Origin of the sequence: Streptomyces changanensis, assembly GCF_024600715.1 — a bacterium.
Taxonomy (GTDB): Bacteria; Actinomycetota; Actinomycetes; order Streptomycetales; family Streptomycetaceae; genus Streptomyces; species Streptomyces changanensis.
This window is the reverse complement of sequence record NZ_CP102332.1, coordinates 4507256-4563569: the sequence shown is the minus strand read 5'-3', so window position 1 is coordinate 4563569 and position 56314 is coordinate 4507256. Positions and strand designations below refer to the sequence as shown.

51 protein-coding genes (2 of these 51 cut by a window edge) are annotated in these 56314 nt (G+C 74.7%); 25 read left to right on the top strand and 26 right to left on the bottom strand.

What is annotated here, in order from left to right; translation table 11 throughout:
• The 4 genes from NRO40_RS20400 to NRO40_RS20385 form a co-directional block, all read left to right on the top strand.
• On the top strand, positions 1–80 hold the 3' portion of the coding sequence (locus NRO40_RS20400) for a hypothetical protein (RefSeq protein ID WP_408057032.1). 799 nt of this gene lie to the left of the window's left edge; the window shows 80 of its 879 coding nt (coding positions 800–879); its start codon lies off the left edge, out of view; the stop codon is at positions 78–80.
• Entirely contained in the window at positions 77–1396 is a 1320-nt protein-coding gene (locus NRO40_RS20395; RefSeq protein WP_058943390.1) for a HAMP domain-containing histidine kinase, read from the top strand. The genes NRO40_RS20400 and NRO40_RS20395 overlap by 4 nt, the downstream gene beginning before the upstream one ends.
• Positions 1397–1611: 215 nt before the next feature.
• Positions 1612–3057 carry an FtsW/RodA/SpoVE family cell cycle protein gene (locus tag NRO40_RS20390; RefSeq protein WP_058943391.1) on the top strand — a complete coding sequence of 482 codons (1446 nt, stop codon included), beginning with the start codon at positions 1612–1614 and terminating at the stop codon, positions 3055–3057.
• Positions 3054–4562, top strand: a complete 1509-nt coding sequence (locus NRO40_RS20385) for a penicillin-binding transpeptidase domain-containing protein (RefSeq protein ID WP_232791154.1) — start codon at positions 3054–3056, stop codon at positions 4560–4562. Before NRO40_RS20390 ends, NRO40_RS20385 begins: the two co-directional genes overlap by 4 nt.
• Positions 4563–4782: 220 nt before the next feature.
• Here the strand turns inward: NRO40_RS20385 and NRO40_RS20380 are convergent, their stop codons facing one another.
• Positions 4783–5955, bottom strand: coding sequence for a ferritin-like domain-containing protein (locus NRO40_RS20380; RefSeq protein WP_058943392.1), 1173 nt, complete (start codon positions 5953–5955; stop codon positions 4783–4785).
• Between the two features lie 290 nt (positions 5956–6245).
• Here NRO40_RS20380 and NRO40_RS20375 point away from each other — a divergent pair, with 290 nt between their 5' ends.
• The 4 genes from NRO40_RS20375 (at position 6246) to NRO40_RS20360 (ending at position 9844) form a co-directional block, all read left to right on the top strand.
• Positions 6246–7181, top strand: coding sequence for an AurF N-oxygenase family protein (locus NRO40_RS20375; RefSeq protein ID WP_058943404.1), 936 nt, complete (start codon positions 6246–6248; stop codon positions 7179–7181).
• Between the two features lie 64 nt (positions 7182–7245).
• Positions 7246–7977, top strand: a complete 732-nt coding sequence (locus tag NRO40_RS20370; protein ID WP_058943393.1) for a TetR/AcrR family transcriptional regulator — start codon at positions 7246–7248, stop codon at positions 7975–7977.
• A 10-nt stretch (positions 7978–7987) separates the two neighbouring features.
• Entirely contained in the window at positions 7988–8281 is a 294-nt protein-coding gene (locus NRO40_RS20365) for a hypothetical protein (RefSeq protein ID WP_058943394.1), read from the top strand.
• A gap of 561 nt (positions 8282–8842) precedes the next feature.
• The gene (locus NRO40_RS20360) at positions 8843–9844 is read left to right on the top strand and encodes a C40 family peptidase (protein WP_257375462.1); all 1002 of its coding nucleotides are present in this window, start codon (positions 8843–8845) and stop codon (positions 9842–9844) included.
• A 165-nt stretch (positions 9845–10009) separates the two neighbouring features.
• Here the strand turns inward: NRO40_RS20360 and NRO40_RS20355 are convergent, their stop codons facing one another.
• From NRO40_RS20355 to NRO40_RS20335, 5 genes are all read right to left on the bottom strand, one after another.
• The gene (locus NRO40_RS20355; RefSeq protein WP_058943396.1) at positions 10010–11245 is read right to left on the bottom strand and encodes a styrene monooxygenase/indole monooxygenase family protein; all 1236 of its coding nucleotides are present in this window, start codon (positions 11243–11245) and stop codon (positions 10010–10012) included.
• A 62-nt stretch (positions 11246–11307) separates the two neighbouring features.
• Positions 11308–11922 carry a GTP-binding protein gene (locus NRO40_RS20350; protein WP_058943397.1) on the bottom strand — a complete coding sequence of 205 codons (615 nt, stop codon included), beginning with the start codon at positions 11920–11922 and terminating at the stop codon, positions 11308–11310.
• Positions 11903–12295 (bottom strand): DUF742 domain-containing protein, encoded by a 393-nt coding sequence (locus NRO40_RS20345; RefSeq protein WP_107115150.1) that lies wholly within the window; start codon positions 12293–12295, stop codon positions 11903–11905. Before NRO40_RS20345 ends, NRO40_RS20350 begins: the two co-directional genes overlap by 20 nt.
• Positions 12296–12318: 23 nt before the next feature.
• Positions 12319–12819, bottom strand: coding sequence for a roadblock/LC7 domain-containing protein (locus NRO40_RS20340; RefSeq protein ID WP_058943399.1), 501 nt, complete (start codon positions 12817–12819; stop codon positions 12319–12321).
• Positions 12816–15614 carry a sensor histidine kinase gene (locus tag NRO40_RS20335; protein WP_232791155.1) on the bottom strand — a complete coding sequence of 933 codons (2799 nt, stop codon included), beginning with the start codon at positions 15612–15614 and terminating at the stop codon, positions 12816–12818. The genes NRO40_RS20340 and NRO40_RS20335 overlap by 4 nt, the downstream gene beginning before the upstream one ends.
• A gap of 380 nt (positions 15615–15994) precedes the next feature.
• Here NRO40_RS20335 and NRO40_RS20330 point away from each other — a divergent pair, with 380 nt between their 5' ends.
• The gene (locus tag NRO40_RS20330) at positions 15995–16777 is read left to right on the top strand and encodes a protein phosphatase 2C domain-containing protein (protein ID WP_058943400.1); all 783 of its coding nucleotides are present in this window, start codon (positions 15995–15997) and stop codon (positions 16775–16777) included.
• Here NRO40_RS20330 and NRO40_RS20325 read toward each other — a convergent pair.
• From NRO40_RS20325 to NRO40_RS20310, 4 genes are all read right to left on the bottom strand, one after another.
• Complete coding sequence (locus NRO40_RS20325) at positions 16762–17283, bottom strand: MarR family winged helix-turn-helix transcriptional regulator (protein ID WP_058943401.1); 522 nt, start codon at positions 17281–17283, stop codon at positions 16762–16764. The two genes, NRO40_RS20330 and NRO40_RS20325, sit on opposite strands and share 16 nt — an antisense overlap.
• 752 nt (positions 17284–18035) lie before the next feature.
• Complete coding sequence (locus NRO40_RS20320) at positions 18036–19265, bottom strand: sensor histidine kinase (RefSeq protein ID WP_079047251.1); 1230 nt, start codon at positions 19263–19265, stop codon at positions 18036–18038.
• Positions 19262–19939, bottom strand: coding sequence for a response regulator (locus tag NRO40_RS20315; protein WP_232791157.1), 678 nt, complete (start codon positions 19937–19939; stop codon positions 19262–19264). Before NRO40_RS20315 ends, NRO40_RS20320 begins: the two co-directional genes overlap by 4 nt.
• Positions 19940–20103: 164 nt before the next feature.
• Entirely contained in the window at positions 20104–23040 is a 2937-nt protein-coding gene (locus NRO40_RS20310) for a M4 family metallopeptidase (protein WP_058943437.1), read from the bottom strand.
• A gap of 154 nt (positions 23041–23194) precedes the next feature.
• On the opposite strand from NRO40_RS20310, the gene NRO40_RS20305 reads away from it, so the two are divergent.
• Positions 23195–24286: a helix-turn-helix transcriptional regulator gene (locus NRO40_RS20305; protein WP_058943436.1), complete on the top strand. Its 1092-nt coding sequence runs from the start codon at positions 23195–23197 to the stop codon at positions 24284–24286.
• A gap of 149 nt (positions 24287–24435) precedes the next feature.
• On the opposite strand, the gene lon is transcribed toward NRO40_RS20305, so the two are convergent.
• Entirely contained in the window at positions 24436–26838 is a 2403-nt protein-coding gene (gene lon, locus NRO40_RS20300; protein WP_058943435.1) for an endopeptidase La, read from the bottom strand.
• A 182-nt stretch (positions 26839–27020) separates the two neighbouring features.
• On the opposite strand from lon, the gene NRO40_RS20295 reads away from it, so the two are divergent.
• Positions 27021–27524 carry a YfbM family protein gene (locus NRO40_RS20295; RefSeq protein WP_058943434.1) on the top strand — a complete coding sequence of 168 codons (504 nt, stop codon included), beginning with the start codon at positions 27021–27023 and terminating at the stop codon, positions 27522–27524.
• 52 nt (positions 27525–27576) lie between these two features.
• Here NRO40_RS20295 and NRO40_RS20290 read toward each other — a convergent pair whose 3' ends face one another.
• On the bottom strand, positions 27577–28131 hold the full coding sequence (locus NRO40_RS20290; protein ID WP_058943433.1) for a hypothetical protein: 555 nt from the start codon (positions 28129–28131) through the stop codon (positions 27577–27579).
• Positions 28132–28264: 133 nt separating this feature from the next.
• Between NRO40_RS20290 and NRO40_RS20285 the strand changes: the two genes are divergently transcribed.
• A complete protein-coding gene (locus tag NRO40_RS20285; protein WP_058943432.1) occupies positions 28265–28909 on the top strand; it encodes a GNAT family N-acetyltransferase in 645 nt (214 codons plus the stop codon).
• A gap of 10 nt (positions 28910–28919) precedes the next feature.
• Here the strand turns inward: NRO40_RS20285 and NRO40_RS30825 are convergent, their stop codons facing one another.
• On the bottom strand, positions 28920–30005 hold the full coding sequence (locus NRO40_RS30825; protein ID WP_058943431.1) for a rhomboid-like protein: 1086 nt from the start codon (positions 30003–30005) through the stop codon (positions 28920–28922).
• A gap of 149 nt (positions 30006–30154) precedes the next feature.
• Here NRO40_RS30825 and NRO40_RS20275 point away from each other — a divergent pair, with 149 nt between their 5' ends.
• From NRO40_RS20275 to NRO40_RS20255, 5 genes are all read left to right on the top strand, one after another.
• Positions 30155–30901 carry a spermidine synthase family protein gene (locus tag NRO40_RS20275; RefSeq protein ID WP_058943430.1) on the top strand — a complete coding sequence of 249 codons (747 nt, stop codon included), beginning with the start codon at positions 30155–30157 and terminating at the stop codon, positions 30899–30901.
• Positions 30902–30981: 80 nt separating this feature from the next.
• Positions 30982–31719 carry a response regulator transcription factor gene (locus NRO40_RS20270; protein ID WP_058943429.1) on the top strand — a complete coding sequence of 246 codons (738 nt, stop codon included), beginning with the start codon at positions 30982–30984 and terminating at the stop codon, positions 31717–31719.
• Positions 31720–31922: 203 nt separating this feature from the next.
• A complete protein-coding gene (locus NRO40_RS20265; protein ID WP_058943442.1) occupies positions 31923–32984 on the top strand; it encodes a HAMP domain-containing sensor histidine kinase in 1062 nt (353 codons plus the stop codon).
• A 301-nt stretch (positions 32985–33285) separates the two neighbouring features.
• Positions 33286–37179 (top strand): multifunctional oxoglutarate decarboxylase/oxoglutarate dehydrogenase thiamine pyrophosphate-binding subunit/dihydrolipoyllysine-residue succinyltransferase subunit, encoded by a 3894-nt coding sequence (locus NRO40_RS20260; RefSeq protein ID WP_058943428.1) that lies wholly within the window; start codon positions 33286–33288, stop codon positions 37177–37179.
• Positions 37180–37410: 231 nt separating this feature from the next.
• The gene (locus NRO40_RS20255) at positions 37411–37590 is read left to right on the top strand and encodes a DUF6104 family protein (RefSeq protein WP_058943427.1); all 180 of its coding nucleotides are present in this window, start codon (positions 37411–37413) and stop codon (positions 37588–37590) included.
• A 46-nt stretch (positions 37591–37636) separates the two neighbouring features.
• Here NRO40_RS20255 and NRO40_RS20250 read toward each other — a convergent pair whose 3' ends face one another.
• Positions 37637–38488 (bottom strand): hypothetical protein, encoded by an 852-nt coding sequence (locus NRO40_RS20250; RefSeq protein WP_058943426.1) that lies wholly within the window; start codon positions 38486–38488, stop codon positions 37637–37639.
• 147 nt (positions 38489–38635) lie between these two features.
• On the opposite strand from NRO40_RS20250, the gene NRO40_RS20245 reads away from it, so the two are divergent.
• Positions 38636–39622 (top strand): PadR family transcriptional regulator, encoded by a 987-nt coding sequence (locus NRO40_RS20245; protein WP_257375461.1) that lies wholly within the window; start codon positions 38636–38638, stop codon positions 39620–39622.
• A 114-nt stretch (positions 39623–39736) separates the two neighbouring features.
• Here NRO40_RS20245 and NRO40_RS20240 read toward each other — a convergent pair whose 3' ends face one another.
• The 7 genes from NRO40_RS20240 to NRO40_RS20210 all read right to left on the bottom strand — a co-directional run bounded on the left by NRO40_RS20240 (position 39737) and on the right by NRO40_RS20210 (position 47118).
• Entirely contained in the window at positions 39737–40303 is a 567-nt protein-coding gene (locus NRO40_RS20240; RefSeq protein ID WP_058943425.1) for a Clp protease N-terminal domain-containing protein, read from the bottom strand.
• A complete protein-coding gene (locus NRO40_RS20235; protein WP_058943441.1) occupies positions 40303–40512 on the bottom strand; it encodes a helix-turn-helix domain-containing protein in 210 nt (69 codons plus the stop codon). The genes NRO40_RS20240 and NRO40_RS20235 overlap by 1 nt, the downstream gene beginning before the upstream one ends.
• Positions 40513–40543: 31 nt before the next feature.
• The gene (locus tag NRO40_RS20230) at positions 40544–42031 is read right to left on the bottom strand and encodes a glycoside hydrolase family 5 protein (protein ID WP_058943440.1); all 1488 of its coding nucleotides are present in this window, start codon (positions 42029–42031) and stop codon (positions 40544–40546) included.
• Positions 42032–42114: 83 nt separating this feature from the next.
• On the bottom strand, positions 42115–43083 hold the full coding sequence (locus NRO40_RS20225) for a zinc-binding dehydrogenase (protein WP_058943424.1): 969 nt from the start codon (positions 43081–43083) through the stop codon (positions 42115–42117).
• Between the two features lie 229 nt (positions 43084–43312).
• Positions 43313–44869, bottom strand: coding sequence for an alkaline phosphatase D family protein (locus NRO40_RS20220; RefSeq protein ID WP_058943423.1), 1557 nt, complete (start codon positions 44867–44869; stop codon positions 43313–43315).
• Complete coding sequence (locus NRO40_RS20215) at positions 44866–45444, bottom strand: hypothetical protein (protein WP_058943422.1); 579 nt, start codon at positions 45442–45444, stop codon at positions 44866–44868. Before NRO40_RS20215 ends, NRO40_RS20220 begins: the two co-directional genes overlap by 4 nt.
• Positions 45445–45894: 450 nt before the next feature.
• The gene (locus NRO40_RS20210; RefSeq protein WP_257375460.1) at positions 45895–47118 is read right to left on the bottom strand and encodes an NAD(P)-dependent malic enzyme; all 1224 of its coding nucleotides are present in this window, start codon (positions 47116–47118) and stop codon (positions 45895–45897) included.
• Positions 47119–47823: 705 nt separating this feature from the next.
• On the opposite strand from NRO40_RS20210, the gene NRO40_RS20205 reads away from it, so the two are divergent.
• From NRO40_RS20205 to NRO40_RS20190, 4 genes are all read left to right on the top strand, one after another.
• Positions 47824–48813 carry an ABC transporter substrate-binding protein gene (locus NRO40_RS20205; RefSeq protein WP_058943421.1) on the top strand — a complete coding sequence of 330 codons (990 nt, stop codon included), beginning with the start codon at positions 47824–47826 and terminating at the stop codon, positions 48811–48813.
• A gap of 55 nt (positions 48814–48868) precedes the next feature.
• Complete coding sequence (locus NRO40_RS20200) at positions 48869–49795, top strand: amino acid ABC transporter permease (protein ID WP_257375459.1); 927 nt, start codon at positions 48869–48871, stop codon at positions 49793–49795.
• A complete protein-coding gene (locus tag NRO40_RS20195) occupies positions 49792–50553 on the top strand; it encodes an amino acid ABC transporter ATP-binding protein (protein ID WP_058943420.1) in 762 nt (253 codons plus the stop codon). The genes NRO40_RS20200 and NRO40_RS20195 overlap by 4 nt, the downstream gene beginning before the upstream one ends.
• A gap of 355 nt (positions 50554–50908) precedes the next feature.
• Positions 50909–51538 (top strand): CGNR zinc finger domain-containing protein, encoded by a 630-nt coding sequence (locus NRO40_RS20190; RefSeq protein WP_058943419.1) that lies wholly within the window; start codon positions 50909–50911, stop codon positions 51536–51538.
• Here NRO40_RS20190 and sodX read toward each other — a convergent pair.
• Complete coding sequence (gene sodX / locus NRO40_RS20185; protein WP_107115151.1) at positions 51442–51867, bottom strand: nickel-type superoxide dismutase maturation protease; 426 nt, start codon at positions 51865–51867, stop codon at positions 51442–51444. The two genes, NRO40_RS20190 and sodX, sit on opposite strands and share 97 nt — an antisense overlap.
• Before the next feature lie 158 nt (positions 51868–52025).
• Between sodX and sodN the strand changes: the two genes are divergently transcribed.
• On the top strand, positions 52026–52421 hold the full coding sequence (gene sodN / locus NRO40_RS20180) for a superoxide dismutase, Ni (RefSeq protein ID WP_019075224.1): 396 nt from the start codon (positions 52026–52028) through the stop codon (positions 52419–52421).
• A gap of 274 nt (positions 52422–52695) precedes the next feature.
• Here sodN and NRO40_RS20175 read toward each other — a convergent pair whose 3' ends face one another.
• A complete protein-coding gene (locus NRO40_RS20175; RefSeq protein WP_198549396.1) occupies positions 52696–53655 on the bottom strand; it encodes a LysR family transcriptional regulator in 960 nt (319 codons plus the stop codon).
• A gap of 200 nt (positions 53656–53855) precedes the next feature.
• On the opposite strand from NRO40_RS20175, the gene snpA reads away from it, so the two are divergent.
• The gene (snpA, locus tag NRO40_RS20170; protein ID WP_058943418.1) at positions 53856–54524 is read left to right on the top strand and encodes a snapalysin; all 669 of its coding nucleotides are present in this window, start codon (positions 53856–53858) and stop codon (positions 54522–54524) included.
• Between the two features lie 74 nt (positions 54525–54598).
• On the opposite strand, the gene NRO40_RS20165 is transcribed toward snpA, so the two are convergent.
• The 3 genes from NRO40_RS20165 to NRO40_RS20155 all read right to left on the bottom strand — a co-directional run bounded on the left by NRO40_RS20165 (position 54599) and on the right by NRO40_RS20155 (position 56017).
• A complete protein-coding gene (locus NRO40_RS20165; RefSeq protein WP_058943417.1) occupies positions 54599–55045 on the bottom strand; it encodes a DUF6304 family protein in 447 nt (148 codons plus the stop codon).
• Positions 55046–55107: 62 nt separating this feature from the next.
• Positions 55108–55410 (bottom strand): hypothetical protein, encoded by a 303-nt coding sequence (locus tag NRO40_RS20160; RefSeq protein WP_198549395.1) that lies wholly within the window; start codon positions 55408–55410, stop codon positions 55108–55110.
• Between the two features lie 19 nt (positions 55411–55429).
• Positions 55430–56017, bottom strand: a complete 588-nt coding sequence (locus NRO40_RS20155) for a dihydrofolate reductase family protein (RefSeq protein WP_058943416.1) — start codon at positions 56015–56017, stop codon at positions 55430–55432.
• A 138-nt stretch (positions 56018–56155) separates the two neighbouring features.
• Here NRO40_RS20155 and NRO40_RS20150 point away from each other — a divergent pair, with 138 nt between their 5' ends.
• Positions 56156–56314, top strand: the 5' portion of a protein-coding gene (locus tag NRO40_RS20150; protein WP_058943415.1) for a TetR/AcrR family transcriptional regulator. The gene runs 417 nt beyond the window's last position; 159 of the gene's 576 nt are visible here — the first part of the coding sequence; it begins with the start codon at positions 56156–56158; the stop codon falls past the right edge of the window.

Here is a 56314-nt window from a genome sequence, read left to right as displayed (position 1 = left end):
CCGCCCCCGGGCCGACGCCCGGGGCCGGGGACGCGGAAGCCGGGGATGCCGGGGCCGGGCGCGCGGGGGCCGGCCGGTGAGCGCCACGCGCCGGCCGCGGGCCGGACGGGTGCGGGGCGTGCCGCGGCGCCCGGCGTGGACGGCGACCCTGACGTGGAAGGCCGCGGTCTTCATCACACTCATGTGCTGCGCGCTGGCGGCGCTGCTCGGCGCGCTGGTGCACGTGTCGGTGACGCGGCAGACGGTGGACACGTCCCGCGAGAAGGCGCTGTCCCGGCTGGAGGACGTGACGCGTGCGTACGAGGCGGGGGAGCCGCTGCCGCCGTTCGCGGCCGTCGACCCGGTCGGGCTGCCGCCGTCGCTGCGGGGCCTGGCGGCGCGGGGCGAGCGCGGCACGATGGTCGCCGACCACGAGGGCCGGCCCACGATGTGGGCGGCGGGCCCGGCTGACGGGCGGGCGCTGGCCGTACGGGTGGACTACTCGCTCAGCGCGCGCACCATCAGCGGGCTCGACCAGGCGATCCTCGGGTCGTCGGTGCTGGCGATCGGGGCGACGCTGCTGGTCGGCTGGTTCGCGGTCACCCGGGTGACGCGGCGGCTGCACCTCACCGCGCAGGTGGCCCGGCGGATCAGCGCGGGCGACCTGGACGCGCGCGTCAACGACCCGCGCACCAAGGACCCGACGCGGCCCCAGGACGAGGTGGCGACGGTGTCGGGGGCACTGGACACGATGGCGTCGTCGCTCCAGGGGAAGCTGCTGAGCGAGCAGCGGTTCACGGCGGACGTGGCGCACGAGCTGCGCACCCCGCTGACGGGCCTGTCGGCGGCGGCCGAGCTGCTGCCGCCGGGCCGGCCGTCGGAGCTGGTGCGGGACAGGGTGCGGGCGATGCGGGCGCTGACGGAGGACCTGCTGGAGATCTCGCGGCTCGACACGCGCAGCGAGACGGTGGACCTCGACGTGTACGCGCTGGGGCCGCTCACCGAGCGCGCGGTGCGGGCGTCGGGCACAGGGACGACCGTGCGGGTGGTGCGGGACGCGCGGGTGGAGACGGACCGGCGGCGGCTGGAGCGGGTTCTCGGCAACCTGCTGGCCAACGCCCACAGGCACGGCCGCGCCCCGGTGGAGGTCACCGTCGACGGGCCGGTGGTGACGGTCCGGGACCACGGCGAGGGGTATCCGGCGTACCTGCTGGAGCACGGGCCGCAGCGGTTCCGCACGGAGAGCGGCAGCAAGGGGCACGGGCTGGGGCTGACGATCGCCTGGGGGCAGGCGGCCGTCATCGGCGCGGAGCTGACCTTCGGCAACGCGCCGGACGGCGGCGCGCAGGCCCGGCTGACGCTGCCGGAGTACACGGACCTCGACGCCGACGGCGACGACGCGCCCCCCGGCGGCTGACCCGCCACCACGGACGGGGCGCCACCGGACGGAGCGTCACCGGACGCGCGCCACCAGGCGGGCCGCCACGGGGCGGGGCTCCACTGGGCGGGGCTCCACGGGGCGGGGCTCCCCCGGACCGGGCGTCACCGGACCGGGCGCGGGATGGCCCGACATGACCATGATGCAACCCGACATAAGGGACATAGCACTTTTATCTTGCTACGTTGCCCTCCATGACCGCAGCGACCCCGGACCCCGCGCCGCCCCGGGTGCGCCTGCCGAAGCGCCGCGGTGTCGAGCTCTCCCTGCTGGTCTGCGCCGTGCTGTGCTCCGTCCTCGGCTACGCCGACGTCGGCCTGGCCCACAGCGGCGCCGTGCCGCCCGACGTCGCCGGGTACGGCGCCGGGCTCGGGCTGCTGGCGCTGGTCGCGCACCTGGCGGTGCGGTTCGCCGCCCCGTACGCCGACCCGCTCCTGCTGCCCATCGCCGCCCTGCTGAACGGGCTCGGGCTCGTCCTCATCTACCGGCTCGACCTGGAGACCCCGGCCGACCGGGCGGCGCCGACGCAGCTGGTCTGGTCGGCGCTCGGCTTCGCGCTCTTCGCGGCCGTGGTGGTGTTCCTGCGCGACCACCGGCTCCTCCAGCGGTACGCGTACGTGTCGGTGGCCGCCGCGCTCGCCCTGCTGGCCGTACCGATCCTCTTCCCCGCGGTGAACGGCGCCCGCATCTGGATCCGGGTCGGCGGACTGTCCTTCCAGCCGGGCGAGTTCGCGAAGATCCTGCTCGCCGTCTTCTTCGCCGCCTACCTGGCCGCCAACCGCACCGCGCTCGCGCACACCGGCCGCACCCTCGGCCGTGTGCGGCTGCCGGCCGGGCGGGTGCTCGGACCGGTCGTGGCGATCTGGCTGACCAGCGTCGGCGTGCTCGTCCTGGAACGGGACCTCGGCACGTCGCTGCTCTTCTTCGGCCTGTTCGTCATCCTGCTGTACGTGGCGACCGGCCGCACCGGGTGGATCGCCGTCGGCCTGCTCCTCGCGTGCGTCGGGGCGTTCGTGGTGGGGACGCTCGAACCGCACGTGCACGGGAGGGTGGAGGACTGGCTGCACCCCTTCGCCTCCATCGAGGCGGGCCGCGGCCCCGGGCAGCTCGCGCAGTCGCTCTTCGCCTTCGCGGCGGGCGGGATGTTCGGCGCGGGCCTCGGCCTCGGACACTCGGCGCTCATCGGCTTCGCCGCCAAGTCCGACTTCATCCTCGCCACCGCGGGAGAGGAGCTGGGGTACGTCGGCCTGACCGCGCTCTTCCTGCTGTACACGCTGCTCGTCGCCCGCGGCTACCGCTGGGGGCTGGCCCTGCGCGACCCCTTCGGGCGGCTGCTGGCGATCGGGCTGGCGTCCATCCTCGCCCTCCAGGTGTTCGTCATCGCGGGGGGCGTGACGGGGCTGATCCCGCTGACGGGGATGGCGATGCCCTTCCTCGCACAGGGCGGCTCGTCCGTCGTCACCAACTGGATCATGGTGGCGCTGCTGATCCGCGTCAGCGACTCCGCCCGCGCCCCCGGCGCGCCGGTCGACGGCACCGTCGACGAGCGCGCCGACGGCACCTCCGCCGTGGGCGGGGCGGGCGGCGGGGCCGGCACCGCGGGCACCGCGCCGCCCGCACAACCGGAGGACGCCCGGTGACCCTCCCCCGCGACCTCGACCTGGCCCGGCCCGGCAGCACCCGCACCGTCCGGCGGGCCGCCGCCCTGTGCCTGCTGCTGCTCGTCGCGCTGCTGGCGAACGCGGCGCGCGTACAGGTCCTCCAGGCCGACCGCCTCGACGACAACCCGGCGAACCGGCGCACCGTGCTGTCCCGGTACGCCGCACCGCGCGGCGACATCCTCGTCGACGGGCGGCCGGTCACCGGCTCCAAGGACACCGGCCAGCTGCTGCGCCACGAACGCACCTACACCGACGGGCCGCTGTACGCCCCCGTCACCGGCTACGCCTCGCAGACGTACGGCACCACGCTCGTCGAGGACGCCGAGGACGCCGTCCTCTCCGGCACCAGCCCGAGCCTCTCCCCGCTCCCCCTGTGGAGCGACATCAGCCGCGGGCGGCCGCCCGGCGGCCACGTGGCCACCACCATCGTCGGCGCGCTCCAGCAGGCCGCGTTCCGCGGCCTGTCGGGGCGGCGCGGGGCGGTCGTCGCGCTGGAGCCGTCGAGCGGACGCATCCTCGCCCTGGTGTCGAGCCCGTCGTACGACCCCGGGGTGCTCTCCGGCACGGGCAGCGAGGTCGCCACGGCGTGGGCGCGGCTCAACACCGCGCCGAGCCGGCCGATGCTCAACCGGGCGCTGCGGCAGACCTACCCGCCCGGCTCCACCTTCAAGATCGTCACGGCGGCGGCGGCCCTGGACGCCGGGGTCGTCACGGACCCCGACGCCCCGACCGGCACCCCCGACCCGTACGTGCTCCCCGGCACCCGCACGGTGCTGCCGAACGACGCCACGGGCTGCGGCGACGCCTCGCTGGCGTACGCGATCCGCTGGTCGTGCAACACGGTGATGGCCCGGCTCGGGGTGCGGGTCGGGCTGCCGGGCATGCTGGAGGCGGTCCGCAGGTTCGGCTTCAACGACCCCGGCCTGCGCGTGCCGTCCCGCGTGGCCCCCTCCAACTTCGACACCGGCATGACCCCGGACCGGCTGGCCCTGTCCGCCATCGGCCAGTACGACACGACGGCGACGCCGCTGCAGATGGCCATGGTCGCGGCGGCGGTCGCCAACGGCGGCGAGCTGGCCCACCCGTACCTGGTGGACTCGACGACCACGGCGGACGGCGGGCTCGTCGGGCGGACCCCGCGCCGCACCTACGCGCGCGCCATGGAGCCCACCACGGCACGGGTGCTGCGGGGGCTGATGGTGGACGTGGTCGAAGGCGGCTCGGGCAGCAACGCGGCCATCGAGGGCGCCGAGGTCGGCGGCAAGACGGGCACCGCCCAGCACGGCGTGGGCAACCTGGGCACGCCGTACGCGTGGTTCATCGGCTGGGCGCGGGCGACCGGGGCGGCCCGGCCGGCGGTGGCGGTGGCGGTCGTCGTGGAGGACGCGTCGGCCCGGCGGGAGGACATCAGCGGGGGCGGCAGCGCGGCGCCCATCGCCCGGACGGTGATGGAGACGGCGCTGGCGTCCGCCGCCCGCGACTGACCGCACGGGCGGCCGGGGTGCCAGTGGGGCGGCTGGCGGCTGGTTCCGGGCGGGCGGAGGGCGGCCGGGGTGCCAGTGGGGCGGCTGGCGGCTGGTTCCGGGCGGGCGGAGGGCGGCCGGGGTGCCAGTGGGGCGGCTGGCGGCTGGTTCCGGGCGGGCGGAGGGCGGCCGGGGTGCCAGTGGGGCGGCTGGCGGCTGGCGCGCCGCCGCCCCCGTACCGCTACTTCTCCAGGGCCGCGCCCAGCGCCGTGGCGCCCTCCGCGAGGACGTCCTCCGCCGGGACGCCCTCCGCCTCCGCGCCGTCCGCGACGGCCTGCGCGACCTCGGCGACGCGCTCGGCCTCCTCGGCGGCGAACCGCTCGGCGTCGAGCCGCTCCGCGATCTCCTCGTCCTCCGCCATCAGCAGGTCGAGGTTGGAGTCACCGAGGTCGAAGACGCCCATGTCCAGGTACGCCTTCTGCAGTCGCTCGCCCCACAGGCCGATGTCCTTGACGCACGGCACGATCCGGCTGAACAGCAGCTTCCGGAAGAGCTGCAGGAACTCCGACCGCTCCGACATCTCCTCGGCCTCCCGCTTCGGGATGCCGAAGTTCTCCAGCACCTCGACGCCGCGCAGCCGGTCGCGCATCAGGTAGCAACCCTCGATGACGAAGTCCTCGCGCTCGCGCCGCTCGGCGTCGGTGAGCTGCCGGTAGTAGTCGCGCAGCGCCATCCGGCCGAACGCCACGTGCCGGGCCTCGTCCTGCATGACGTAGGCGAGGATCTGCTTGGGCAGCGGCTTCTTCGTCGTGTCGCGGATCATGCCGAACGCGGCGAGCGCGAGCCCCTCGATGAGCACCTGCATGCCGAGGTAGGGCATGTCCCAGCGGGAGTCGCGCAGGGTGTCGCCGAGCAGTGACTTGAGGTTGTCGTTGATCGGGTACAGCATCCCGATCTTCTCGTGCAGGAAGCGGCCGTACACCTCGGCGTGGCGGGCCTCGTCCATGGCCTGGGTGGCGGAGTACAGCTTGGCGTCCAGGTCGGGGACGGCCTCGATGATCCGGGCGGCGCACACCATGGCGCCCTGCTCGCCGTGGAGGAACTGGCTGAACTGCCAGGCCGCGTAGTGGCGGCGCAGGTCGCCGCGGTCCTTCTCCGTCATCCGCGACCAGTGGCGGGTGCCGTGCACCGTCATGGCCTCGTCGGGGGTGCCGAGCGGGTCGTACGGGTCGACCTCCAGGTCCCAGTCGATGCGGCGGGTGCTGTCCCACTGCTTGTCCTTGCCCTTCTGGTAGAGGGCGAGGAGGCGGGCGCGCCCCTCGTCGTACTCCCAGGAGAAGCGGGCGGCGCCGGAGGCGGGGACCTGCCAGACGGGGGACCCCGGGTCGTTGGCGTACAGGTCGTGCGTCGACACAGGCGGCTCCTTCGCGTCGGCCCCAGGGTGCGGGCTGCGGGCTGCGGGCGGGGTGCGGATGCGGTACGGGTGTGGGTCGTGCTTCGGGTGCGCGGTGCGGGTTCGGGTGCGGGGTGCGGGGTGCGGGTGCGTGCTTCGGGTGCGGGGTGCGGTGCTGACGGGGGCAGCGTCCATCTTGCTAGACGTCGGGTCAACAAGTCGCGCCGGGGGGATTGACGGGCTTACTGACAGGCAGTCTCATAAGGGTGCGACCGCAGAACCCGAAAGCCGACTGCGAGGTGGCCGAGACCATGACGACCGTGTCCGAACCCGATCTGCGCCTGCTGCGCGACGCGCTGGGCCCGCTGCGGGACCGCGAGCAGGTCGCCGCGCGGCTGCTGGAGTCCTCCGCCAAGCACTCCTTCGACCCCGACACCGAGCTCGACTGGGACGCGCCCTTCGAGGACGGCAAGTGGTTCTGGCCGCCGGAGCTGGTCTCCCTCTACGACACCCCCCTGTGGCGACGGATGTCCGAGGAGCAGCGGATGGACCTCGCCCGCCACGAGGCGGCGTCCCTCGCGTCCCTGGGAATCTGGTTCGAGATCATCCTCATGCAGCTGCTGGTGCGGCACGTCTACGACAAGTCCGTGACCAGCAACCACGTCCGCTACGCACTCACCGAGATAGCGGACGAGTGCCGCCACTCGATGATGTTCGCCCGGCTCATCCAGAAGGGTGAGGCCCCGGCGTACCCGGTGCCGCGCGTCTACCACAACATGGCGCGCGTGCTGAAGACGGTGTCGACGACGCCGGGGTCGTTCGCGGCGACGCTGCTGGGCGAGGAGATCCTCGACTGGATGCAGCGCCTGACCTTCCCCGACGAGCGCGTCCAGCCGCTGGTGCGCGGCGTGACCCGCATCCACGTCGTGGAGGAGGCGCGGCACGTCCGCTACGCCCGCGAGGAGCTGCGCCGCCAGATGGTCACGGCGCCCCGCTGGGAGCAGGAGTTCACCCGGATCAGCTGCGGCGAGGCCGCCCGCGTCTTCTCCGTCTGCTTCGTCAACCCGCGGGTCTACGAGAACGTGGGCCTCGACCGCCGCGAGGCCGTCGCCCAGGTCAGGGCGAGCGGCCACCGCCGCGAGGTCATGCAGTCCGGCGCCCGGCGCCTGACCGACTTCCTCGACGACATCGGCGTGCTGCGCGGGGTCGGGCGGCGGCTCTGGCAGAGCTCCGGACTGCTCGCGTGAGCGCGGCGGGCGGCCGGCCCCGGCGCCCTGACACCGGCTGCGCCGACGGGGTTACGCTGCGGGCATGACCCGTGCCGCCACGCCCGCCACGCCCGCGTACCGACGGCTGAGCGTCGAGGAGCGGCGTACGCAGCTCCTCACCGCCGCGCTGTCGCTCTTCGCGCACCACGCGCCCGAGGAGGTGTCGTTGGACGACGTCGCGGAGGCGGCCGGGGTCTCCCGGCCGCTGGTCTACCGGTACTTCCCGGGCGGCAAGCAGCAGCTGTACGAGGCGGCGCTCCGCTCGGCGGCGGACCGGCTGGAGCTGTGCTTCGCGGAGCCGGCCGACGGCCCGCCCACCGAGCGGCTCGCCCGGGTCCTCGACCGGTACCTGCGCTTCGTCGACGAGCACGACGCCGGGTTCAGCGCCCTCCTCCAGGGCGGCAGCGTCGCCGAGACGTCCCGGACGACGGCGATCGTGGACGAGGTGCGGCGGGCCGCCGCCGAGCAGATCCTCGTCCACCTCGACGTGCCCGACCCGGGGCCGCGGCTGCGGATGATGGTGCGCACCTGGATAGCGGCCGTCGAGGCGGCCTCCCTGATCTGGCTGGACGAGGACAAGTGCCCGCCCGCGGCACAGCTGCGCGGCTGGCTCGTCGACCACCTCGTGGCCCTGCTGACGGCCACCGCCGCGACCGACGCGCAGACCGCGCGGGTGGTGGCGGCGCTGCTCTCCCTGGAGACCGCCGAGGGGCCGGTCGGCACCCTCGCCCGCCGGGTGGTGCCCGTGGTGGGCGGGGCCGCCCACCTGCTGTGACACTGGTGCGGTGCGAACCGAGAACACCCCCTTCCACGGCGGCCCCCTGGACGGCCGGGTCCTGCCGGTGCTGACCGGCCCCACCGGCCATCCGCCGAAGTGGTACGAGGTCCCCGTCCCCGACGAGGGCGGCGGCCCGCCCACCGTCCACGCCTACCGCCGCGAGCCCGCGGGCCACTCCCCCCGGCTCGGCCTCCAGCGCGGCTGGAAGTACGTCTACGAGCCGGCCGGGCGCGAGCGGCGCGGCCTGACGTGGCCCTGGTCGAAGCCGGAGCGGCGGGACGGACCGGAGCGGCCCTCCTGAGCGCGGGCCCCGGTGGCGGAGGACGGCCGGCGCGCTCCCCCGCAGGGGCGGACGGGTTGACCCGTTCGGCCCCATAGTCGTTTCATCCCCACATCTGACGAACCATCATCACTGCGTCCCTTGACCGGAGGTGGTGGCATGTCGATCGGCAGGGTTGCGCCGTACCGCGCGAGCGCGGCGGACCGGCGGGCGGTGGCGGTCCGGCGGGCGGTGGCGGTCCTCGCGCTCGCCTCGTCGCTCGCCCTCACCGCCCCCGCGCCCCCCGCGGCGGCCGTCCCGGAACCCGGTTCCGGGCCTGAGGTCGAGTCCGGGTCCGGGTCCGGGTCAGATTCTGGGCCTTGGCCCGAGTCCGGGTCCGGGTCCGGGTCTGGGTCCGGGGCCGAGTCCGGGGCCGGGTCCGGGGCCGGGTCCGAGTCCGGGCCTTGGTCCGAGTCCGGGTTCGAGGGCGGGTCCGGGCCTGAGGGCGGGGCCGGGTCTGAGGCCGAGTCTGGGTTTGAGGCCGGGGCCGGGGCTGAGGCCGGGGCCGGGGCTGAGGCCGGGGCCGGGGGCGAGCCCGTCTCCTTGTTGCTCACCCGCCTCCAGGCGCTCTACCGGGACGCGGAGGCGGCGGGCGAGACGTATCACGCCGCCCAGGAGCGGCTGGCCGCGCAGACCGCCGAGACGCGGCGGCTCGGCGGTGACCTCACCCGCACCCGCGACGCCCTCGCCCGCGCCCGCGCCGCGGCCGGGCGGCTGGCCCGCGCGCAGTACCAGGGCCGCACCGACCTGTCCCTGTCGCTGCGGCTGCTCTTCACCCGCGACCCGCGCCACGCCCTCGACCAGGGCCAGGTGTTCCGGCGTGCGGCGCGGGAGCAGGCGGCGGCCGTCGCGCGGTTGGAGGGCGGCGAGAAGCGGGCCGACGCGGTCGCGACCGCGGCCCGCCGGGCCCTCGACGCGCACCAGGCGCTGATCGCCGCGCGGCAGCGGGCCCACGACGAGGCGCAGGCCCGGCTGCGGGAGGTCGAGGAGGCCCTCGCGGGCCTGTCGGCCGGGCAACTCGCGGAGCTGGCCGCGCTGGAACGGGACCGCGCGGACGGGGCCCGGCAGAAGCTGACGGCCACCGGGACGCTGGACGAGGAGGGCGTACCGGCCGGGGAGGGCACGCCGTCCCAGGAGGGCGCCGACGCCGTGGCGTACGCGGCGGAGCAGCTCGGCAAGCCGTACGCCCCGGGCGCCCGGGGTCCGGAGTCCTTCGACGACTCCGGGCTCGCGTCGCGGGCGTGGGAGGCGGCGGGCCGGCCGGTGCCGCGCGGCAGCGCGGAGCAGTGGCGGACCCTGCCCCGCGTCCCGCTGCGGTCGCTGCGCCCCGGCGACCTGGTGGTGTACTTCCCGGACGCCACCCACGTCGCGCTGTACGTGGGCGGCGGCCGCGTCCTGCACGCGCCGCGTCCCGGCGCCCCCGTGTCGGTCTCACCGCTGGCGGCGCACCCGGTACTGGGCGCCGTACGGCCCGACGCGGACGCCCGGCCGCTGGCCTCCTACGCTCCGCCGCCGCTGCCCGGGGACGGCGCCGACGGGAACTGAACCGCCACCGGCCCCGGCCGGTGGGTGGGGTCGGGGCCGCGGTGGGTCACCTCCTCGGGGTCGGCGGCCTCGGGCACCGCGGAAGTGAACCCGCGATCGCCGCCGACCCCTGCGGGGGCGACCCACCACGCCCCCTCCCGGCCGGTGGTGGCGTGCGGGGTGGCGTCAGGCCGCGCCGACGGACGCCAGGTAGGCGGCGGTCGCCGCCGGGTCGTACAGGTACCCCTCGAAGTCCGACGGGTCGTCGAAGCCGTTGGCGAAGCGGTCGGCGACGGCCTGGTGCCGCTCGCCCGCGCCGATCAGGCCGAGCACGTGCTCCGGCGGGACGCCGAGCATGGCGTTCGTCCACTTCGTGACGTGCTGGGCGGTCTCCCAGTAACGGTCGAACGCGCCCTGCATCCACGCTTCGTCGAACGGGCGGTCACCGTGCTCCACGATGGACGCCAGGTAGCTCGCGGCGCACTTCGCCGCCGAGTTCGCGCCCTGGCCGGTGATGGGGTCGTTCGCGACGACGACGTCCGCGACGCCGAGGACGAGGCCGCCGCCGGGGAGGCGCCCGACGGGCTTGCGGACGGTCGGCGCGTAACGGCCGGCGAGGGTGCCGCCGGCGTCGGTCAGCTCCACCCGGGTGGCGCGGGCGTACTCCCAGGGCGTGTACCGCTCCATCAGCTCCAGCGTGAGCGCCAGGTGCTCGCCCGGGTCCTTGACCCCCTGGAAGACGTCGAGCGGCCCGCCCGGGATCCCCTCCCAGAACAGGATGTCCGCGCGGCCGCCGGTGGTGAGGGTCGGCATCACGAACAGCTCGCCGACACCGGGCACCAGGTTGCAGCGGACCGCGTCGAGCTCCGGGTGCTCGGGGCGGGGGCCGAGGCCGTGGACGTACGACACGGCCAGCGCGCGCTGCGGCTCGGCGAAGGCGGAGCGGGCGGCGTCGCGCTCGAACATCGACACCAGCTCGCCCTTGCCCGCGGCGACGAGGACGAGGTCGTAGGTGCGGGAGAAGTAGTCCAGGTCGGAGACGGCCGCGCCGTGGATGACGAGCCGGCCGCCGCGCTCGGCGAAGGCCTCCATCCAGCCCGCCATCTTCACGCGCTGGTCCACGGACTGGGCGAAGCCGTCGAGCCGGCCGACCCAGTCGACGGCGCGGGACCCGTCCGGGCCGGCGACCGAGACGCCGAGGCCCTCGATGCGGGGCGCCTGCGGCTCCCAGAAGGCCAGGTCGAGGTCCCGTTCGTGCTGGAGCGCCGTGGCGAACATGACCTGCGTCGACATGACGCGCCCGTGGCGGATCTCGTCGGCCGTGCGGTTGGACATCAGGGTGACGTCGTACCCCTGGGCCTGCAGTCCGAGGGCGAGCTGGAGCCCGGACTGGCCGGCTCCGACGATGAGTATCTGGCGCATCGAGAGGGGGCCTCTTCTTTCCTTGTGTAGCCGTGGTGCCGAGGGCGCGCCGCGGGACACCCCTAGGCGGGGGTCGTCTCCAGGGCGCGGGCGACGAGCGCGAGCAGCGACTCGACGACGGTGGACCGTTCCCGCGCGTCCATGATCACGATGGGTACGTCGGGCGGGACGGTGAGCGCGTCGCGCACGTCCTCCACCTCGAACCGCCGGGTGCCCTCGAAGTGGTTGACGGCGACCACGTACGGCAGGCGGCAGCTCTCGAAGTAGTCGAGCGCGGCGAAGCAGTCGGTGAGGCGCCGGGTGTCGGCCATGACGACGGCGCCGATCGCGCCGCGCACCAGGTCGTCCCACATGAACCAGAAGCGCTGCTGGCCGGGCGTGCCGAAGACGTAGAGGACCAGGTCCTCGTCGAGCGTGACGCGGCCGAAGTCCATCGCGACGGTGGTGGTGGCCTTGTCGGGCGTGGCCGACAGGTCGTCGGTGTCCGCGGCGGCCTGGGTCATCAGGGCCTCGGTGCGCAGCGGGGTGATCTCGGAGACGGAGCCGACGAAGGTGGTCTTGCCGACCCCGAAGCCGCCCGCGACGACGACCTTCGTCGCGATGGGGGCGCGGTCGTGGTCGAGCTGCCAGGGCGCCGGCGCCTCCTCCTCCGGCAGGTCACAGACGGCGGAGTCCATTGAGCACCCTTTCCAGCAGCGCGCGGTCGGGCTGCCCCGTGCCGTGCCCGGTTCCGTACACGCGCAGCCGTCCCTGGTCGGCGAGGTCGCTGACCAGCACCCGGACCACGCCGAGCGGTATGCGCAGCAGCGCGGATATCTCGGCGACCGTCCGCATCCGGCGGCACACCTGCACGATGGCCCGCATCTCGGGCATGAGCCGCCCGCCGGGCCTGGCCTGCCGGGCCTCCCTGGCGGGGGCCGCGCCGTCCGCGTCGGGGGCCTCCAGGGCGGCGACGAACGTCTCGACGAGCAGGACGTGCCCGAAACGGGTGCGGCCGCCCGTGAGCGAGTAGGGGCGTACGCGGGCGGGCCTGCGCCCCTCGCCGCGCATCGGCAGCCCCGCCGACAGGGCGGTCACCGGTCGCCCTCCAGCGACCGGCGCAGCTCGCTGCGGAGTTCGGGCGTGAGCACGTGTCCGGCCCGGCCCACGAAGAGTGCCATGTGGTACGCGACGACGCTCATGTCGCAGTCGGGCGCGGCGTGCACGCCGAGGAGGGAGCCGTCGCTGATCGCCATGACGAAGACGCTGCCCTGCTCCATGGCGACCATCGTCTGCTTGACGCCGCCGCCGTCCATGAGGCCGGCCGCCCCGGCGGTGAGGCTGCCGATGCCGGAGACGATCGTCGCGAGGTCGGCGCTGGACCCGCGCGGGCCGCGCGGCCGCTCACCGCCGTCCCCGCGTGCCGCCTCGGGGTCGGACGACAGCAGCAGCAGCCCGTCCGACGAGACGACGGCGACGGACCGCACGCCGGGTACCTCCTCCACGAGGTTGCCCAGGAGCCAGTGCAGGTTCTGCGCCCCGCTGCTCGGTCCTCGGGTCCCGGTGCCGGTGCCGGAGCCGGTCGTCGCACTCACTTGTGTGCCTCCTCGACTGTGTCCCCCGTTCCTGATCCCGCTTCTTCCGTACCCGCGATCTCGGCCTCCACGTCACGCCGGCCGTCGCGGGCGCCCTGCTGGAACCCGCCGAGCCTGCGGCGCAGTTCCTCGGCGTTCACCCCGCCGGTGCGCTCCACCGGTGGCGCCGTCGTCTCGACGATCCGCGGCGTCCGCTTCGGCAGGCCCTTGTCGGTGACCCGCCCGACCCGCTCCCACTTGGGCGCGGCGTCCTCGCCGCGCTCGTGGCCGTCCCCGCCGGGCTCCGGCAGCCGCACCTGGAGGGTGGTCTCGGCGGTCGGGGCGGACCCGGTGGCGTCGGTGGCCTCCGCGTCGTCGGTGGGTTCGCCGGCCGCCTCCGCGGGGGTCTCGGCGGTCGGGGCGGGCCCCGTGGCGTCGGTGGGTTCGTCGGCCGCCTCCGCGGTGGCCTCGGCCGGTACGTCCTCGTCGGTGTCCGCGGTCTCGTGACCGGTCCGCGCCTGCGGCGCGTCCTGCGCCACCGGGGCGTCGTCGGGGGTCCTGCGGTGCTGGGGCCCCGGGGAGCCGGCCTCCGCCACCGGGCCGGGCAGGCTCACGGTCGGCAGGCCCTCGGCGAGCGCCACCGCCGGCGGCACCGCCGTGGCGGGGGCGTCCGGCAGGAGGGCCTGCGGCAGCACGACCAGGGCCGTCACGCCGCCGTCCTCCTCGGTCCGCAGCTCGACGCGGGCCCCGTGCCGCGCCGCCAGCAGCGAGGCGACCCGCAGGCCGAGCCCCTCCCCCTCGGGCTCGCCCCCGGCCCGCGCCCCGCCGGCGGCCGCGGCGGACGCGTCCGCCGCGGCCTGCGCCAGGGCGGGGTCGGCGAGCCGTGCGTTGAGCTCGGCGAGCCGCGCCGGGGTGATCCCGATGCCCTTGTCGCGTACGGACAGCATCACGTCGCCGCTCTCCAGCAGCCAGCCGGAGAGCTGCACCCGGGCCTCCGGCGGCGAGAACGACGTGGCGTTCTCCAGCAGTTCCGCCAGGAGGTGGCTCACGTCGTCGGCGGCGAACCCGGCGACGTACGCGCGCGGGGGCAGGGACTGGATGGCGACCCGCTCGTACCGCTCGATCTCGCTGACGGCCGCCCGCAGCACGTCCACCAGCGGGACCGGCCCCTGGTGGGCGTGGCTGTGCTCGTGTCCGGCGAGGATCAGCAGGTTCTCGCTGTGCCGGCGCATGACCGTGGCCATGTGGTCGAGCTTGAAGAGGGTGGCGAGCCGCTCCGGCTCCTGCTCGCGCTCCTCCAGCTTCTCGATGACGGTGAGCTGACGCTCGACCAGGCCGAGGGTGCGCAGGGACAGGTTGACGAACGTGTGGTGGACGGTGTGCCGCAGCGTCCGCAGCTCGGCCGTGAGCCGGTCGGTCTCCACGCGCAGCTCGGCGTGGCGGGCGGACAGCTCGGCGGCCGCCGCCTCCCGCCCGCCGTCGCGTCCGGCGCGGGCCGCGAGGTCGAGGAGGTGACCGTGCAGGGTGTTGAGGGAGCGGACGACCTGGGCGAACTCGTCGTTGCGTCCGGTGAAGCGGATCGGCTCCTCCGCCTCCGGCGCGGCGGCGACCCGGGCGGCCCCGATGCGCAGCACGGCGAGCGGCCGGGTGAGCGTACGGGCGACGGCCGTCGAGACGCCGATCGCGACGAGCAGACAGCCGCCGAGCACGGCGACGCGCAGCTCCAGGGCGGTGACGTCGGCGTCCCGCAGCCCCTCCATGCGCTCGATCTGGCGGGTGGCGAGCGCCGACTCGACGCCGCGCATCTGCTCGATGCGGGCGGTGAGCGCGGCGGACAGCTGCTCGGGGTCGGTCCTGCGCTCGCCGCGGGTCAGCTCGCGGCCGTCGGCGAGCTTCGCGAGGTACTCCTCGGCCGCCTTGACCTCCGGGCCGGTGACGGTCGCTGCGAGCGACCGGCGGGCGGGCGCGTCGGCGTCGGCGTCGAAGTCGGCGAGGGCGACCTGCTCGCGGACGCGGGCGCGGTGGGCGGCGGAGGCCAGTTCGTCCCGGGCGCGGGCGGCGGCCGCGGCCTCGGGGTCCTCCTCGGTGACGTACCGGCCGCTGACCGGGTCGAAGACGGTGCGGTCGCCGCCGGCCGCGTCGGGCAGGGCGAGCGCGGCGAGGAGGAGGCCGCGGGTGGCGGACGCCTGCTCGACGGCGCGGCCCAGTTCGGCGGGGGCGCGGCCGGGGCCGTCGGTGGCGCGGGCGGGGGTGCGGTCGGCGACCTGACCGGCGAGGGCCCGCAGCCGGTCGATCACCTCGGTGTACGCGCGGTGGGCGGCGAGCGCGGTGCCGTCGCCGGTGACGGCCGTGCGGCGCAGGGACGGCACCTCGGCGAGGGCGCGGCGCAGGTCCTCGGGGGCGGCGGCGCGGATCTCCTCGATCTGGCGGTCCACGCGCGCGGTGGACGTGTTGGACAGGGCCGGCTTCGCGCGGCCCGCGCCCTCGCGCGGCCCGCCGGCGCCCGTACCGCCGGCCTCGCCGTCACCGCCGTCGTCCGTGCCGGCGGCGCGGCCCGCGGCGACGTACGCCGTGACCTCGTCGCGCTCGTCGGCGAGGGAGTGCGCGAGGGTGACCGCCTGGCGGTTCAGCTCGGCGAGGGTGACCAGGCCCTGGGATTCCGTCAGGTCGGCGGAGGTGGTGAGCAGGCCCGGGGTCCCGGCGCCGATGACGGTGACGCCGACGAGGGCGACACCGGCCACGAGCCGGCTGCGGACCCGTACGCGGCGGCCGCCCGGAACGTGGGGATCGCCGGGAGTGTCACTGCGCTTCTGCACCGGTGCTCACATTCTTGAACTCGTTCGCCCTTGAAGCAGAGGTGACGGCCGGTCACACATGGAGAGCGCTCCCACCCCTGGTACGGCTTCCGACCATTCCAGCCCTTTTGGGCAGCGAGCACCCCTCGGCCGCTCCGCCACCCGAACGAGTGAACAACACTCCGGAGTTGGCGAACAACTCGCGCACCGGCGACCGGCGGGTCGGGGGCGGGGGCCGGGTTGGACCTTCCGCGCGGGCTTTGGCAGTATGCGCGCCCGCACCTCGGCCGACGGGCCGCGCCCGGCCCGCACCGGGGCGGTCGGCGCCGCCCTGACCTGCTGGTACCGCTCCCCCACCGGGCCTTGTGCGCGGTGTGGAGGAGTCATGCAGACTGAGGCGCATGCACAGTGAGACCGCTTCGCTGCCCGGCCGGCCCGAACGCCCCAACGAGGACTGGGCGGCCACGGCGGTCCCGGCGTCCGGCCGGGGCGGTGCGGTGGTGCTCCTGGACGGGGTGACCCCGCCCTCCGGGGACGACGGTTGTGTGCACTCGGTGCACTGGTTCACCGCGCGCCTGGGTGGCGCGCTGACCGAACTGTCCGCTTCGCGGACCGACCTGACGCTGACGGAGGTCCTCGCGGAGGCAATCCGGCGCACCGCGGACGCCCACGAAGGTGAGTGTGACCTTTCTCACGTCCGTACGCCCCAGGCGACGGTGGTCCTGGCGCGCTGGGACGACCGGACGGTGGAGCACCTCGTCCTCTCCGACTCGGTCCTGCTGCTGGAGTCGCCGGAGGGCGGGGTCCGGGCCGTCCTGGACGACCGGCTGGACGCGGTCCCGCCGGAGGTGCTGCGCTCCCACGCGGCCACGGACCTGCTGCGCAACGCCGACGGCGGCTTCTTCACGGCCGCCGCCGACCCGGCGGTGGCCGCGCGGGCGGTGACGGGCGTGACGCCGCGGTCCGAGGTGCGCGCGCTGGCGGCGCTGACCGACGGAGCGGCGCGGTGGGTGGAGCTGTTCCGGGAGGGCGACTGGACGCAGTGCCTCGGCGTGCTCCGCAAGGAGGGCGCGCGGGGCCTGCTCGACCGGGTGCGGGCGCTGGAGGCGCGGGACGCGGAGGCGGGCGGGGTGCGGCGCTGGAAGCTCCACGACGACGCGACGGCGGTCTACGCGGAGCTCTGAGGGCCGCGCCGGGCTCCCGGCTCACCGCCCTCGGCCCGGGTGTTGAGCTGGTGGAGGAGGCGAGCGAGCTCGGCGACCTCGGCACGGTCCCAGTCGGCGAGCTTGCGCACGTACCGGGCCCTGCGGGCGTCGCGGACCCGGCGGAAGCGGTCCCGTCCCTCGTCGGTGAGGTGGACGAGCCAGGCGCGGCCGTCGGCCGGGTCGGGCTCCCGGGCGACGAGCCCCAGCTCCTCCAGCGCGCGCAGCTGGCGGCTCATCGTGGCCTTGCCGACGCCGAAGTACGCGGCCAGCTCGGTCGCGCGCCGGCCGCCCGCGTCATCGAGCCGGGCGAGCAGTCCGTACGCGGCCGGCTCCAGCTCGGGGTGGACCTCGCGGGCCATCTCACCGGAGGAGGCGCGGGCGCGGCGCAGGAAGACCGCCAGTTCGCGTTCGAGGGCGAGGAACTCCGGGTCGGCGGCGTCGTCCCCGGTGCGTTCCGGTCCGTTCCCCGTCGGGCCTGTGTGCATGTCCGCATCCCTCGCGCGCTGTCGTGCCGTGCCGTGCCGTGCGCGGGTTCGGTGCCCGCGGACGGCCAGTATTTCGCAGCGGCCGACCCGTCGGCGCAGGTCGGCGCGGCGACGGGGGGCGGGGCGGGGGGCGGCCGCGGAGCGGGCCGGGGCCGCGGGGACGGCGGCACGCTGCGGGGCCCGGGCTGGCGGTGACCGCGGACGGTGAGGCGCGCGGCGCTGCCGGGGCCCGGGCGGGGGCGGCGGACGGCGCGGGCCGCGCGGGGACGGCGACGGCTGCCGCGCGGACGGCGGCGGACTGCGGGGCCCGGCGGCGGGAACCGCGGACGGTGGGGCGCGCGGCGGTGTGGCCCGGGGTGGGCCGGGGGCGGGCTCGGCGGAAGGTGGCGCCCGGGAGCGTCACCGGCGGCCCCGGGCGTCCCGGGCGGGGTGGAGGGCGAGCGGCGAAGGGGTGGGGCCGGTTGCGGCGGAGCGGTTCCGGCGCGTCGAAGCACCGCTGCCCCGGTGCCACGTCGCGCCGGAACCCCACCGACCGGTGCCGTTCCACGGACGTACGGCCGCGGAAGCTCCCCCTCGAGTCCGCCGGGGTGGTCGTCCCCGCCGGAGCCCGGTCGACCCATCCTGCCCGGCGGCCCAGCGGACGCGTAACCTCCGGTCGGCCCCCTCCGACCGGCCGCGGACGGCGTACCGGCGGGGCCGGCCCGGTAGAGGTGGCCGCGTACCGGCGCGGCCCGGAGTTCCGCCCGGGCGCCTCAGAGGGGCAGGACGGCGCGGACCGTGAAGCCGCCCTCCGGGCAGGGGTGGGCCGACAGGCAGCCCCCCAGCAGCTCGGCCCGCTCCCGCAGCCCGGCCAGGCCGTACCCGCCACCCGGCAGCTCCGCACCGGCCTCCGCCGACCCGCCCGGTACCGCTTCCCGCGCCCCGCCCGGTACCGCCGCCCCTTCCTCCGCCCCGCCTGCCCGCGGTTCCCGCGCCCCGCCCGGTGCCGGAGACCGCGCCGGTGCGGCGGGGGCGGGGGTCGGCGGGGTGTTGCGTACCTCCACCGTCAGGGACCGTCCGTCCGGCGCGGGCGCCACCCGGACGGTGACGCGGGCGCCCGGGGCGTGCTTGCGGACGTTGTTGAGCGACTCCTGCACGATGCGGAAGGCCGCGCACTCCACCTCCGGCCGCACCCGGGCCGCCTCGGGGGCGGTCACGTCGGCGGTCACGTCCAGGAGGCTGTCGGCGGCCAGTTCGCGCAGGGTGTCAAGGCCCGTGCGGCCCACGGCGAGGGCCGCGCCGGCGTCGGAGGCGCGCAGTACGCCGACCATGTCGCGCAGCTCCTCCAGCGCCCGGACGCTGTGGCGGCGGATGCTCTCGGCGGTGTCGCGCTTCCAGGCGTCCCCGCCCGCCGCGCCCTCGGCGGCCCGCAGGGCGCCCGACTGGACGGCGATGATGCCGACGTGGTGGGCGACGGTGTCGTGCATCTCGCGGGCGAGGCGGGCGCGTTCGCGCACGACGGCCCGCTCCGACTCCAGCTCCCGCTCGCGCCGCTGCGTGGCCGTGAGGTCGGCCAGGCGGGCCCGCAGCTCGGCCCGGGTGGCGGCCAGCAGCCCCAGTGCGGTCGGCCCCACGCTCAGCAGCGCGGCCGCCTCGATCGAGGTGAGGACCTCCTGGCGGGTCATCGCGGCGAGTTCCCGCAGCGGCCAGGGGCAGGCCGCCGCGGCGAAGAGCAGAGCGCAGCCGACGGCGGTGCGGCGGCGCGACCGGTCGCAGGCGACGGTGAACATCGCGATCATCGGGGGCAGCCACAGGTGCCCGGTGAGGATCGACGGGAGGGTCGCGCAGAGCGTCGTCATCGGCAGCCGCCGGCGCAGCGGCAGGGCGAGCAGCGCGACCGCGCAGACGGCGAGGGGGACGGCGCTGAAGGCGTCGGCGACCGTGAGGAGCTCGGCCACGGCGGCGGCCACGAGGATCCGCTCTGCGGTCGAGCGGGTCGTCACCGCACGAGCCGCAGCTGGTGGGCGCGGACCGCCGCCTGCACCCGGTTGGTGACGCCGAGCTTGGCGAGGAGGGTGCTGACGTGGTCCTTCACCGTGGTCGTGCCGATGAACAGCCGCTGGGCGATCTCCGTGTTCGACAGCCCTTCGGCGAGGAGCGCGAGCACCTCGCGTTCCCGGGCCGTCAGTTCCAGCGCCAGGGCCCGGTCGTCGGCGGTGGGCTGCCGGTCCTCGAAGCCGTCGCCCTGCGCGCGCAGGTAGCCGTCGACCACCGTGCGGGCCACCTTCGGGGCGATGACGCTGCCGCCCGCCGCCAGCTCCTTGATGAGGTACTCCAACTGTTCGGGGGCCGTGTCCTTGAGGAGGAAACCGGCCGCGCCGCCGCGCAGCGCCGCCGACAGGTGCTCGTCGGCGTCGAACGTGGTCAGCATGGCGACGACCGGCGGCTCGGGCAGGGCCCGCAGGTCGGCGAGGACGCTCAGACCGTCCCGGTCGGGCATGCGCACGTCGAGCAGGACCACGTCCGGCCGGTGCCGGACGGCCTCGCCGAGCGCCTCCGAGCCCGTACAGGCGGCCACGGCGCGGGTGCCGTCGAAGCCGTCGACGATCCGCCGGAGTCCCTCTCTGATCAGGTCCTCGTCGTCGACGATCATCACGTGCACTGCTGAACGGTTCATACGGCCGGACCCCACTCAGGCGTTCTGGAGCGCCCTCAGCATAGGCGCTGCCCGCGCGGGCGAGGAGCCGTCGCGGCCCGCGGGGAAGCCCCCGGCACCTGGGGTGCCGGGGGCTTCGGGGGTGCCGCGTCGACCGGTGGGGACCCGTGGGCCGGGTGCCGGGATCAGCCGCAGCGGCCCGCCGGGCGGGCGCGGGTGACGAGGTCGGTCCAGCCGGTCGTGCCGTCCAGCCAGACCACCCGGGTGCCGGTGTCGGCCGCCGGGGAGAGCTGCATGCCGCGGTTGCAGGAGACCCGCTGGGTGCGCGAGCCGTCCGTGGTGAGCTGCCAGACCTTCGGCAGGGCGGCGTTGTCGAGCGTCTGCGAGCCGTCGCCGACGGGGGTGGCGCTGACGGTGACCGCCGAGTCCGAGACGGTGAGGTCCGAGGCGACGAGGGCGCCCGGCTTGTACTCGCTGCTGATGTCGTACGTGCCGGTGCCGTCGTGTCCGGTGCGGCGGATGGTCGACTGGCCGTCGTCGTCGAGGTTCTCGTCGTTGAGCCAGAAGACGTGGGTGGCGTTGACCCCGGTGCGGCCCAGGGACTGCGGTTCGCCGAGCTGCTCGGCGAGGACGGTCCGGCCCGTCCCCAGGTCGAGGATCTCGACGCCGAGCCGGTGGCCGCCGTCCGCCGGGTACAGCTTGGCGTAGGCGATCCGGCCGTGGCCGACGGAGGGCAGGCCGGTGAGGGTGTCGTCGCGGGCGCCGTCGACGTACGTGGGCCGCGGGTCGCCGGCCCGGAGGAAGCCGACGTGACGGCCGTCGCCGAGGACGTCGTACACGTCGAAGACGGTCACGCCGCGGTCGACGCGCAGGCTGAGGACGTCGCCCTGCGTGGACAGCAGCTTCTTCACCGGACCGCCCGCGAGGGGCCGGGACAGGACGTCGACGCCGTCGGGGCCGTACGCGGCCCACACCACCGTGCGGCCGTCGGTGGCCGGGTTCACGTGGTAGCGGCCGTCGTTGGGGCTCATGAGCCGGGGGGCGCCCTTGCCGTCGACGCGGCCGGCGTAGACGGAGTACGGCTCGGAACCGTCCTCGTCGGACCGGGCGGCCGTCCACCAGCCGCCGCCCGCCTGGACCTCGGTGCCGTCGGTGTTCACCTTGGTGAGCAGGGCTTCGGAGTCGACGCCGAGCGCGTTCTCCCAGCCGCGCACGATGCCGTGGGCGGTGAAGGACCGCTTGACGGTGTCGACCTGGCGGGTGGTGGCGCCGAGGTCCCGGGCGGCCGCGACGACCGCCTCACGCCCCTCGGTGAAGCCGTCGAGCGGGGTGAGGTACTCGGTGAGCGCCTTGTAGACGATCCGGTCGGCCGGCTCGGGGCCGAGGTCCTGGCGCATGTCCCACAGGGCGCCGGAGAAGATCGTGGAGTTGAGGTGGACGCCGCCGTTGTCGATGCCGAAGGTCACGCCGAGGAAGTTCTTCGCGGTGGTGGCGCCGTCGTCCAGGTCGCGCAGGGCGCAGTCGCGGGGCTTCGCCGTGCGGCACAGGTCCTCGCCGATGAGCCCGGCGTCGGGGTCGTCCATCGAGCGGCCGGAGCGGTCGACGTCGATGGCGTTGCCGAAGTAGTCGGCGACGGCCTCGTTGAGGGCGCCGGACTGGCCGGCGTAGACGAGGCCGGCGGTGTTCTCGACGACGCCGTGCGTCATCTCGTGGCCCACGACGTCGAGGTCGGCGGAGAGCGGGCGGAACTCGTCGTCACCCGAGCCGTACACCATCTTGGTGCCGTCCCAGAAGGCGTTGACGTAGGGCTCGCCGAACAGGGTCACGCCGACGAGGGAGTCGACGGCGGAGCCGCGCCCGTCGAGGCCGGACCGGCCGTGCCGCTCCTCGTAGTAGTCGTGGACCTGGCCCGCCGCCCAGTGCGCGTCGACCGCGCCGGAGTCGGTGGCGTCCTGCCCGAACGCGGCGGTGGGCGAGGAGAACGGCTTCAGGTCCTGCGGCCAGCCGCCGAGGACGTCCAGGACGTCCTTGTCGCGGGCGTCCCAGGTGGTGAGCGCGTTCTTGCTGCCCTCGGCCATGCGGGCCCGGTCGGTCATCAGGTAGGGCCCGTCGGCGGTCGGCCGGTCGACGTTCAGCGGCACCTTCGTGCCGTCGAGGCGCACGCCGCTGCCGGTGACGGCCTCGGCGGGGTCCGCCGCGGCGGCCGGGGCGCCGGCGGGGCCCGCCGTGCCTGCGGCGCCCGGCACGCCCCTCGCCCGCTGCCGGGTGTCCGCGGCGGCGGTCCGGGGGGCGGTGAGGGTCTTGATGCCGGTGTGCTGGAGGAGGGGGTAGCCGGCCCGCGCGTCCACGTAGACGTGCTGGAGGACCGGTTCTCCGGTCACCGGGTTCGTGCCGCGCACGGTCACGTGGTACGCGAGGACGCCCGTGCCGCGCGGGATGACGACGAGCCCCGCCGAGCTGCCCCTGAGCGCCGGGCCGCCGGTCGCGTCCCGGCGGGCGGGGTCGGCGCCGGACCGGGTGAGCCGGTCGCCGCCGAACCGGTCGAGCGTCGCGCCGACGGCGCGGCGGACGGCGGTCTCCGCGCTGACGGCCGGCGTGGTGTTCACCGTCAGGTCGGTGAAGTACCGGCCGGAGGTGCCGGTCACGGCACGGCGCCCGGCGCCGGTCTCCATGCGGACGACGTACTGGCCGCCGAGGACCGGGACGCCCCGGTGCTTCTGCTGGAGCCGTACCGTCTCGTCGGCGCCGCGCCGGAGGGTCTGCACGGGGGCGAGATCGCGCCGCGGCTCGGGGATCTTGTACCGGCTCTCCTTCGCGGCGAGGTGGCCGCGCGCCGCGTCGGCGGGGGAGGCGCCGGCGTCGGCCGGCTCGCGGATGCCGTCCACGAGGGACGGGGTGTCCGTCTCGGGGAGCGGGATGAGGTCGGCCCCCGGTGCGGTGGGCCGGGGGTCGCCCGGCACCGCCGTGGTGGCCTGCGGGCCCGCCGTCCGGGTGGTGCCGGCGGCGTGGGCGGCGGGGACCGCCGTGATCAGCAGCCCGGCGGCGAGGAGCGCCGCTCCCCCGCTCGCGGCAGCCCCCTTCCGTATGCCGGTTCTCGCTGAAGTCGTCCTGGATGCGCGCACAGTTCGTACCCCTCCTACGTGCTTGGTCAGAGCCGTTCGGGTGGTGTGGGGCCATGCAAGCGGCGCGCTTCACCGGTGGGCAATGAGCCAACTGTGCGGAGAAGTGGACATGCACACTTGTGTGTCCGGTGAGGGCCCGAAGAGAATCCGACCCATGATCAAGGGGGGATTGCCCCCACTTGGCCTGGGGGAGGCCGAGGAGCGGGCGTATGAGGCATTGCTGCTGGAACGGGCCGAACGTGTCGAGGAGTTGGCACACCTCCTCGACCTTCCGAGGGAGCGGGTGCACACCGCGCTGGACCGGCTGGTGGAACACGGGTTCGCCCGGCCGGCGGACCCCGCGCGGGAGGGCGGACTGCCGCACCCGGCGGCGCCGGCGACCGCGATCCGCACGCTGATCGACCGGCGGCAGGCGGAACTCCACCGCAGGTCGGCGGAGTTGGAGCGGCTCCGGTCGACCGCCGAGCGGCTCGCGGCGGAGCGGGCGGCCGCCGCGCAGTCGGGGGCCGGCGGCGTCGAGGCCGTGACCGGGCGGCGGGCGGTCGACGAGCGGGTCGGGCGGCTCCTCGCCGGGGCCGAGCGGGAGGTGCTGCTGATGGACCGGCCGCCGTACGCGGGCCTGGACGTCGGCGGGTTGCTCGCCCGGGGTGTCGAGGTGCGGGCGGTGCTGGACCGGGCGGGGCTCGCCGCGCCCGGACGGGCCCGTGCGGTGGCGGCGCTGGCGCGGCGGGGGCTGCGGGTGCGGGTGGCGGCGGGGGTGCCGACGCGGCTGGTGGCCGTGGACCGGCGGGTGACGCTGCTGCCGCCGGCGGACCCGGCCGACCCGCGGGCGTACGCCCTGGTCGTCGCCGACGCGCGCCTGCGGGAGGCACTGGTGCCGCTCTTCGAGGCGGTGTGGGAACGGGCGGTACCACTGGAGTGCGCGGGCGCGGGTACGGCGGGGGGCGGCTCGGGTGCCGGTGCCGGTTCGGCGGGGGCCGACGCGGCGGGGCCGGCGGGCGCGGGGGCGGTGGGCCGGACGTCCGCGGGGGCCTGGCGGGACGGCGGGGCCGGGGACCGGGCGGAGCAGCGGGAGCTGCTGCGGCTGCTCGCCGCGGGGCTGAAGGACGAGGCCATAGCGCGGCGGCTCGGCGTACACGTCCACACCGCGCGGCGCAGGATCAGCCGGCTGCTGGAGGCGCTGGACGCGCGCACGCGCTTCCAGGCGGGGGCGCGGGCCACGGCCCGGGGCTGGCTGGAGCCCTGACCCGGGACGGACGGGCGCTACCGCCGGCAAGGGCGCAGGATCCGCCGCCCCACCGGTACGGGCCGGACGCCCGCGCCCCCTACGAGCGCGCGGCGACGGCCGGCCGCGGCCCCCTACGAGGGCGCGGCCGGCCCGTACCGGCGGGGGCTTCAGGCCGCCGTCGCGACGGCGGTGGTCGCCGGCGCCAGGGCGATGTCGAGCACCTGCCGGACGTCCGTCACCGTGTGCACCTCCAGCGTGTCCAGGACCTCGGCGGGCACGTCGTCGAGGTCGGCCTCGTTCCGCTTGGGGATGACCACGGTCGTGATCCCGGCCCGGTGGGCGGCGAGCAGCTTCTGCTTGACCCCGCCGATCGGCAGTACCCGGCCGGTCAGCGACACCTCCCCGGTCATCGCCACGTCCGTGCGCACCAGCCGGCCGCTGAGCAGCGAGGCGAGCGCGGTGGTCATGGTGACGCCGGCGCTCGGCCCGTCCTTCGGTACGGCTCCGGCCGGGAAGTGGATGTGGACGCCCCGGTCCTTCAGCCCGGTCACCGGCAGTTCGAGTTCGGCGCCGTGGGAGCGGAGGAAGGAGAGCGCGATCCGGGCGGACTCCTGCATGACGTCGCCGAGCTGCCCGGTGAGGGTGAGTCCCGCCGCCCCGGTCTCCGGGTCGGCGAGCGACGCCTCCACGAAGAGGACGTCGCCGCCCGCGCCGGTGACGGCCAGGCCGGTGGCCACGCCCGGCACGGACGTGCGGCGCTCGGCCGGGTCCTGGGCGGACTCCGGTACGTGGTGGGGCCGCCCGATGAGCCCGCGCAGGTCGTCCGCGCCGATCGTGGTGGGCAGCTCGCGGTCGCCCAGCTCGGTCTGGGCGGCGACCTTGCGGAGCAGCCGGGCGAGGGAGCGCTCCAGGTTCCGCACGCCCGCCTCGCGGGTGTACTCGCCGGCCAGCCGGCGCAGCGCGCCCTCCTCGACCACGACCTCGTCGCGGGCGAGACCGGCCCGCTCCAGCTGCCGGGGCAGCAGGTGGTCGCGGGCGATGACGACCTTCTCGTCCTCGGTGTAGCCGTCGAGGCGGACCAGCTCCATCCGGTCCAGGAGGGCCTCGGGGATGGCCTCGAGCACGTTGGCGGTGGCGAGGAAGACGACGTCGCTGAGGTCGAGCTCGACTTCGAGGTAGTGGTCGCGGAAGGTGTGGTTCTGCGCGGGGTCCAGCACCTCCAGCAGGGCGGCCGCCGGGTCGCCGCGGAAGTCGGAGCCGAGCTTGTCGATCTCGTCGAGGAGGACGACGGGGTTCATGGACCCGGCCTCCTTGACGGCGCGGACGATCCGGCCGGGCAGGGCGCCGACGTAGGTGCGGCGGTGGCCGCGGATCTCCGCCTCGTCCCGGACGCCGCCGAGGGCGACGCGGACGAACTTCCGCCCCATCGCGTGGGCGACGGATTCGCCGAGGCTGGTCTTGCCGACGCCGGGCGGCCCGACGAGGGCGAGCACGGCCCCGCCGCGGCGGCCGCCGACGACGCCGAGCCCGCGGTCGGCGCGGCGCTTGCGCACGGCCAGGTACTCGGTGATGCGCTCCTTCACGTCGTCGAGCCCGGCGTGCTCGGCGTCGAGGACCTGCTTGGCGCCCCGGATGTCGTACCGGTCCTCGGTGCGCTCGTTCCACGGCAGTTCCAGGACGGTGTCGAGCCAGGTGCGGATCCAGGCGCCCTCGGGTGACTGGTCGCTGGCGCGCTCCAGCTTGTCGACCTCCTTGAGGGCGGCCTCGCGGACCTTCCCGGGCAGGTCGGCGGCCTCCACGCGGGCCCGGTAGTCGTCCGTCCCGCCCTCGTCGTCCTCGCCGTTGAGCTCGCGGAGCTCCTTGCGGACGGCCTCCATCTGGCGGCGGAGGAGGAACTCGCGCTGCTGCCGGTCGACGCCCTCCTGGACGTCCTTGGCGATGGACTCGGCGACGTCCTGCTCGGCGAGGTGCTCGCGCAGCTGCTCGGTGGCGAGCCGGAGCCGCGCGACGGGTTCGACGGTCTCCAGCAGGGCCACCTTCTGGGCGGTGGTGAGGAACGGCGAGTACCCCGCGTTGTCGGCGAGGGCGGCGACGCCGTCGATCTGCTGGACCCGGTCGACCACCTGCCAGGCCCCGCGCTTGCGCAGCCAGCTGGTGGCGAGGGCCTTGTACTCCTTGACCAGCTCGACCACGGCCCCCGGCAGCGGCTCCGGCACGGCCTCCTCCACGCGGCTGCCCTGCACCCACAGCGCCGCGCCCGGCCCGGTCGTGCCGGCGCCGATCCGCACGCGCGCCCGACCCCGGATGAGCGCCCCGGGATCCCCGTCGGAGAGCCGCCCGACCTGCTCGACGGTGCCGAGGACGCCGATGCCGGCGTACGTGCCGTCCACCCGTGGCACGAGCAGCACCCGGGGCTTGTCGCTCCCGTCCCGGGCGGCGGCCTGGGCGGCCTCCACGGCGGCGCGGACGTCGGTGTCGGACAGGTCCAGCGGTACGACCATGCCCGGCAGGACGACCTCGTCGTCGAGCGGCAGCACGGGCAGGGTGAGCGGTGCGGACGTCGAAGCCATGATCTCCCCTTCGGCAGTCAAGTTGAGCTGTACCGACTCAATGCACCTGAGCGCCGCGGTGTTCCCGGGGGCGCGTTCGCCCACAGCGATCACCCGTCCGACCAGCGGTGACCCGGGCGGCTCGGCCCGTCGTGCGTCCGCCTTCCAGGGGCGTTGTCAGTGGCCGCTCCTACGATCCGTCCATGAGCATGATCGGAGAGTACGTACGGCTGACGCCGGCGCAGTTCGAGCGCGCGCTCGGGGATCCCGAGTGGGCCCGGGACCTCGTTGACGAGCTGGTCGACGCGGAACTGGACGGGGAACCGGACGCGGCGTCCGCCCGCTGCCTGAGCACCGACAAGGCGTGGCACGCGCTGGACTTCCTGCTGTCGCGGCTCGACTTCCCGGTCGACGTCGTCTTCGGCGAGGAGCCGCTCCCGGAGGCCGGGGACTGGGGGTACGCGCCGCCGCGCTACCTCACCCCGGAGCGGGTCCGCGCGGCCGCCGAGGCGCTGGCGGACGTGCCCGCGGCCCGGCTGGTGGAGGGCGTCGGGCCGGAGGACCTGGCCCGGGCGGAGGTGTACCCCAGCGTGGTGTGGGAGCGCGGCGAGTCCCTCGACTACGTGACGCACCACTACGACGAGCTGGTCCCGTTCCTCACCTCCGCGGCCCGCGACGGTGACGCGGTGCTGCTCTGGCTGGACTGAGCGCGCGGACGGCCCCCGCCGGGCCGGCGGAGGCCGTCCGCGCTCCGCGGCGTCACGTCGTGGCGCGGTGCTCGCATCCCGAGGCCGGCACGGTGTCGCCCGGGTCGGCGCGCAGGTGGTCCTCGCCGCCGCCGCACGACCGGACGGTGTCGCCCGGCGCCCCGTCCCGCAGGACGATCCGGTCGCCCCCGCCGTGGGTGGTGACCTCGTCGCGGCCGGTACCGGCGTCGACGGAGGCGTCGACGGGCGCCGCGACGTGGACCCGGTCGTCGCCGTCCCGCACCCGGACGGCGACCCGGGTGACGCCGCCCACCGGGCCGCAGGTGACCAGGACGTCGCTGCGCCGCACGCAGCCGGGACCGGCGGTGACCCCGGCCTCGTCCTGCACGGCGACCTCGCCGAGGAGGACCCCGACGACGACGTCGTTCGCGACGCCGCCGCTCGCGGTGTACACGACGGCGGCGCCCTGCCGGACGGCGGTGCCGCCGGCGGCACCGGCCCCGGCAGCCGCGGGTGTCGCCAGGGCGAGGGGCAGGGCCAGGCCGAGGACGGCGGCGGACGCGGTCGCGCGCCGCAGCGCGGCGCCACCGGCGGAGGGTGTTCTCATCAGTGGTCTCTCCATTCGCGCACGGACGAGGCGCCTGTCCGGCCCCTCACCGCCCACGGAAACAGAGGGTGACGGCAACCGCACGATTTGTTCACCCCTGGTGATGCCGCGACGCCTCGTGTGTAATGGCCCCATGCAGAATGCAGTTATTACCTCGGCGTGGGTGCGCGGCTGGGCCGTCTCACGCGGCACGCCGCCGCCGGTCGAGGAGCCGTGGGGCTACCGCATCGACGTGGGCCTCAGCCGGCACGTCTTCCGCCACGTGCTCCCCGAGCCGGACGCGGCCACCGTGCGCAAGCTCTGCGAGACGGTCACCCAGCCGTACGCCTGGCTCAAGGTGCTCGCCGAGCCGGAGGACGTCGCCGGCTGGATACCCCCCGAGTGGACCGTCCCCGACGACCCGGGCTTCATGATGTACACCGCGCTGAGCCCCTCCCCCGAGGTCGCGCCGCCCGCCGGCTACACGCTGCACACCGAGTTCCACGAGGGCGTCCACCACGTCCGCGTCCTCGCCGGTGACGGCGGGCTCGCCGCCCACGGCCAGGTCGCCCCGACGGGCCCGACCGCGGTGTTCGACCAGATCGAGACGTTCGACGGCCACCAGCGGCGCGGCCTCGGCACCCTCGTCATGCGGAACCTCCAGACGGCGGCCGCCCGCGCCGGGGCCACGACCGGCGTCCTGAGCGCGACCGTCGACGGCCGCGGGCTGTACGCCTCGCTGGGCTGGCACCACCAAGGGCCGCTCACCGGCGTCGTACGCGACGGCTCCGCCCCCTGAGGGGTGCCGGTCACCCCGAGGCGGCGGCCCGGCCGGCGGCCCGCCGCGCCAGCGGCCACCCGGCGACGCCGATCAGCAGCGCCAGGACGTGGCCCCAGGCCGTCAGGGGGTCCTCGAAGGCGACCAGGTCCCGCAGCAGCATCGCCCCCACCCAGACGAGCACCGCGCCGCGCACCACCGGCCCGAGCAGCCCGGCCAGCGCGCCCACGCACGCGAGCAGCCCGAAGCTGATCCCGTAGTCCAGGCGGTGCAGGGACGTCTCCGGCAGGTGCCCCGCGACCACGGACACCGCCACCGGGACCTGCGTCACCAGCGTCGCCCCGACGTGGCCCACGGCGAACACGCCCGCCGTCCGCCACGCCCCGATCCGCCGCTCCAGCGCCGTGAGGACCAGGACGAAGCCGAGGGCGTACGGGGAGGACAGACCGCCCGCCACCCACAGCGCGCTCGCGAGGAGCGCCGCCGACGGCGTGCGGGACAGGTGGGCGACGTCGGTGCTGGAGGCGTGCAGCAGCGCGGCGACGGTCCGCGGGTCGCCGAACTCGGCGTAGAGGGAGGTCGCGAGGAGCACGAGGGCGTACCCGAAGGTGAACGGCGTGCCGGCCGGCGTCGGCAGCAGCCGGGCCGCGCGCCGCAGGATCCCGTGCCACGACCGCACCACCGGCGCGGTCGGCCCGGGGGGCGCTGGGGCGGCCAGCGGCGCGGTGAGCCCGGTCCGCGCGCCCACCCCCCGCGGCACGGCGGCGGCCGGTGGGGCGACCGGCCCGGTGGACGCGTCGGCCTCGGGCGGGGCGCCGGCGGCCTCGGGCACGACGGCGAGTGTCGGCACGGCGGCCACCGGCCGCAGGACAGCAGCCCTCGGCAGGACGGCGGCCGCCGACACGGCGGCCACCGTCGGTACCGCGCCCCCCGGCGTGACCGTGGCGGGCCGCAGGGCGGCGACCGGCGGCGCGACCGCTCCGGGCGGCGCGGTGGGGCGTGGCCCCGCCGGCGTCCGCTCGTCGTCGACGGCGCGTGGGGCGGGTACGCGGCACGACGGCCGCTCCGCGGCGTCCGCTCCGCCCGGCGTACCGCGGGTCTCCGCTTCGAGGCGCACGGCGAGGCCCCCTCCTTCTCGGCCCCCCGGCATCCGTCAACCCCTCGGCCCACCAGCCCCCTTACCCCACGCGACCGGTCACATCCCCGTCCATGACGCAGGTCACACGGGGTCAGGACGGCCCGGCCGCCCCCGCTTAAAGTTGAGGCATGCCAGTGACGCTCGACCGACGTGAAGGACCGTACGGCGAAGTCGTGCTGCGGCGGCGCGACGAGCACTTCGAGATCATCGCCAACGGCACCTTCCTCATGGACACCTCCGACGGCCGCTCCGAGCGGCTGCTCGTCGACGCCGCCCTCCGGGCCCTGGGCGGGACGCCGGGCGCCCGGCCCCCCGGCGACGACCGGACGCCGGTCGACCGGACGGCCGGCGGCGGCCTCGCACCCGGCCGCGCCGGAGCCCGGCCCTCCGTCCTCATCGGGGGCCTCGGCGTCGGCTTCTCGCTCGCCCACGCCGCCGCCGACCCCGCCTGGGGCCGCATCGCCGTCGTGGAGCGGGAGCAGGCCATCATCGACTGGCATCGCGAGGGCCCGCTCGCCGCCCTGTCCGCCGCGGCGCTCTCCGACCCCCGGACCGTCCTGCTCCACACGGACCTCGTCGCGTACGTCCGCGACCCGGACGTCACCGACACCTACGACGCGCTCTGCCTCGACATCGACAACGGCCCGGACTGGACGGTCACGGAGGGCAACGACGGCCTGTACTCCCCGTCGGGTCTCGCCGCCTGTGCGCGCCGGCTCAACCCCGGCGGCGTCCTGGCCGTCTGGTCCGCCCGGCCGTCCGCCGATTTCGAAACGTCCTTGCGGAATGCCGGATTCAGCGGGGTAAGGACCGAAGAGGTCCCGGTTGCCCGGGGCGTACCGGACGTCGTCCACCTCGGGGTTCGCCCCGCGTAGCCTCGACGCGGTCGCTGCCTTTATGTTGTTGCCGGAACGCACGGATCTACAGCTCGCGCAGGACGCGACGGGGGCGGGGCATGGAGCACGCACACACCAGCCACACCGGCAGCGCGGTCACGCCGGGTACGCAGCGCCGGGTCCTGGTCGTCGAGGACGACACGACCATCGTGGAGGCCATCTCCGCCCGGCTGCGGGCGGAGGGGTTCCTGGTCCAGACCGCGTCGGACGGGCCGGCGGCGGTCGACGCCGCCGAGGCGTGGCAGCCGGACCTCATGGTCCTGGACGTCATGCTGCCCGGCTTCGACGGTCTGGAGGTCTGCCGCCGGGTCCAGGCCCAGCGGCCCGTACCGGTCCTGATGCTCACCGCGCGGGACGACGAGACGGACATGCTGGTCGGCCTCGGCGTCGGCGCCGACGACTACATGACCAAGCCGTTCTCGATGCGGGAGCTGGTGGCCCGCGTGCACGTGCTGCTGCGGCGCGTCGAGCGGGCCGCCCTGGCCGCGGTCACCCCGCGCAGCGGCATCCTGCGCCTCGGCGAGCTGGAGATCGACCACGCCCAGCGCCGCGTACGCGTCAGGAACGACGACGTGCACCTGACGCCGACCGAGTTCGACCTGCTGGTCTGCCTGGCCAACACGCCGCGTGCCGTCCTCTCCCGCGAGCAGCTGCTCGCGGAGGTGTGGGACTGGGCCGACGCCTCGGGCACCCGCACTGTGGACAGCCACATCAAGGCCCTGCGCCGGAAGATCGGCGCCGAGCGGATCCGCACGGTGCACGGGGTGGGATACGCCCTGGAGACCCCGGCGCCGTGAGGCTACGCCGCCCGGGGGCGCGCGCGGACCGGACCCGGGGCCAGGCACCCGGCCGCACGACGGACCCGGCACCGGACCGCACCGCCGACCGGTCGCCGGACCCGGCACCGGACCGGACCCGGGAGCCGGGACCGGAGCGCGCGACCGACCGGCCGTCGGGCCGCCGCTGCCGCGCGGGCGGCCGCGCCGGGCGACGGGGCCGGCTGGGCCCGGTCACCATCTCGATCAAGACGAAGCTCGGCACGCTCGTCGTGGTCTCCGTCTTCATCACCACCGGCCTGCTGCTGGTGGCCCTGCGGACGGAGACGGAGCTGCGGTTCATCACCGTCTTCTCGGTGATCGCCACGCTGCTCCTCACGCAGTTCGTGGCGCACGGCCTCACCGCGCCGCTCGACGAGATGAACACCGTCGCCAAGGGCATATCGCACGGCGACTACACCCGCCGCGTGCGCGGCGCGGGACGCCGGGACGAGCTGGGCGACCTCGCCGAGACGATCAACCGCATGGCGGACGACCTGGAGGCGGTCGACCGGCACCGCAAGGAGTTGGTCGCCAACGTGTCGCACGAGCTGCGCACGCCCATCGCCGCCCTGCGGGCCGTCCTGGAGAACGTCGTGGACGGCGTCTCGGCCGCCGACCCGGAGACCATGCGCACCGCCCTGGCGCAGACCGAGCGGCTGGGCCGCCTGGTGGAGACGCTGCTGGACCTGTCGCGCCTGGACAACGGCGTCGTGCCGCTGCGCCGCCGCCCCTTCGAGGTGTGGCCGTACCTGTCGGGCGTCCTGAAGGAGGCCAGCCTCGCCGCGTCGCAGCGCGCCGTCGGCTCCGGCAGCCGCCCCCACACCCGTACGGACGTCCACCTGCACCTGGACGTGTCCCCGCCCGAGCTGACCGCCCACGCCGACGTCGAGCGGCTCCACCAGGTGGTGGCGAACCTCGTCGACAACGCCGTGAAGCACTCGCCGCCGCACGGCCGCGTGACGGTACGGGCGCGGCGCGGCTCCTCCCCCGGTTCGCTGGACCTGGAGGTCGTGGACGAGGGACCGGGCATCCCGCCGTCGGAGCGGCACAAGGTCTTCGAGCGGTTCAACCGGGGCAGCGTCCCCGCGCCGCACGGGCCGGGCAGCGACGGCGGCACGGGACTGGGCCTGGCCATCGCCCGCTGGGCGGTCGATCTGCACGGTGGCCGTATCGGTGTGGCCGAATCGGCACGCGGCTGCCGCATCCTCGTCACCCTTCCGGGGATTCCCCGACCGCGCGGTTGACATAGGGTTCGAACCGGAACCGTTCTCCGTCCGTGTACCAGTACGGCGTACCGGCGCGGAGGGGGGCGGAGCCGGTCAGGGGTGCGGACCGCAGGCGACCGCAGCTCCGCCGCGCGCTGCCCGGTCACCGCGGACCATCACCGAACCACGCTTGTTTCCCGCCATTTCTTCCCGTGAAACTCGTCGTTCGATGTGATGTGCACGACGATGGCACGCCCGGCCTGCACCTCCCGCCCGGAGAGGCGTAGCCTTGATTCCCGCTGTCCATCACCTTGTGAAGCGGAAGAGGGCGGTTGCCGCCGTGTCGTCTCAGTCCCCCAGTAACTCGAGCATCTCGACCGACCAAGACGGCCAGGGCCAAAACCCTGCGGCCGCCTTCGGCGCCAACGAGTGGCTCGTCGACGAGATCTACCAGCAGTACCTCCAGGACCCGAATTCGGTCGACCGCGCCTGGTGGGACTTCTTCGCCGACTACAAGCCGGGCGCGTCCGGCTCGGCGGACGAACCCGCCGGCGGGTCCCCCGCGGCCTCGGGGGCCGCGGGTACCGTGACGCCGGCCCCGGCCGCGGAGGCGCCCACCGCACAGGCCCCCGCCGCCCCCGCGCAGCCCGCACCCGCGGCGCAGGCCCCCGCGCAGCCTGCGCAGCCCGCGCCCGCACAGGCCCCCGCTCCGGCCCAGCAGGCGAAGCCCGCCGCGGCGGCTCCGGCCGCCCCGGCCCCGGCCGCCCCGGCCCCAGCGAAGCCCGCGGCCGCGGCTCCCGCCGCCAAGCCCGCGCCCGCCAAGCCGGCGCCCGCGCAGGCGGCCCCGGCCACGGAGTCCGCGGCCGGTCCGGAGTTCGTGACGCTGCGCGGCCCCGCCGGCGCCGTGGTGAAGAACATGGACGCCTCGCTGGAGATGCCGACCGCCACCTCGGTGCGCGCGGTCCCGGTGAAGCTGCTGTTCGACAACCGCATCGTCATCAACAACCACCTGAAGCGGGCCCGCGGCGGGAAGATCTCCTTCACGCACATCATCGGTTACGCGATGGTGCAGGCCATCAAGGCCATGCCCTCCATGAACTGGTCGTACCAGCTCAAGGACGGCAAGCCCACACTGGTGAAGCCGGAGCACGTCAACCTCGGCCTCGCCATCGACCTGGTCAAGCCCAACGGCGACCGCCAGCTCGTCGTCGCGGCCATCAAGAAGGCCGAGACGCTCGGCTTCTTCGAGTTCTGGCAGGCGTACGAGGACATCGTCCGGCGCGCCCGCGCCAACAAGCTGACGATGGACGACTTCACCGGCGTCACCGTCTCGCTGACCAACCCGGGCGGCCTCGGCACGGTCCACTCCGTGCCGCGCCTGATGCCCGGCCAGTCGGTCATCATGGGCGTCGGCTCCATGGACTACCCGGCCGAGTTCCAGGGCACCTCCCAGGACACCCTGAACAAGCTGGGCATCTCGAAGGTGATGACCCTCACCTCGACGTACGACCACCGGGTCATCCAGGGCGCCGCCTCCGGCGAGTTCCTGCGGATCGTCGCGAGCCTCCTCCTCGGCGACAACGAGTTCTACGACGACGTCTTCAAGTCGCTGCGCATCCCCTACGAGCCGGTCCGCTGGCTCAAGGACATCGACGCCTCGCACGACGACGACGTCACGAAGGCCGCGCGCGTCTTCGAGCTGATCCACTCCTACCGGGTCCGCGGCCACGTCATGGCCGACACCGACCCGCTGGAGTACCGCCAGCGCAAGCACCCCGACCTGGACATCACCGAGCACGGCCTCACCCTGTGGGACCTGGAGCGCGAGTTCGCGGTCGGCGGCTTCGGCGGCAAGTCGATGATGAAGCTGCGCGACATCCTCGGCGTCCTGCGCGACTCGTACTGCCGCACCACCGGCATCGAGTTCATGCACATCCAGGACCCGAAGCAGCGCAAGTGGATCCAGGACCGCGTCGAGCGCCCGCACTCCAAGCCGGAGCGCGAGGAGCAGCTGCGCATCCTGCGCCGGCTGAACGCCGCCGAGGCGTTCGAGACGTTCCTGCAGACCAAGTACGTCGGCCAGAAGCGTTTCAGCCTGGAGGGCGGCGAGTCCGTCATCCCGCTGCTCGACGCGGTGATCGACTCGGCCGCCGAGTCGCGCCTCGACGAGGTCGTCATCGGCATGGCCCACCGCGGCCGGCTGAACGTCCTGGCGAACATCGTCGGCAAGTCGTACGCGCAGATCTTCCGCGAGTTCGAGGGCAACCTCGACCCGAAGTCGATGCACGGCTCCGGCGACGTGAAGTACCACCTGGGCGCCGAGGGGACCTTCACCGGCCTCGACGGCGAGCAGATCAAGGTCAGCCTGGTCGCCAACCCCTCCCACCTGGAGGCCGTCGACCCGGTCCTGGAGGGCGTCGTCCGCGCCAAGCAGGACATCATCGGCAAGGCCGGCACGGACTTCACCGTCCTGCCCATCGCCCTCCACGGCGACGCGGCCTTCGCGGGCCAGGGCGTCGTCGCCGAGACGCTGAACATGTCGCAGCTGCGCGGCTACCGCACCGGCGGCACGGTGCACGTCGTCATCAACAACCAGGTCGGCTTCACCGCCGCGCCCGAGTCGTCGCGCTCCTCCATGTACGCCACCGACGTGGCCCGCATGATCGAGGCGCCGATCTTCCACGTGAACGGCGACGACCCGGAGGCGTGTGTCCGCGTGGCGCGGCTCGCGTTCGAGTTCCGCCAGACGTTCAACAAGGACGTCGTGATCGACCTCATCTGCTACCGCCGCCGCGGGCACAACGAGGGCGACAACCCGCAGTTCACCAACCCGGCGATGGTCTCGCTGATCGACAAGAAGCGCTCGGTGCGCAAGCTGTACACCGAGTCGCTGATCGGCCGCGGCGACATCACCCTGGAGGAGGCGGAGCAGGCGCTCCAGGACTTCCAGGGCCAGCTGGAGAAGGTCTTCACCGAGGTGCGCGAGGCCACCGGGCAGCCCGGTGGCGGCATGGCGGTCGACCCGCAGGCCGGCTTCCCCGCGGAGGGCCTGAACACGGCCGTCTCCCAGGAGGTCGTCAAGCGGATCGCGGAGTCGCAGGTCAACATCCCCGACCACGTCACCGTCCACCCGCGGCTCATGCCGCAGCTCCAGCGCCGCGCGCAGTCGATCTACGACGGCACGATCGACTGGGGCATGGGCGAGACGCTGGCCATCGGCTCGCTGCTGATGGAGGGCACCCCGGTCCGTCTCGCCGGCCAGGACTCCCGCCGCGGCACGTTCGGCCAGCGCCACGCGGTCCTGGTCGACCAGGAGACCAACGAGGACTACACGCCGCTGCTCTACCTCTCGGACGAGCAGGCCCGGTACAACATCTACGACTCGCTGCTCAGCGAGTACGCGGCGATGGGCTTCGAGTACGGCTACTCCCTGGCCCGCCCGGACGCGCTGGTCATGTGGGAGGCGCAGTTCGGCGACTTCGTCAACGGCGCCCAGACCGTCGTCGACGAGTTCATCTCCTCGGCCGAGCAGAAGTGGGGCCAGACCTCCGGCGTCACGCTGCTCCTGCCGCACGGCTACGAGGGCCAGGGCCCGGACCACTCGTCCGCCCGCCCCGAGCGCTTCCTGCAGATGTGCGCGCAGAACAACATGACGGTCGCCATGCCGACGCTGCCGTCGAACTACTTCCACCTCCTGCGGTGGCAGGTGCACAACCCGCACCACAAGCCGCTGGTGGTCTTCACCCCGAAGTCGATGCTGCGCCTGAAGGCCGCCGCGTCGAAGATGGAGGAGTTCACGCAGGGCTCGTTCCGCCCGGTCATCGGTGACGCGTCGGCCGACCCGGCCGCCGTCCGCCGGGTCGTCTTCTGCTCCGGCAAGGTCTACTACGACCTGGAGGCCGAGCGGCAGAAGCGCGGCGCCACGGACACGGCGATCATCCGGCTGGAGCGGCTGTACCCGCTGCCGGGCGCCGAGCTCCAGGCGGAGATCGCCAAGTACTCCAACGCCGAGAAGTACATCTGGGCGCAGGAGGAGCCGGCGAACCAGGGCGCGTGGCCGTTCATCGCGCTGAACCTCATCGACCACCTGGACCTGGCGGTCGGCGCGGACATCCCGCAGGGCGAGCGCCTGCGCCGCATCTCGCGGCCGCACAGCTCGTCCCCGGCGGTCGGCTCGGCCAAGCGCCACCAGGCGGAGCAGATGCAGCTGGTGACCGAGGTCTTCGAGGTCTGACCGGCGGCACCGTACGCACGGCCGGAGGGCCCGGCACCCGTGACCCACGGGTGCCGGGCCCTCCGGCGTACCGGCCCTCCGGCGTACCGGCCCACCGGCGTACGGGGCGGCGGCGCACGGGCCTCACGGCGTACGGGAAGGGGGACCCCTTCGGTGGGGGTGGTGGGTGCCCCGTCCTAGGGTGGGAGGCAGTGTCGGCCGACCGGCCGAGGGCGAATCAGGAGCACCGTCTTGTACTTCACCGATCGTGGCATCGAGGAGCTGGAGAGCCGGCGTGGCGAGGAGGAGGTCTCCTTCGCCTGGCTCGCCGAGCAGCTACGGACCTTCGTCGACCTGAACCCCGACTTCGAGGTGCCGGTAGAACGGCTGGCGACCTGGCTGGCGCGGCTGGACGACGAGGACGACGAGTAGGACGAGCGGGACGGGCGGCTGTCCGTCGGTCCAGCGGGACGGGCGGTCAGCCGCCTGGTGGCCGGTGCGGCAGCGAGGGCGCCGGTGCGCCGGCCGCGCGCAGCCGGTCGTACGCGAGCCCCAGCGCGCCCCGGAGGGTGAGCAGTGCCCCCGCGCAGGCCCAGCCGGCGCGGGGGGCACGGCCGGCGAGGGCCCAGGCGGTGAGGGGCAGGCCGACCGCCAGCTGGGCCGCCGCGAGGGCGCGGGCGCGCGGGCCGCGCAGCCAGGGGCCGAGCCTGCCGTGCTCGACGGCGTCCAGTTCGGCCCGTACGGCGTCGCGGAGGCCGTGGCCCTCGGCGGTACGGCTGTCGGGGCGGGCCCGGGCGGCGGCGCGCAGGCGGGCCGAGGGCTCGCCGGGCTGGACACCGGGCGGGAGCTCCACCCCCAGGCGGGCCAGGACCGCGAGGAGGCCGACCAGGCGGGCCCGGGCGTCGGCGTCCGGGTCGTCGCGGGTGAGGGACTGGAGGTCCTGGACGTCGAGGACCGGGTCGAGGCCGAGGCGTTCGGCGAAGGTGAGCATGGCCTCGTCCTCGCCCGCGGGGGTGCCGTCGGCGAGCCAGGTGTAGTCGACGGGCCTGCGGAAGCCGGAGGCCAACGCGTAGCCCGCCCGGTCGCCGTCCCACCACAGGGCGACCACCGGCCAGGGCGTGCCCACCGCGAGGGCGGTGGCCCAGCCGGTGGCGACGCGTTCGACGGGTGCCGCGCCGTGGCGCCAGGGTCGCCCCTCGGGAACGACGGCGCTCCAGCCGGGGCCCGCGGGGGTGAGCACCACGTGTTCGCCCAGCAGGTGGGCCGGTGCGGCGACCGCGCCGGTGTCGGCCCGGCAGAGCAGCAGCGCGCCCGTCGTTGTCGCGTCCATGCGCCATACGCTAGGACAATTCGCCCGTTTCCGGCGGCCTTGACCTTCCCCTCCCGCGACATATCGTGTATCGGTCGACGCGATATGCCGCGTCCCGACAGCGTCGGGAAGGGGCCGGTGACGCCCCTTTCGGAAAGGTCCTGCGACATGCCCTCCGTCTTCGCCCACGGCCGTCTGCGGCTCTACCTGCTGAGGCTCCTCGACGAGGCGCCGCGCCACGGCTACGAGGTGATCCGGCTGCTGGAGGAGCGCTTCCAGGGCCTGTACGCACCGTCGGCGGGCACCGTCTACCCGCGCCTGGCCAAGCTGGAGGCGGAGGGGCTGGTCCGGCACGCCGCGGAGGGCGGCCGCAAGGTCTACTCGATCACCGAGGCGGGCCGCGCCGAACTGGCGGCGCGCGGTGGCGAGCTGGCCGACCTGGAGCGGGAGATCCACGCGTCGGTCGCCGAGCTCGCCGCCGGACTCGCGGCGGAGATCCGCGACGACGTGCGGGGGACGGCGGGTCGGTTGCGCGACGAACTGCGCGCGGCGGACGGCGGCGGGGCCCGGGGGGTGGCGCCGGGGCCCGGCGGGGACGGGGAGCCGTGGCAGGGCGCCGGGGAGGAACTGTGGCGGGCCGGGCGGGAGTGGCGGGAGCAGACGCGGCGGGCCCGCGACGAGTCGCGGCGCGCCCGCGAGGAGGCGCGGGCCGCGCGCCGCCAGGCGGCGGAGGCCCAGGAGCGGGCGCGCCAGGAGGTGCTGCGCGTCGCCCAGCGGGTGCAGGAGCGCGTCGCGCGGGGTGACTGGCCCGCGGGGGTCCGCGAGGGGCTCACGGAGCTCACGAAGGGCCTGGGTGGCCTCTTCGGCCCGGCGGCGGGCCCCGCGCCGACCGACCCGGCGCCGGCCGCGCCGGGGCCGGAGCGGGGACCGGGGGCGGGGCCGGCACCTGAACGGGAGCGCGAGTGGGCGGCGGACGCCGGTACGACCGGGGACCCGGCCCGGGACCTGGAGCGGTTGCTGGACCGCTTCCGCGACGACGTCCGCGACGCGGCCCGCGACCACGGTGTGACGCAGGCGCAGCTCGCCGAGGCCCGCCGCCACCTGGCGGCGGCGGCGCACCACGTGACCGCCCTGCTGCGCGCCCCGCACGCGTGACCGGAAGCCCGCGGCCCCCACGTACGGCCCCGGCGGGCCGAACCGGCCGGGCCGACCCGGCCGGGTCAGGGCGACCCGGTCCGCTCGCCGACCCGGTCCGCCCGGCCGGCCCGGTCAGCTCGCCCGGGCGGTACCGGGCCCGGCGGGCATCGCCCGCTCCAGCGCGGTGTACGTCGCCCCGTGGTCCGCGAGGACGTCCGCGACGACGCCCGGGCGGGCGGCGAGGGCGAGGAGCAGGTGCTCGTCGCCGATGTGGCGGTCGCCGCGGCCGAGGGCGACGCGCAGCGACCGCTCCAGGACGTCCTTCGCCGGGCGGGTGAAGGGCCGGTGTCCGGACCATCGGCGCGCGGGCCGCCGGCCGCCCGCCAGGGCGCCCGTCCCGTGGGTCGCCTCGACCTTCGCGACGATCTCCGTCACGTCGATGCCGAGGCCGGCCAGGGCGTCGGTGTCCGCCCTCGTCAGGCCGCCCCGCCGCCGCTCCTCCGCGAGGGCCGACTCCACCGAGACGCGCCGGCCGGTGACGCCGAGGGCGGCGAGGGCGGCGGCGGACGGACCGCTGTCCAGGTCGAGCAGGGCGAGCAGCAGGTGCTCCTCGGTGACGGCGTCGGCGTCCGCCCGCTCCGCGTGGGCGGACGCGCCCTTGACGGCGCTCCGGGCGCTCTTCGTGAACCGTTCGAACATCAACGCCTCCCGTGCTTCTTGTGGACGGCCTGGCGGCTGACCCCCAGCTCGGCCGCGATCTCCTGCCACGACCAGCCCTGGGCGCGGGCGCTGCGGACCTGTACGGCTTCCAGCTGCTCCAGCAGCCGCCGCAGCGCGGCCACGGCCCGCAACCCCACGCGGGGGTCGCGGTCGCCGGCGCGTGCGGCGAGATCGGTTGCTTCCGTCATGCCGTCAACGTACGTTGACGGCATCCCCATGTCAACCATGGTTGACGAGCGGGGGTCGGCGCGCCGCCGGCGAGACGGTGACCGTCACCCGCGCCCCGGGTACCGCGTGCACCCGCACCCGGGCCGACGCGCCCGGCGGCACGGTCCCGGTGCGCGGCCACGCCCGCCCCTCCACGGCCACGCGCCAGCCGTGTGCCGACGCGGGGAGCGAGAGGACCGTGGCGCCGCCGCGCCCGGCGACGTAGACGAGCCGCTCGGGGGTCCGCGTGACCACCCGGCCCGCCACCGCCTCCGCGTACGGCGCGGCCGTCTGCTCCTTGTTCGTCCGGAAGGCGCCCGACGCGTCGACGGCGCAGTACCCGCCGCCGTAGCACCACACGTAGCCGGCCCAGCCGGAGCTGTAGCGGTCCAGGGAAGCCAGCGCGTCGCGGTAGAAGCGGCCCATGTTCGGCAGGGCGTTGTTCAGCGGGCCCCACTCCCCCACCACGACCGGCACCCGGTACGTCCTCGGGTACTGCGTCACCGCCGCCTCGTACGCCTCGATCCACCCGGCCGACGGGTCGTAGTCGGCGCCCGCCTCCATCGCCGTGTCGTAGAAGTGCGGGGCGTAGACGACCTTCGGGTCATCGATCCGGCCCAGCCCCGTGGGGACGCCCTCGCCGACGATCGGGGTCGGTTCGACGAAGAGCCAGCTGTCGCCGTCGACGGGGCGGATGGCGTCCGCGAGGCGGTTGTACAGGGGGGTGAGGTGGTCGCGCTCGATCCTGCGGGCGGCCGTCGGCAGGTCCTCTCCCGCGCGCAGCTCGCCCATCGGCTCGTTGATCAGGTCGTAGCCCAGCACCGCCGGGTGCCGCCCCAGACGGCCGGCGAGGACCCGCCACATCGCCGTCTGCGCGCGCCGCAGGTCCTCGTCCTCGTACAGGTGGGTGAAGGCGCGCTGCACGGCCGGTTCGAAGTACTCGGCGAACCAGTCGTCCGGGTGCGGGGTGAAGGGCAGGCCGTCGGTGCGGGTGGCCCACTCCGGAATGCCGCGGTGGCCGAAGGCGGGACCGAAGACGTCCTGGTGGGCGTCGATCAGGACCCGGACGTCGTACCGGTGCGCCCAGTTGAGGATCCGCTCGATCTTCCGCAGGTACGCCTCGCTGTACCGGCCGCGCCGCGGCTCCAGGTCGTCCCAGAAGACCAGCAGGCGGGCGAAGCCGAAGCCGTGCGCCCGCAGGTCGCGGAAGTGGCGCTCGGTGACGGCCGACAGGGCCGCGTCACCGCGGTGGGTCTTGTCCTCGACGTTCCAGCCGCGCAGGGTCAGGACGCGGCCTCGGTCGTCGGTGAGCGGCGGGATGCCCGCCGGCTGGGCGGTGGACACGGGCGGCGGCACGGTGTGCGCCGCGGCGGCCGGGCCCGTGGCCGCCCCGGCGGCCCGCTGCGGGGCCGGGGGCGGGGCCGCCCGCTGCGGGGTCGGGGCCGGGGCGGCCGCGGCCAGCAGGGCGGCGAGGAGGAGGGCGCTGACGGTGGTTCGCATGGGGACCTCCGGCATGGCGGGGTGGTCGTGCGCGCGATGCCGGAGATCCCATCAGCCGAACTGACGGTCCATCAAGAGGGCGGTCAGGAACCGGGGGTGAGGACGACCTTCCCGAACAGGTCGCCGGACTCCATCTTCGCGAAGCCCTCCCGCGCCCGGTCGAGGGGCAGGACCTCGTCGATCACCGGCCGGACCCCGGTGGCCGCGCAGAAGGACAGCAGGTCCTCCAGCTCGTCCTTCGAGCCCATCGTCGAGCCGACGACCTTCAGCTCCAGGAAGAAGATCCGGGTCAGCTCGGCGTGCGAGGGCCGGTCGCCGCTGGTCGCGCCGGAGATGACGAGCGTGCCGCCCGGCTTCAGCGACTTGACCGAGTGCGACCACGTCGCCGCGCCGACCGTCTCGATCACCGCGTCCACGCGCTGCGGCAGCCGGGCGCCCGGCTCGAACGCGTCGACCGCGCCGAGGTCGACCGCCCGCTTGCGCTTGGCCTCGTCGCGGCTGGTGGCGAAGACGCGCAGGCCGGCGGCCTTGCCGAGGACGATCGCGGCGGTCGCCACGCCGCCGCCCGCCCCCTGCACGAGGACGGAGTCGCCGGGGCGGACCCCGGCGTTGGTGAAGAGCATGCGGTAGGCGGTGAGCCAGGCCGTCGGGAGGCAGGCCGCCTCCTCGAAGCTGAGCTCCTTCGGCTTCGGCAGCACGTTCCAGACGGGCACGGCGACCCGCTCGGCGAACGTGCCCTGGTAGCGCTCGGTCAGGATGGACCGGGGCTCGCGCGGTCCGACACCGTGCCCGGTCTGGCCGATGACGGAGTGGATGACGACCTCGTTGCCGTCCTCGTCGACGCCTGCGGCGTCGCACCCGAGGATCATCGGCAGCTTGTCCTCGGGGAGGCCGACCCCGCGCAGGGACCAGAGGTCGTGGTGGTTGAGGGAGGCGGCCCTGACGGTGACGGTGGTCCAGCCCGGCCGTACCTCGGGCTCGGGGCGGTCGCCCAGCTCCAGGCCGTTGAGGGGCTGATCGCGGTCGATACGTGCGGCATAGGCAGCGAACATGGCCCCGAGACTAGGCGCGGGCCGGGGCGCTGCGGAACCACGCGCCGGTGTGACGCACGTCCCTCCGCACACGCCTCCCCGGCCCCCCGGACGCCTTCGCCTCTGGAGGGCCCGCGCCGAGGACTGTGCGGAGGACTGTGCGGAGGCCCGCGCGGAGGGAGCGCCCCCGCGTACCGCCCCGCCCCTCAGCGGTCCGCCGGCGGGCCACCGGCGGTCCGTCGGCGGGCCCTCAGTCGCGCCGCCACTGGGCGGGCGAGCCCTTCGTGGCCGGGTCCTCGTACGAGCCGGCCCTGCCCCGGTCGATGTGGAACCGGGTCAGCGTGGTGACCGGCGAGGCCGGGTCCCGCCGATCGGCGACGACCCGCAGGTGGGCGGTGAACCGCTCCGGGGTGGCCTCGTAGACGTCGTAGCCGTAGCGGTTGCCCTCGAAGTACTTCAGGTGCGGGTTGGCGCGCCCCATGACGGGGCCGTTCGTGGCGTTCCAGTCGGCGGAGTACGCCCCCGAGGTCACCGAGTGTGCGGTGAACTCCGTGCCCAGCAGCGGCGATGACGGGTCGTCGAAGTCGACGCGCACGTCGTCGACGAAGGCCGAGTGCCAGTCCCCCGTGATGACGACGAGGTCCTCCAGACCGCTGCGGTGGACGTGCCCGAGGACCTCCTTCCGCTCGGCGAGGAAGCCGTCCCACTGGTCGGTGAACATGTACGGGCCGCCCGGCCGGGCCCGCAGCTGGCTCAACATGATCGAGTTCGCCCAGACGTGCCAGCCGTCGGGCGCCCGGTCGACCGTGTCCTTGAGCCAGCCCTTCTGCGAGGCCCCCAGGATGGTGCCGTCGGGCAGGTTCTGCGCCGAGCGGTGGGAGCGCAGGTCCAGGACGGTCAGCTCCAGCAGGTCGCCCCAGCGGCGGACGCGGTGGATCTCCGGGTCGGGGAGGGCGGAGGTCGCCGACCGGTCGCGGTGCGGCATGTTCTCGTACCACGCCTGGTACGCGGCGGCCCGGCGCTGGAGGAAGGGCGCCCCGCCGCCCGTGCCGCTGTAGTCGTTGACGACCTCGTGGTCGTCCCAGGTCAGGAACCACGGGTGGGCGGCGTGCGCGTCCCGCAGGGACGGGTCGCCCTTGTAGAGGGCGTGGCGGCGGCGGTAGTCGGCGAGGGTGAGGACGGCCGGCCCCTCGTGGTCGCGCACGTGGTCGCCGCCGACCGGCCCGTGCTCGTAGACGTAGTCGCCGAGGTGGACGACGAAGTCGACGTCCTCGCGGGCGATGCCGCGGTGCGCGGCGTAGTACCCGTCGTGGAACGCCTGGCAGTTGGCCGCGGCGAAGCGGACCCGGGGCACGGGTCCGGCCGGCGCGGTGCGCGTCCGGCCGACGCGGCTGGTGCGGCCGAGGGCGGTGAAGGCGTACCAGTAGGTGCGGCCCGGGGTGAGCCCGCCGACCGGTACGTGCACGCTGTGGCCGAGGGTCGCGGAGGCCGGCGCGGTGCCGCGCGCGACGACCCGGGTCAGCCCCGCGTCCTCGGCGACCACCCACCCGACCTCGACGACCTCGGGCAGCGGCTGCTCGGCGGCGAGCGGTTCGGGCGCGAGCCGCGTCCACAGCAGCACTCCGGTGGGCGTCGGGTCGCCGGAGGCCACGCCGAGGGTGAACGGCGCCGCCTCGTACACGGCGCCCAGCGCCTCCGCCGCTTCCCGGGCCCGCGCGGGCGACAGCCCAGGGCCGAGCGGCCAGACGGTGTGGAGGACGCCCGCGGCGGCCGCGGCCTTCAGCAGGTTCCGTCGGTCGAGGCTCACAGGGCGCTCCCGGTGGCGGTCAGGGTGAGGGCGATCCCGTCGGCGTAGCCGTCGTTGGAGGTGCCGCCGCCGGTGCGGGTGAGGACGAGGAGGAGCCGTGCGCGGCGTGCGCCGGGCGGTACGGCCGCGGCGGCGGTCCGTTCGACCAGTCCGGTACGGCCGCCCCGCTCCCGGGAGGTGACGGGGCCGAGGACGCTGAGCGCGACGGGCGTGCCGGCGGCGTCGCGGAACTCGACGGAGAGCCGGGCGCCGTCCTCCTGGGCCGCGTACCCGCCGAGCCAGGCGCCGAGGGCGTAGCGCACGCGCCCCGCGTCGACGGCGGCGTGCCCGGTGGCGCCGTCGGAGGGCAGGGCGACGTCCTGGAGGAGGACCGTGCGCGGCGCGTTGCCGCCGGCGAAGAAGCGGCTGCCGCGCCGCGGGGGGCCGGGGTCCTTGGCGGTGGGGTAGCCCCCGCCGTGGGCGTACGCGACCAGCGCGGGGGCACCCTCGACGATCTGCCAGCCCGTCACGGCGCCGACCGGTTCTGGGGTTCCGCCGGGTCCGCTCTCGGCGTCTCCGTTGACGACCAGGTTCACTCGCGCCTCCCGGGGCGGGTAGGGGGTGGGGCGTGCGCATCAGAACACCCGCGGGTGACGGAAGGAAGACCTCCGCATGACCCCCCGGTGCCCGGTCCGCGGGCGGGCCACGAGCCGTCCCACCCGTCCCCACCCTCCCCACGCGCCCCGCCGGCCGGTGGCCGGCCCCCCACACGCCGGGGGTGGGGCGGGCCCCTCCGGCGCACCTCCTCGGGGCCGGCGGCCTCGGGTCCCGGTACGACCGTTCCGACGCCGCCAACCCCTGCGGGGGCACCCCGGAGGGGCCCCGCCCCGGCCGTGTTCCGCATGGCCCTCCACCGTCGCCGGCCGGTGGCGGGCCCCCCGCGGGCCCCGGGCGCACACGAGGGCCGTGTCACGCCCCCGCACGGGATGCGACACGGCCCTCGTCACGCCATTGCGCCGGCTGCGCGCCGGCGGCGACGCGCCGGCTCAGCGCCGGGCGACCCCCTCCGCGCGCGCCGCCGCCGCGACGGCCGCGGTGACCGCCGGGGCGACCCGCTCGTCGAACGGCGACGGGATCACGTAGTCGGCGGCGAGCTCGTCCCCGACGACACCCGCCAGCGCCTCGGCCGCCGCGATCTTCATGCCCTCCGTGATGCGGGAGGCCCGCACCTGGAGCGCGCCCGCGAAGATCCCGGGGAAGGCCAGCACGTTGTTGATCTGGTTCGGGAAGTCCGACCGGCCGGTGGCCACGACCGCCGCGTACTTGTGCGCGATCTCGGGGTGGACCTCCGGGTTCGGGTTGGCCATGGCGAACACGAACGACCCCGGCGCCATCGAGGCGACCGCCGGCTCGGGGACCGTACCGCCGGAGACGCCGATGAACACGTCGGCGCCGGCGAGCGCCGACTCCAGCGAGCCGGACAGGCCCGCCTTGTTCGTGAGCTCGGCGAGCTCGCGCTTGACCGGGGTGAGGTCCTCCCGGTCCCGGCTGACGACGCCCTTGCGGTCCGCGACCGCGACGTCGCCGATGCCGGCCTCCAGCAGGAACTTCGCGATGGCCACGCCCGCCGCGCCCGCGCCGGAGATGACCGCGCGCAGGTCGCCGAGGCCGCGGCCGGTCAGCTTGGCGGCGTTGCGCAGGGCCGCCAGGGTGACGATCGCGGTGCCGTGCTGGTCGTCGTGGAAGACCGGGATGTCGAGGCGCTCCTGGAGCCTGCGCTCGATCTCGAAGCACCGCGGCGCCGAGATGTCCTCCAGGTTGACCCCGCCGAAGGACGGGGCGAGCCGGACCACGGTGTCGATGATCTCGTCGGTGTCGGTCGTGGCGAGCGCGATGGGCACCGCGTCCACGCCGCCGAACTGCTTGAACAGGATGGCCTTGCCCTCCATCACGGGGAGGGAGGCCTCCGGCCCGATGTCGCCGAGGCCCAGGACGGCGGTGCCGTCCGTGACGACGGCGACGACCTGCGACTTCCAGGTGTAGTCGTACACGAGCTCCGGACGCTCGGCGATGGCGCTGCACACCTTGGCGACGCCGGGGGTGTACGCGAGGGACAGGTCGTCCTTGTCGCGCACGGGGACGGTGGCCTGCACCGCCATCTTCCCGCCCCGGTGGAGGGCGAAAGCCGGATCGAAGGGCTCGTCCGAAGCGTTCTGCGTACCGGTGTCGGTATCGCTGTCGCTACGAGGGTTGACGATCTCCGCTGCCATTGGGATGACCCCTTTAGTCTTCATTGTCTGAGGGTGGCCACTCCTGGTGAGGAGGGGTGGGCTGGCACCGCGTACGTCCCCCGCCCGGGCGGTTGGCCCGCCCCTGCGGGGGATCGGTCGTACGCGCGGGCGCGCCGCACAACGCGCCCTGAGCCCCGGATGAGGGGTGTAAGGATCCTTCTTACCGGACGGAGGGCACCGCCGACGAGTCCGTTTCCCCGCGACACCCCTCACACGAGAAGTGTCCCGGACGGCTGATCGCCGCGTGCGTCCGGGTCCACCCCGGCACCCGGACAGGCGTCCGGCCCGAGGTCCGGCAGAGGGTCCGGCCCGGGGTCCGCGGGGCCCCGCCGGGGGACCGCATATCCGGCTATTCGCCCAGGGGCCTCGCCACCCCGGTGACATGACTCATAGGCGAATGTCTGGACAAGTCGACTGAGCCCCGGAATGCGGCCGCAATGAGGTCCGGATGCCGACATCCACGGGAGATTTTCCGGCGTGGCGGCATGGATCCCGCAGAAGGTGCGGCCGTCGTGGGCCGGTGTCATGAGCATCGGGGGTCACCCGTTACCCGATTTTGACATGCTGAGGCCCTTGTTACGGGTGGTCCGAATGGCAAGATGCCGTAATCACACGAGGTCGCGACACCCGAAGGTGCGTGCCCGACCCATTGGCATTCCTTTCACCCGCCGGAGGAAACCGACCATGACCGCAAGCACCACCCGCCGCTCGACCGCCGCGAAGACCCGGACGCCGCGGACGTCCCGGACCGCCGCGGTCGCTGCGACCGCGGTCGCCGGCGCCATGCTGCTCAGCGCGTGTGGCGACCAGACGCAGAGCGGGGCCTCCGACGGGGCCACGAAGGGGACCACCGTCTCCACCGCTCCCCTCGCGGACAAGCTGCCGCAGAGCATCCGCGACAAGGGTGTCATCAAGGTCGGTTCGGACATCGCCTACGCCCCGGTCGAGTTCAAGGACGCGGCCGGCAAGACGGTCGGCATCGACCCGGACCTCGCCGCGGCCATGGGCAAGCAGCTCGGCGTGACGTTCCAGTTCGAGAACGGCACCTTCGACACCCTCATCACCGGCCTGCGGTCCAAGCGGTACGACATCGCGATGTCGGCGATGACGGACACCAAGGACCGCCAGCAGGGCATCGACTCGGAGACGGGGAAGAAGGTCGGCGAGGGCGTCGACTTCGTCGACTACTTCAACGCGGGTGTCTCCGTCTACACCAAGAAGGGCGTCGACAAGGGCATCAAGACCTGGGCCGACCTCTGCGGCAAGAAGATCGTCGTCCAGCGGGGCACCGTCTCCGAGGACCTGGCCAAGGCCGAGTCGAAGAAGTGCGTGGACGGCAAGAAGCCCGCGATCACGATCGAGGCGTTCGACACCGACCAGCAGGCGCAGACCCGTCTGCGCGCGGGCGGCGCCGACGCCGGCTCCTCGGACTTCCCCGTCGCCGCGTACACCGTGAAGACCTCGGGCGGCGGCAAGGACTTCCAGATCGTCGGCGAGCAGGTCGAGGCCGCCCCGTACGGCATCGCGGTCGCCAAGAACAACACGCAGCTGCGCGACGCGATCAAGGCCGCCATGGACGCGGTCATCGCCAACGGCGAGTACAAGAAGGTCCTCGAGAAGTGGGGCGTGGCCCAGGGCGCCGTCACCGAGGCCAAGATCAACGGCGGTTCCTGATCCCCCGGCCGGCACCGACAGGCCACTGAGAGGCACCACCACTGTGACAACTGACATGAAGAAGAAGGGCCCGGAGGACGACGTCCCGCCCGCCGGCCCCGAGGCGATCAAGGCGGTCCCGGTCCGCCACTACGGCCGGTACGTCAGCGCCGTCGTCGCCCTGGCGGCCTTCGCCGCGATCGTTTTCGCGTTCGCGCAGGGCCAGATCAACTGGGACGCCATCCCGGACTACTTCTTCGACGACCGCATCATCGAGGGCGTCGGCCAGACACTGCTGCTGACCGTCCTGTCCATGACCATCGGCATCGTCGGCGGCATCCTCCTCGCGGTGATGCGCCTGTCGAGGAACCCGGTGACGTCGTCGATCGCCTGGTTCTACATCTGGTTCTTCCGCGGCACCCCGGTCCTGGTCCAGCTCTTCGTCTGGTTCAACCTGGGCCTGGTCTTCGAGTACATCAACCTCGGCCCGTTCTACAAGGACGAGTGGTCCGACTTCATGACGCCGTTCCTCACGGCGCTCCTGGGGCTCGGACTGAACGAGGCCGCCTACATGGCCGAGATCTGCCGCGCGGGCCTCCTCGCGGTCGACGAGGGCCAGACCGAGGCGGCCCACGCCCTGGGCATGAGCCACAGCAAGACGCTGCGCCGGATCGTGATCCCGCAGGCGATGCGCGTCATCGTGCCCCCGACGGGCAACGAGGTCATCAACATGCTGAAGACGACCTCGCTGGTGGCGGCGGTGCAGTACTACGAACTCCTCCGCAACGCGCAGGACATCGGCCAGTCGTCCGGCGCGCCGGTGGAGATGCTCTTCCTGGCGGCCACCTGGTACCTGATCATGACCTCGATCCTCAGCGTCGGGCAGTACTACCTGGAGAGGTACTACGCGCGCGGCAGCTCCCGCTCGCTTCCGGACACGCCCTGGCAGAAGGTGAAGACGCACCTGATGTCGTTCTCCAGCCGGCAGGGAGGCACCGCATGACCGCCATGGTGAAGGCCGAGGGCGTCCACAAGTCCTACGGCGCCGCGCACATCCTCAAGGGCATCGACCTCGAGGTGGCGCCCGGCGAGGTGTTCTGCCTGATCGGCCCGTCCGGCTCCGGCAAGTCGACCTTCCTGCGGTGCATCAACCACCTGGAGAAGGTCAACGCCGGCCGGCTGTACGTCGACGGCGAGCTGGTCGGCTACCGCCAGAAGGGCGACAAGCTGTACGAGCTCAAGGACAACGAGGTGGCGCTGAAGCGGCGGGACATCGGCATGGTGTTCCAGCGCTTCAACCTGTTCCCCCACATGACGGCCGTCGAGAACGTCATGGAGGCGCCGGTCCAGGTGAAGGGCGAGTCCAGGGCGGTGGCGCGCGAGCGGGCGCTGAAGCTGCTGGACCGGGTCGGCCTGGGCGACCGCGCCGGCCACTACCCCTCGCAGCTCTCCGGCGGCCAGCAGCAGCGCGTGGCCATCGCCCGGGCGCTGGCGATGGAGCCGAAGCTGATGCTGTTCGACGAGCCGACGTCGGCGCTCGACCCGGAGCTCGTGGGTGACGTCCTGGACGTCATGCGGGACCTCGCCGAGTCGGGCATGACGATGGTCGTCGTCACGCACGAGATGGGCTTCGCCCGCGAGGTGGGCGACTCGCTCGTCTTCATGGACGGCGGCGTGGTCGTCGAGTCGGGCAGCCCGCGCGACGTGCTCACCAACCCGCAGCACGAGCGGACGCAGGCGTTCCTGTCGAAGGTGCTGTAAAGGGACGACGACGAGGAAAAGGGGCCGGCCACCGGGTGCGCGATCCGGTGGCCGGCCCCCTTTCGCCCTTCGCCCACATGGTGAGACGGCGCCGCTTTCGCTACCCCACCCACCGGAATCCGTCAAGAGCTCCCGCGGATTTTCCACCCGGCCGCCGGAATTTCCGTGATACTTGACGGGCACCCGCTTTTCACCGGAAAAGACCGCACCGCCCTACCGGTCACTCCGCGAGGACGACATCCGGCCGACCCGTTCCCCTCAGGGGGACGATCATCTGCGGTAATAATCCCTTTCGGACCTTATCCCTTACGCTGGGTCCGTTCGACTCCCCGGACCGCTCTTGTGAGGACGACAAGTGGAACTGGCCTCTTACTCGGACTACGCCGTGCAGCTGGTGAACACCGAGGAGCCGGCGCGCGGCAAGGACGCGCTCACTTCCGTCGAGGCCGTGCGCGAGCTGTTCGGCGAGATGACGCAGATGGCGCGGCGCGTCACCGACGCGGACGTCACCCGCTTCCGCTCGGTGCGGGCGCGGCTGCGCGCGGTCTTCACGGCGGCCGACGAGGGCGACCAGGGACGGGCCGTGGACCTGCTGAACTCGCTGCTGCTGGAGTTCCCCGTCAGCCCGCAGATCTCCGGCCACGACCAGTTGGACGACGAGGGCCGGCCGCGCTGGCACATGCACCTCGCCGAGCACCCGTCGAACGCCACCGCCGGGTACGCCGCGATCGCCGCGATGGGGCTCGCCTTCCACCTCACCGAGTTCGGCGCCGACCGGCTCGGCCTGTGCCAGGCGGCCCCGTGCCGCAACGCCTACCTGGACACGTCCACGAACCGCTCCCGCCGGTACTGCTCCGACCGCTGCGCCACCCGCGCCAACGTGGCCGCCTACCGGGCCCGCAAGCGCCTGGAGAGCGAGCGGTCGGCGGGCACCGGCCGCACCGCCGAGACGAGCCACGCCAGCACGACGGCCGCCGAGCGCTGACGCCCCGGACGGATCCCCCGGTACCGCGCCCGCACCAGGCCCAGCACGAGCCCGGCGGGGACCGTCCCGAACGTCCTGCTGTCCGCGGCCTCCGCGTCGGTGTTGTCGCCCAGCACCCACCAGCCGCCGTCCCGCCGCTCGACGAGCCGCTTCACGATCAGCAGGTCCTGCCGGAACGGATGGCGCAGCACGGCCACGGCCCCCGGGCGCGGCGGCGCCCCGTACCGCACCAGCAGTCGGTCGCCGTGGCGCAGCGTGGGCACCATGGACGGCCCCGTCACCTCGGCGACCCCGTACGGGAACAGGGGCCCCCGTCCTCGGTCCGTCATCCGCCTCCACCACCTGCCGGGCATGCCGCGCGGTTCCTCCACGAGTCCCATGATCCCCCTGGACTTTCGTCCTAAGCCCCGGGGGCTGCTCGCGAAAACCGGTCTGTCACCGAGTAATGTCCCACCTTGAGAAGACGATCACGAGGAAGGACAGCAGCATGCTCTCCCGCCTGTTCGCCCCCAAGGTGAAGGTCAGCGCCCACTGCGACCTGCCGTGCGGCGTGTACGACCCCGCCCAGGCCCGCATCGAGGCCGAGTCGGTCAAGGCCGTCCAGGACAAGATGGCCGCGAACGACGACCCGCACTTCCAGGCCCGCGCCACGGTCATCAAGGAGCAGCGCGCCGAGCTGGCGAAGCACCACGTCTCCGTGCTGTGGAGCGACTACTTCAAGCCCCCGCACTTCGAGAAGTACCCGGAGCTGCACCAGCTGGTCAACGACACCCTGAAGGCCCTCTCGGCCGCCAAGGCGTCGACCGACCCGGCGACGGGCCAGAAGGCCCTGGACTACATCGCCCAGATCGACAAGATCTTCTGGGAGACGAAGAAGGCCTGACCCACCCGGTCCGGCCCCGCTGACCGGCGGTTCCTGTCCGCCGGTCGGACGCCCCCGCACCCGGTCCCGCACCGCCCACCCGGCGGCCGCGGGGCCGGGTGCGGTCGTTTCCCGCAGGCGGGCGGCGGCCGCTCCCGGTGACGGACGGCGGCTCACGGCGGCCGCTCATGGTGGCGGGCGGCGGCTCACGGCGGCCGCTCCCGGTGGCGGGCGGCGGGTCGGGGTGGCGGTGGGCGCAGGGCAGCGGCGGGCGGCGCGGGGCGGGGGCTGTGGGTCAGCCGGGGCACGGCAGGGGGGTGCCGTGGCGCTGCAGCCAGTGGCGGTACGCGGAGGTGCGCAGGGCCGCCTCGCGGTAGGCGGCGGCGAGCGCGGCGTAGGCCGTGCCGTACAGGGCGGCGCCCTCGTCGCCCGGCCGGTGGTAGAGCAGGAGCCGGACCGCGAGGGGGTCGTCCCGCAGGGGCCGGATCGCCATGTCGTCGCGCGGGCCCGAGGTGGGCTGGCAGGGGGCGACGGCCTCGCCGGCGACGATGAGGGACGCGGCCGTGTGGTAGTCGGCGTGCATCAGCGGCGGGTCGATCCCCGCGGCGCCGAGGACACGGCGCAGCCCGTCCCACTCGCCGTCGACGGTCGGGTCGACCATCCAGCGGTCCTCGGCCAGGTCGGTGATGTCGACGACGGGCGCGGCGGCGGCCGGGTGGTCGCGGGCCATGGAGATGAACTGTGGTTCGCGCTCGACGAGTACGCGCCGCTCCAGCCCGTCCGGCACCTGTAACGGGCAGCCCTCGACCTCGTGGACGAAGGCCACGTCGAGCTGGCCGGCGGCCAGGGCGCGCAGCAGGCCGTTGGCGGAGACGTCCATGTGCAGGGTGATGTCCGTGCCGGGCAGCCGCTGCCGCAGCCGCCGCAGCCAGCCGGCGAGGGCCCGGCTGGCGGTGGAGCCGACGCGCAGGCGGGCCCCGTCGGCGCGGGCGGCGGCCGCGCGCGCCTCACTGACGAGCAGGCCCATCTGGGCCACCAGCGGGCGGGCGCGGCTCAGCACGACGCGGCCCAGCGGGGTGGGCCGGCAGCCGGTGCGGCCTCGGGTGAACAGCTCGGCGCCGAGCGCGTGCTCGATGCGGCGCAGCTGGGTGGTGAGGGAGGGCTGGCTCATGCCCAGGAACCTGGCGGCCTTGTGCAGGCTGCCCGTGTCGGCGATGGCGCACAGCGCCCGCAGGTGTCTCACCTCCAGCTCCATGACCCGAGCGTAGGGCGGTCCCCACGCGCCGCACCAGACACCGTGAGCCCGTGAATTTCCCCCAGGCCGAAGGGAGTTGTGGGGGGCGATGCGTCCGTGCTATCGCCCTCTGGCATCATCCGCGGGCGCCCGGGGCTCCCCGACACTTTCGTCCAACCGAACGCGTCCCCCCAGCCGTTCAGGACGAGTAGGAGCCCCCCATGAAGCACCCCAGGGCCGTGCTGGCCGCCGCGCTGAGCGTCGCCGCCGCTCTCGCCGCCGTGCCCGCCGCGACCACCGCCACCGCCGCGGAGGCGCCCGCCCCAGCCGCCGACCGGAGCGCCGCGCACGCCCCGTACGCCGCGTACGCCGGTTCGTCGGAGGAGGCGAAGGCCAATCGCGCCTTCTTCGAGGCGGTCATGGACTCCGTGGCGCGCAAGCGCGCCACGACGCCCGGCACGCAGGCCGTGACGGTCGTGTACTCGGCGGCCAACGCCCCGAGCTTCCGCACGCAGATAGCCCGCTCGACGCAGATCTGGAACAGCTCGGTCGTCAACGTGAAGCTGCAGGAGGGCAGCAACCCCGACTTCCGGTACTACGAGGGCAACGACTCGCGCGGCTCGTACGCCAGCACCGACGGGCACGGCCGGGGCTACATCTTCCTCGACTACCGCCAGAACCAGATCTACAACTCCACCCGGGTCACGTCCCACGAGACGGGGCACGTGCTCGGCCTACCGGACCACTACTCGGGGCCGTGCAGCGAGCTGATGTCCGGCGGCGGGCCCGGCCCGTCGTGCCAGAACGCGACCCCGAACGCGCAGGAGCGCTCCCGGGTCGACTCGCTGTGGCGCAACGGCCTGGCCGCTGCCGTCGCCCGCGTGTCCTGACCGACCGCACGCACCGGCGCCCCGCGGAGCGACCGCGGGGCGCCGGTGCGTTCCGGGCCGCCCGGCCGGGGCGTTCAGGCCGCCTGGAGGAGGTCGCGCGCGAAGCGCGTGCCGGCGGGCAGCTGCCGCAGGATCCGGCCGAGGGCCTGCTCGAAGTCGCCACCGGTGACGCCGGACTCGTACGCCGCTCCCCCGCAGTGGAGGGTGAGTTGCAGGTCCACCCGCTCGGGCGAGCCGTCGGGCAGTGCCTCACCGAGCGCCAACAGGCAGCTGAGGGTGCCCTGTTGGGTCGTGCCGCCGTGGACGACCGGCAGCGGGAGGTCCCACTCCAGGACGCAGCCCGCCAGCGGCCGGCCGCCGTCCTCCTCCGCCGCCCGCAGCGCGGCGAAGCCGCCGCCGCCGTACCGCACGCCCCGGACGCGGGTGCTGACGCCCCGGCCCTGCGAGGTGATGACGATCGCTTCCGCGCCGCGGCGGTCCCGGTACCAGCCGGTCCAGACTTCAGTCGACTCCGATGACATGGCGCGGACTGTAGCGGTACGGCCTCCCCCGGCGTGACGCCGGACACCCTCCGGGCCGGAGTTCAGCCGATCTTGGTGCTGTTGCCCGGCTCGTTCCGCGGCGGCGGCCCGTCCGGCGCCCCGTCGGGCGTCCTGTGTGCCTCCGGTGTCCCGGGCGTCCTGCGGGACCCGCGCTCGGGCGCCTCGCCGAAGCGGGCGCAATCGGGGTTGCCGCACGGGCGGGGGTGCCAGGTGGGGACCCACGCGCCGAGGACCTTGCGTCGCTGTATTTCCGTACCGACAGGCTGTCCGCAGGAGGGACAGGCGGGCTCGGTGGCCCCCGTCTCCTGCGGGCGGCGGACGGTGCGGCGTCCTTCGCTGCCCATACCTCCAGGGTAGGACGGTTCAGCGCTTCCGGCCGTACGTGCGGACGACGACGCCGTTGCCGAAGGTGCGGACGTCCTCCAGCGCGAAGTCGGCGACGGCGAAGGGGGCGCCGCCGAACATCGGCATGCCGGAACCGTAGAGCTGCGGGTACGTCTTGATCACGAGCTCGTCCACCTCGTCGACCAGCTCCCCGGCGGTCCGGGCCCCGCCGCACAGCCAGATGCCGAGCGGGCTCTCCTCGGCCTTGAGCTCGCGGACGCGGGCGACGAGGTCGCCCGCGACGATCTCCACGTTCGGGTGCGGGGAGGTGGTGAGGCTGCGGGAGGCGACGATCTCGCGCAGGTGGCCGTACGGGCTGGGCATGCCGGCGTCCAGGCCGAGCTGGTAGCTGCCGCGGCCCTGGACGACGGTGTCGAAGCGGCGGTTCGGCGCGTCGGCGATGCCGAGCGCGCGACGGCCCTCGGCGGAGATCGTCTCGGGGTACTCGCCGGTGAGGAAGGCCAGGTACTCCTCGTCGAGCAAGCGGAACATGGAGGTGGCGTCACCCTGCGGATCACCGATGAAGCCGTCGAGCGAGCAGGCGACGAGGTAGGTCAAGGTGCGCATACGGATCCTTCGCGGTGGGGGGCGGGCACACGGCACGAGGACCGACCCCCGAACCACTACGGACAGAGTGCTACAGGCGTAGTGGACAATGCAAGGAAAATCGCGCTCGCCCCTCGGACACGGGAGAAGGAGGCCGTCATGGCCAGGAATCCGGAGCGCAGGTCCGCGCTGCTCGACGCCGCCATCGACGTCCTCGCCGACGAGGGCGCGAGGGGCCTGACGTTCCGGGCCGTGGACGCCCGGGCGGGCGTCCCGGCCGGCACGGCGTCCAACTACTTCTCCGACCGGGACGACCTG

Coding starts and splice junctions, on each gene's coding strand:
- NRO40_RS20390 (WP_058943391.1), top strand. CDS start 1,612: ATGACCGCAGCGACCCCGGACCCCGCGCCGCCCCGGGTGCGCCTGCCG.
- NRO40_RS20375 (WP_058943404.1), top strand. CDS start 6,246: ATGACGACCGTGTCCGAACCCGATCTGCGCCTGCTGCGCGACGCGCTG.
- NRO40_RS20370 (WP_058943393.1), top strand. CDS start 7,246: ATGACCCGTGCCGCCACGCCCGCCACGCCCGCGTACCGACGGCTGAGC.
- NRO40_RS20355 (WP_058943396.1), bottom strand. CDS start 11,245: ATGCGCCAGATACTCATCGTCGGAGCCGGCCAGTCCGGGCTCCAGCTC.
- NRO40_RS20350 (WP_058943397.1), bottom strand. CDS start 11,922: ATGGACTCCGCCGTCTGTGACCTGCCGGAGGAGGAGGCGCCGGCGCCC.
- NRO40_RS20345 (WP_107115150.1), bottom strand. CDS start 12,295: ATGCGCGGCGAGGGGCGCAGGCCCGCCCGCGTACGCCCCTACTCGCTC.
- NRO40_RS20330 (WP_058943400.1), top strand. CDS start 15,995: ATGCACAGTGAGACCGCTTCGCTGCCCGGCCGGCCCGAACGCCCCAAC.
- NRO40_RS20325 (WP_058943401.1), bottom strand. CDS start 17,283: ATGCACACAGGCCCGACGGGGAACGGACCGGAACGCACCGGGGACGAC.
- NRO40_RS20315 (WP_232791157.1), bottom strand. CDS start 19,939: ATGAACCGTTCAGCAGTGCACGTGATGATCGTCGACGACGAGGACCTG.
- NRO40_RS20305 (WP_058943436.1), top strand. CDS start 23,195: ATGATCAAGGGGGGATTGCCCCCACTTGGCCTGGGGGAGGCCGAGGAG.
- lon (WP_058943435.1), bottom strand. CDS start 26,838: ATGGCTTCGACGTCCGCACCGCTCACCCTGCCCGTGCTGCCGCTCGAC.
- NRO40_RS20295 (WP_058943434.1), top strand. CDS start 27,021: ATGAGCATGATCGGAGAGTACGTACGGCTGACGCCGGCGCAGTTCGAG.
- NRO40_RS20290 (WP_058943433.1), bottom strand. CDS start 28,131: ATGAGAACACCCTCCGCCGGTGGCGCCGCGCTGCGGCGCGCGACCGCG.
- NRO40_RS20285 (WP_058943432.1), top strand. CDS start 28,265: ATGCAGAATGCAGTTATTACCTCGGCGTGGGTGCGCGGCTGGGCCGTC.
- NRO40_RS20275 (WP_058943430.1), top strand. CDS start 30,155: ATGCCAGTGACGCTCGACCGACGTGAAGGACCGTACGGCGAAGTCGTG.
- NRO40_RS20270 (WP_058943429.1), top strand. CDS start 30,982: ATGGAGCACGCACACACCAGCCACACCGGCAGCGCGGTCACGCCGGGT.
- NRO40_RS20250 (WP_058943426.1), bottom strand. CDS start 38,488: ATGGACGCGACAACGACGGGCGCGCTGCTGCTCTGCCGGGCCGACACC.
- NRO40_RS20245 (WP_257375461.1), top strand. CDS start 38,636: ATGCCCTCCGTCTTCGCCCACGGCCGTCTGCGGCTCTACCTGCTGAGG.
- NRO40_RS20240 (WP_058943425.1), bottom strand. CDS start 40,303: ATGTTCGAACGGTTCACGAAGAGCGCCCGGAGCGCCGTCAAGGGCGCG.
- NRO40_RS20235 (WP_058943441.1), bottom strand. CDS start 40,512: ATGACGGAAGCAACCGATCTCGCCGCACGCGCCGGCGACCGCGACCCC.
- NRO40_RS20230 (WP_058943440.1), bottom strand. CDS start 42,031: ATGCGAACCACCGTCAGCGCCCTCCTCCTCGCCGCCCTGCTGGCCGCG.
- NRO40_RS20225 (WP_058943424.1), bottom strand. CDS start 43,083: ATGTTCGCTGCCTATGCCGCACGTATCGACCGCGATCAGCCCCTCAAC.
- NRO40_RS20210 (WP_257375460.1), bottom strand. CDS start 47,118: ATGGCAGCGGAGATCGTCAACCCTCGTAGCGACAGCGATACCGACACC.
- NRO40_RS20205 (WP_058943421.1), top strand. CDS start 47,824: ATGACCGCAAGCACCACCCGCCGCTCGACCGCCGCGAAGACCCGGACG.
- NRO40_RS20200 (WP_257375459.1), top strand. CDS start 48,869: ATGAAGAAGAAGGGCCCGGAGGACGACGTCCCGCCCGCCGGCCCCGAG.
- NRO40_RS20195 (WP_058943420.1), top strand. CDS start 49,792: ATGACCGCCATGGTGAAGGCCGAGGGCGTCCACAAGTCCTACGGCGCC.
- sodX (WP_107115151.1), bottom strand. CDS start 51,867: ATGACGGACCGAGGACGGGGGCCCCTGTTCCCGTACGGGGTCGCCGAG.
- sodN (WP_019075224.1), top strand. CDS start 52,026: ATGCTCTCCCGCCTGTTCGCCCCCAAGGTGAAGGTCAGCGCCCACTGC.
- NRO40_RS20175 (WP_198549396.1), bottom strand. CDS start 53,655: ATGGAGCTGGAGGTGAGACACCTGCGGGCGCTGTGCGCCATCGCCGAC.
- snpA (WP_058943418.1), top strand. CDS start 53,856: ATGAAGCACCCCAGGGCCGTGCTGGCCGCCGCGCTGAGCGTCGCCGCC.
- NRO40_RS20165 (WP_058943417.1), bottom strand. CDS start 55,045: ATGTCATCGGAGTCGACTGAAGTCTGGACCGGCTGGTACCGGGACCGC.
- NRO40_RS20160 (WP_198549395.1), bottom strand. CDS start 55,410: ATGGGCAGCGAAGGACGCCGCACCGTCCGCCGCCCGCAGGAGACGGGG.
- NRO40_RS20155 (WP_058943416.1), bottom strand. CDS start 56,017: ATGCGCACCTTGACCTACCTCGTCGCCTGCTCGCTCGACGGCTTCATC.